A 57,253-nucleotide genomic window follows, 5' to 3' on the forward strand; every position below is an offset into this window, starting at 1 on the left:
GCCGGGCAAGATCGTGGCCCCCTTTGACGCCGCCGATGGCGACACTGATCCAGCCCCCATGGCATCGTCCCATGGCACCTCTTGCGCGGGCGTGGCAGTGGCCGGATGGGGCACGGGCGATGTGGTGGGCATTGCGCCCAATTGCCGGCTGATGCCCATTCGCCGGGCCGGTATCAGCGAGCATGTCAGGATGGCGGAGGCGTTTTCCTGGGCCTGGCAGCAGGGGGCCGATGTGATTTCCTGCAGTTTCGGCTATGACGGGCGGCCCTGGATCCTGCCCGACGTGGTGCGCGCGGCGATGGAAGAAGCCATCGCGCTCGGCCGGCAGGGGCGCGGCGCGGTGATAGTGTGGGCGGCAGGCAACGGCAATGAGGCGGTCTCAGACGATGAATGGGCGAGCCACCCCGAGACGCTGGCCGTCGCCGCCTCGACCGATATCGACAAACGCGCCGGCTACAGCGATTTCGGCCCCGAGATCGACGTCTGCGCCCCGAGCAGCGGCGGTTTCCGGTCGATCACCACGTCGTCCAACGGGGGCTATACCAGCTTTTTCGGCGGAACGTCGTCGGCCGCGCCGCTGGTGGCGGGTGTCGCCGCGCTTATGCTGTCGGTCTGCCCTGCGCTGACCGGCGCCGAAGTCCGCGCCATCCTGCGCTCAACTGCTGTCCAGATAGATGTGGAAGAAGGCGAGTACGACAATACCGGCCACAGCCGGTTCTACGGATACGGCAGGGTCGATGCGGCCCGCGCGCTGGAGGGTATTTCGCCTCTTATCGAAGCGCTGCGCGGCAGCCCCGCCCTTGCCGACATCGGCCTGATTGATGATTTCACCGCCGCCTACCTTGCGCCCAGTGCCGCGGGTCAGGCCATCCTCGCATATTTAAACACCCGGCGTTTCATTATCCTTTCGCTGCTCAAGAGCGACATCGCGTTCCGGCAAAGGGCGCAGACCGTTCTCGAAACGATCATTCAATTCATGAAAGGAGGAGAACATCCAGACGACATCACAGACGCCGCAGTGCTTGCTCTGACAGGTGCAGCGCAAGACCTCATCGGCGCGTCCATACCTAGTTGAAGTTTAAAACTCCAAGCAAAGGGAGGTCTATTCATGTCGAAAACATATTCAGATCCGCGCGGAAAGCGCAGCACAAGAACCAAACCTTCCCCGGATGAGCGGTCGCAAACAGGCGAACGCTCGGTTGAGGATGTATTGTCGGAATTGGTAGCCATGCTGGAAAATTCCGGCGCCGTTTCGGGGGCGGGCACGGGCAGCAGCAGCACACGCGGCACGCCGGAAACCGGCAATGGCACAGCTCCGGCCGCGGCCGCATCGGGAAACCGGTCCAGCCGAACGATGGGCGATACCAAAGCCCCGCCGCTCGATGCGCTGTCCATGGCTGGTCTTGACCGCGGGTGCATTCTGCTGCCCGATTGGCTGAAAAACCTTCAAAAGATGCCTTATGCACAAGGGCAGATCGACAAGGCGATCGCAGGAGCAGGCGAGCCCGGAAGCTTGCCCAACGCTGACGAGCGCGCCGTCTGGTTTCTGGCGCCCTGGGTGGTTGCCGGCGGCGTCTGGCTGGCCGGAGAGCTGATCGAAGACGATGAGGATGACAATCGCGCCTTCCTTCCGCCCTTTCCCATCATCCTGCCGATCATCATCCAGAATGCCATTATCGAAAAGCTGATCGAAAAATTCTCTTCCGATGACGGCGAACGCTTTGTCCCTGCGTTCATTGCCGTCACCGGGCTGTTCGCGGCGGGCCTCGCCACGGGCAGCACCGGCAAGAAGCTGTGGAAGAAATACGTCGATTAACTCAATCCGATCCGGAGAAAAGCAATGCCTGCGAAACTCGACCCGACCAAGACCATCTTTGTCCCTCCGCCAACCTTTCCGCCCTTTCCCGATCCCTTCGACCCCTGGCCCGGCGGCCCGTTCGGTCCGCCGCCGATCACGACCGCGCCGCGCACGACCCACGGCAGAGGCGAGCGCGCCGCCAGCGATCCTGCTGCGCTCGACGCGCTTATAGCCCGGCTTGTCGAAATGCTGTCCGATGCGCTTGAGCGGCAGGATTACGATGCCGTCATCAAGGCCTATGGCCCGGTGATCCAGAAGCAGCTTGAAAGCGACCCAGACGCCATGGCCGCTTTTCGAGCGCTTTTTGAGCGTTACGGGATCGACCTTGATCAGTTCACCCTGCCCGCCACCGATGAGCGTGAGCCTGTGACAATCGGCATTTCCGTGACGGTGGCGCTGATCGCCTTTGGCAGCGGTGCGGTCATCGGCTGGCTGGCCGAAGACTAAGCAATGTCCGGACTGGGCCGCCCGGCCTCCTGGCCCAGCCCGTCAGCGCGCCTGTCATCGCGGACGAACAAACCATGGATCGCTGAGAAGGCCGGATTCTTCAGCCCAGCCTGAGCGGCTGCTCTGTGTTGGAGTGTGCCCTCATTGCTGCCCCATCCCCCTGCACGGCCACCCCGGCGCGCCGCCTCAGGTGCTAAGGGCCCGCAGTGGCGGGCGGTGTCAGCGCCCGGCAGCCCCGATCCTGTGCCAAAGCTCATCCGCCACGGCGCCGGGCGGCTGATCTCTGCGTCTCATTTTGAAAATCATCGTGCGCCGCACCGGAAACCTTTCCACGCTGAGGGACAGCAAGGCCCCGGTTCGCCGCTCGTCCTGGGTCATGTGGTCAGGCAGACCGCCCCAGCCGAGACCGGCGAGGATCACCTTTTTCTTGGCGGTGAGATCGGAGACCGTCCATTTCAGCCCGCCGGGCAGCAGATCGCGGCTTTGTTCGTGCGCCGCGCCGCCCGTGCCGGCGGCGACCACCTGCACATGGCCTTGCATCTCCGAAACCGAGAGCACACGGGAGCCGGCGGGCAGGTTCAAGGCAGGGCTGGCCACCGGCCGGATTATCACCTCCGCAACCGGCTCCGCCTCCACGTCATCCAGGGCCACCCCGTCCAGGGACGCAAGCGCAATATCCGCCTTGCCTTCCATCAGCCGGGCAATCGGGCCGCCCATCATCTCCATCCGCAGCCGGAGATGGGTAGCCGGGTGGCGCCGCCCGGTGGCCGCCAGCACCGGCAGCAAAGGATCCAGATCCATGGTTGCGCTGACAGCTACTGTCAGCTCCGGCTCTTCGCGGGCACGCAGCCGGGCTGCGGTGCTGCGCAGCCCTTGCATCTGCCGCAGCACCCGCGACGCCTCGCGGTAGAAAATCTCACCCGCCGGTGTAAGCACGGGCCGGTAGGCCGCCCGGCTGAACAGCTCCAATTCCAGTTCCTCTTCCAGCTGGCGGATTGTGTGGCTGATGGCGGACTGCGATTTGTGCAGCCGCTCGGCCGCGCCGCGGAACGTGCCGGTTGAGACAATGGCCTCCAGGGCAATGAGCTGGTCGTGTTTCATCGGGCTGCAACTTGTTCATTTTTTCTAATCATATCGCTGAAAACATAATATTATCAATCTATCATTTCGGCGGGTAGTCAGGACGTATCAATCAACACAGGAGATTGTTATGAAACTGTACTACAAACCCGGCGCCTGCCCGCTGGCCAGCCACATCGCCCTGCAGGAAACCGGCCGCCCGTTTGAAATCGAGGCCGTCGATACCGCGGCGGGCCGCACCGAAAGCGGCGCAGATTACTGCGCGATCAACCCCAAAGGCTATGTGCCGGCCCTGCATCTGGACGACGGCAGCGTTCTGACCGAAGGGGCGGCGGTTCTGCAGTATATCGCCGACAGCAGCCCGGAGGCAGGCCTGGCGCCCGCCGCCGGAACAATGGACCGGGCCCGGATGCAGGAACAGCTCAACTGGATCGGAACCGAATTGCACAAGGCATTCGGCCCGCTGTTCCGCGAGGGCACATCCGAGGCCGGCAAAGATGCGGCCCGCACCGCTGTTGCAGGCAAGTTCGATATCATCGAGGCGCAGCTGGAGGATGGCCGCGTGTGGCTGGTTGCGGACCGCTTCTCCGTCGCTGATGCCTATCTGTTTGTGGTCTCGAACTGGGCCAATTTCACCGGCATCGACCTGGGCCGCTGGCCCCGGCTGGCTGCATTTGTAAGCCGCTGCGCTGCCCGCCCGTCGGCGCAGGCGGCGATGCGCGCCGAGGGGCTGATCCAATGACGCCCGCAGACCACAAAAAGGTCGGCGGCCTGATGGAGGCCTATTTCGAAGGCCTGCATCAGGCCGACAGCACCATGCTGCGCCAGGTGTTTCACCCGCAGCTGGCCTATGTCTGCGCCACCGAAGGCGATGAGCTGTATCTGGATCTTGAAACCTACATGGGCCGCGTGGACGGGCGCGAGCCGCCGGCCAGGCGCGGCGACCCGCGCCAGGAGGAGATCCTGGAGATTGCCTTTGCCGGCAGCAGGCTGGCCCGTGTCAGCGCCCGCATGACCATGATGGGGCGGGAGTTTCACGATCTGCTGACCCTTGTCCGCGACGGCGCCGAATGGCGCATCGTTGCAAAAGTGTTCTCATATGCCCCGCGGAAGGACTGACCGATGCCCTATGTGAATATTAAAGTGACGCGCGAAGGCGGCCCCGAGGGCACCGGCCCGAGTGCAGACCAGAAGGCGCAGCTGATCGCTGGTGTCACCGGCCTGTTGCACGATGTTCTGGGCAAGAACCCTGCGACGACCTTTGTGGTGATCGACGAGGTCCCGCTGGAGGATTGGGGCATCGGCGGCCTGCCGGTGCAGGAGCACAGGGCCCAGGCGCAATGAAGACCCGGCTGACAGAGGCGCTGGGGATCGCCTGTCCGGTGATCCAGGCGCCGATGGCCTTTGCTGCGGGCGGCGCGCTGGCCAGCGCCGTCACGGATGCCGGCGGGCTGGGCATGATCGGGGGCGCCTACGGCGATGCCGCGTGGATCAATCAGCAGTTCGATATCGCCGCCGGCACGCGCGCGGGCTGCGGACTGATCACCTGGAAGCTTGCGCAACAGCCGCATCTGCTGGATCAGGTGCTGGCGCGCGATCCGGCGGCGCTGTTTTTGTCCTTCGGCAATCCGGCACCCTTTGCACCGGCGGTCCGGGACGCCGGCGTGCCGTTGATCTGCCAAGTCCAGACCCTGCGCGATGCGCGGCAGGCACTGGACTGCGGCGCGGACATCGTTGTCGCCCAGGGGGCGGATGCCGGCGGCCACGGCGAGGCCCGCGGCACCTTTGCCCTGGTGCCCGAAATCGCTGACGAGATCGCGCGCCGGAACAGCAAGGCGCTGCTGTGCGCGGCCGGGGGCATCACCGACGGGCGCGGTCTGGCTGCGGCCCTGATGCTGGGGGCGGACGGTGCGGTGATCGGCACCCGGTTCTGGGCCTCGCGCGAGGCGCTGGTGCACCCGCGCATTCTGGCGCGCGCGCTGTCGGCGACGGGGGACGACACCATCCGCACGCGGGTGGTGGACGTGGTCCGCGGTTTTGACTGGCCCGGCCGCTACAACGGCCGGGTGCTGCGCAACCCGTTTATCCGGAAATGGCACGGCTCCGAAGACGCCTTGAAGCTGGGAACGGGTGCCGAAGCTGCACAATGGGCGGCGGCTCAGGATGCCGGGGATCCGGATGTCGCGACCGCCTTTGCCGGCGAAGGTATCGGGCTGATCCGCTCTGCGCCGCCTGCCGGCGAAATCCTGGTCAGCCTCGCTGCAGATGCACAGCGGTGCCTGGGGGCAGCGGCGTCCGTTGCCGGCGGCTGAATGACACGCTGTGCCCCGCGGCACGGATCTGAACGGGCTTGGCTGCCTGATATGCCAAGTGGTCCAGGCCGCAGCACAGGCGGTGCACGCACGGTGCACAGGGGGTGTACGCAAGGCACCCCCTTCCCTGCTTTCGCCTGAAGACGTGAAAAAGCCCCGGATGTTTCCATCCGGGGCTTTTGGTTTTCCTCTGCGCACTCCGGCTCAGCCGCCGAAGTCGTCGAGCATGATGTCCTCGCGGTCGACGCCCAGGTCCAGCAGCATGTTGATCACCGACTGGTTCATGATCGGCGGGCCGCACATGTAGAATTCGCAGTCTTCCGGCGCCGGGTGATCCTTGAGGTACTCCTCGTACAGAACGTTATGGATGAAGCCGGTGTAGCCTTTCCAGTCATCCTCCGGCTGCGCGTCGGACAGCGCCACGTGCCATTCGAAGTTGTCGAACTCCTCGGCCAGCTGGTCGAAGTCCTCGACAAAGAACATCTCCTTCTTCGAGCGCGCGCCGTACCAGAAGCTGATCTTGCGGTCCCGGTTCTCCAGGCGCTTCAGCTGGTCAAAGATGTGGCTGCGCATCGGCGCCATGCCGGCACCGCCGCCGATGAAGACCATTTCCTTCTGGGTGTCGCGGGCAAAGAACTCGCCGAACGGACCGGAAATGGTGACTTCATCGCCCGGCTTCAGGTTGAAGATGTAGGACGACATCTTGCCCGCCGGAATGTCGGTGGAGCCCGGCGGCGGCGACGCCACACGGACGTTCAGCATGATGATGCCCTTTTCGTCCGGGTAGTTCGCCATCGAATAGGCGCGTTCGATCGGCTCGTCCACGACGGATTTATACTGCCACAGATTGAAGCGGTCCCAATCCTCGCGGTACTCCTCCTGAATGTCGAAGTCGGTATAGGCCAGCTGGTGCTCCGGCGCCTCGATCTGGATATAGCCGCCGGCGCGGAAGTTCACATCCTCGCCTTCGGGCAGTTCCAGAACCAGCGCCTTGATGAAGGTCGCCACGTTGTCGTTCGACCGCACCTTGCAGCGCCATTTCTTGACGCCGAAGACCTCTTCGGGAACTTCGACTTCCATGTCCTGCTTGACCGCAACCTGACAGGACAGGCGGTCGCCGCAGGCGGCCTCGCGCTTGGTGATGTGGCTTTCCTCGGTCGGCAGGATCGAGCCGCCGCCGGAATGCACCCGCACCCGGCACTGGGCACAGGTGCCGCCGCCGCCGCAGGCGGAGGGGACGAACAGCTTCTCTGCCGCCAGCGTTTGCAGCAGCTTGCCGCCCGCAGGCACCGAGATGGTTTTTTCACCGTTGATGGTGATGTTGACATTGCCGGTCGCGACCAGGCGGGAGCGGGCGGCCAGGATGATGGCCACCAGCGCCAGCACGATCACCGTGAACAGGACAACGCCGAGCGTGAAAGTTTCCATGTTTCCGCGCTCTCCCTTACAGTTTGACGCCGCTGAAGGACATGAAGGCCATCGCCATCAGACCCGCGGTGATAAAGGTGATGCCCAGGCCCTGCAGGCCATCCGGCACGTCGGAGTACTTCAGCTTCTCGCGCACGCCCGCCATCGCGGTGATCGCCAGCGCCCAGCCGAAGCCGGAGGAGAGGCCGTAGGTTGCCGCTTCGGCAAAGTTGTAGTCGCGCTCCACCATGAACAGCGAACCGCCCAGGATCGCGCAGTTCACCGTGATCAGCGGCAGGAAGACCCCCAGCGCGTTGTAAAGCGGCGGGAAATACTTATCGAGGATCATCTCCAGGATCTGCACCATCGCTGCAATCACCCCGATATAGGAGATCAGGCCGAGGAAGGTCAGATCCACATCCGGGAAGCCCGCCCAGGCCAGCGCGCCGGGTTTCAGCAGGTAAGTCAGCAGCAGGTTGTTGGTGGGCACAGTAATGGCCTGCACCAGCATCACCGAAATCCCCAGCCCCAGCGCGGTGGAGATCTTCTTGGACACCGCGATGAAGGTGCACATGCCCAGGAAGAAGGAAAGCGCGAGGTTCTCGACAAAGATGGCCTTAACGGCGAGTGAAATCAGCCCTTCCATCAGTGCGCCTCCACGGATTGGATTTTATATTCACGCTCTTCCACCTGGTTCGGCTTCCAGGTGCGGAAACCCCAGATCAGCAGGCCGATCACAAAGAACGCCGAGGGCGGCAGCAGCAGCATGCCGTTCGGCACATACCAGCCGCCGTTGTTCACGGTTTCCAGAATGGTGATGCCGAACAGGGAGCCGGAGCCGAACAACTCGCGGACCACACCGACCAGCATCAGGATCAGGCCATAGCCCAGACCATTGCCCAGACCGTCGATGAAGGACGCCACCGGCGGGTTGCTCATGGCGAACGCCTCGGCGCGGCCCATCACGATGCAGTTGGTGATGATCAGGCCGACAAAGACCGACAAGGTCTTGGAGATCTCAAAGGCGTAGGCCTTGAGCACCTGGTCCACCAGGATCACCAGCGAGGCGATGATCACCATCTGCACGATGATCCGGATCGAGCTGGGGATCTGATTGCGCAGGATCGAGATGAACATCGACGAGAACGCGGTCACAAAAGTCACCGCCAGGGTCATCACAAAGGCCACCTGCAGCGACGAGGTCACCGCCAGCGCCGAGCAGATGCCCAGCACCTGCAGGGTGATCGGGTTGTTGTCGACCAACGGGTCGATCAGCATGTCTTTCTTGCTCTGGGACATCAGAACTCTCCCGCTTGCAGTGACTTGAGGAACGGCCCGTAGCCTTCTTCGCCCATCCAGAACCGCACCAGGTTATCGACCCCGACAGAGGTCAGCGTCGCACCGGCGAGGGCGTCGATGTGGTGTTCGGGGCCGGCGGCAGGCACGGTCTTGGACACGGTGATCTCCAGATCGCCGTCTTCATCCCGCAGCTCCTTGCCATGCCACAGCGCTTTCCAGCGCGGGTTGTCCACCTCGGCGCCCAGGCCCGGGGTCTCGCCGTGCTGATAGAACTGCAGGCCAAAGATGTCGTTGCCGTTCTCCTCCACCGCGATGAAGCCATAGAGGGTCGACCACAGGCCATAGCCGTGGACCGGCAGGATCACCTTGTCCAGATCGCCGTCTTCCTCGCGCAGCAGATACACGGTCTTGTAGCGCGACTGGCGGCCGATGCCCGCCGGGTCGTTCTCCAGCTCGCGGCTCAGTTCCGGGTCCTGCGCGGCGGCTAGGCCGTCGAAGGTGGCAGCGTCGAACTGGTCGGTGAAGGTGTTGGTTTCCAGATCCAGCACCTGCGGCTCGAACGCGGCAAAGGCTTCGGCCACATTCTGGCCCGGCTCATAAAGGCCGGCCACCTGCAGAACGTTCAGCTGCTTGTCGCGCTTCTTGTTGGTTTCCTGCACCGGACGCAGGGACACGGCGGCGGTGGACACGATCATCGAGGCCACCAGGCAGACGGCGACAGCGATGAACACGGTCTTGCCAACCGAATCCGGCGATGCGGCAAGGAAGCGGCCAATCAGGCCCTTGCTTTGGGTATCAGCCATAGCGGCGCGCCCTCCGTTTGATGTTTGCCTGCACGACGAAGTAGTCGATCAGCGGTGCAAAGACGTTGCCGAACAGGATCGCCAGCATCATGCCTTCGGGGAAGGCCGGGTTCAGCACCCGGATCAGCACCACCATCACACCGATCAGCGCGCCATATATGTAGCGGCCCGCGTTGGTGTGGCTGGCCGAAACCGGCTCTGTCACCATGAACACCAGGCCAAAGGCATAGCCGCCCAGAACCAGGTGCCAGTACCACGGCATCGCAAACATCGGGTTGGTGTCAGAGCCAATGAGGTTCAGCAGCACCGAGAAGGCGATCATGCCGCCCAGGCAGCCCACGATCAGGCGCCAGTTGGCGATCTTGGTGGCCAGCAGGAAGACCAGTCCGATGGCACAGGCCAGCGTCGAGGTTTCGCCAAAGCTGCCCTGGATGGTGCCATAGAAGGCGTCCGACCATTCAATGCCCTTGGCGGCCAGTGCCTGGAAACCGTCAGCAGCAGAGACCCCCAGCGCGGTCGCGCCGGAGAAGCCGTCAACCGGGGTCCAGACAGAGTCGCCCGACATATTGGCCGGATAGGCGAAATACAGAAACGCACGGCCGGTCAGTGCCGGGTTCAGGAAGTTTTTGCCGGTGCCGCCAAAAACTTCCTTGCCGATCACCACGCCGAAGATGATGCCAAGCGCCACCTGCCACAGCGGCGTCGAGGCCGGCAGGATCAGCGTGTACAGCATCGAGGTCACCAGGAAGCCCTCGTTCACCTCATGGCCGCGCACGGTGGCAAAGATGACTTCAAAGATGCCGCCCGCAACCAGCGTCACAATATAAAGCGGCAGGAAATACAGGAACCCGTGCGCGATATTGGCCAGCGGGTTCGACGCATCCAGCGAAATCCCCAGCGCCTGCAGCACCGCAACGCGCCAGCCGGTGGCCGCGTCCGCCCCCAGCATCGCAATCGCGGAGTTGGTCTGGAAGCCGGTGTTGTACATGCCCCACAGAATGCAGGGGATGGTGGCGATCACCACATAGGTCATGATCCGCTTCATATCGATGTAAGAGCGGGCATGCGGCGCCACGGTGGTGACGGTTTTCGGGGTATAAAGGAAGGACTCCACCATTTCGTAGACGGGGAAGTACTTCTCGTACTTGCCTCCCTTCTCGAAATGCGGCTCGATCCTGTCAAAGAAGCTGCGCAATCCCATCCGGCTCAGCCCTCCTTTTCAATCTTGGTCAGGCTGTCGCGCAGCGCCAGCCCGTATTCGTACTTGGCCGGGCAGGCAAAGCCGACGAGGCCCAGGTCCTCTTCGTCAAGCTCCAGCGCGCCCAGTTCCTGTGCGGAGTCGGTGTCCATCACCAGCAGCGCGCGCAGCAATTGCGTCGGCAGGTAGTCCTGCGGCATCAGCCGCTCAAACGTGCCGGTGGGCACCATCGCCCGGCGGCCGCCGTTCAGGTTGCTGGTCAGGTTGAACAGCTTGCGGCTGAGGGCAGAGCCCAGCACCGGCTGCACGGCGTATTTGCCGGGCATCGGGCGGATCCAGCCCATCGGGATCTGCTCGCGGTCTTCCTCGATGATCGCGACCTGGCGCGCAAAGCGGCCCAGGTAGGCCAGCGGGCCTGCCGCCTGGCGGCCCGACAGGATCGAACCGGAGATCACCCGCACCGGGCCGTCCACGGCGATCTCGCCGCGGGTCAGCTCGTCGGTGGAGGCGCCCGACACAGTGCGGACCAGACGCGGCGCGCGCGCAGCGGGACCGGCCAGCGCAACCACGACAGAGGGGTCCAGATGACCGGTCATCAGCAGGCGGCCGATGGCGATCACGTCCTGATAGGACACGGTCCAGACCTGATCGTCCGCGCGGACCGGGTGCAGGAAGTGGATGTGGGTGCCGGCCAGGCCCGAGGGATGCGGCCCGTCAAAGGCGGCCGCTTCCACACCGGCAACGCCGGTGCCGGGGATGCTGTCGCCTGCCTTCTGGCACAGGAAGGTGGTGCCGTCGGTCAGCAGGGTGATTGCCTTCAGGCCCGCCTCGAACGCCTCCGCAGCGTCATTGATGATCACTGCGGCATCGGCGGCCAGCGGCTCGCTGTCCATCGCGGTCACAAAAATCGCCTCGGGCTTGGAGCCCGGCTGCGGCATCTTGGAATAGGGACGGGTGCGGAACGCGCTCCACAGGCCGGCCGCGCACAGTTTGGCGGTCAGGCCCTCGGCGGTATCCGCATCGCCAACGGCGGAGAAATCAATGCCCTTGTCCTCGGCATCCGAAATCTCGATCACCACGCTTTGCAGCACGCGGCGCGCACCGCGGTTGATCGCCACGACCTTGCCGGTCATCGGCGCCACCATCACGGCGTCTTCCGCGTCCTTATGGCAGAACAGCGGGGTGCCGCGCTGGACATCATCGCCTTCCTGCACCAGCATGCGGGGCTTCAGACCCAGATAGTCGGGGCCCAGCACGGCCACCGAGGTGATGGCGGGGCCCGGGTGGATTGTCTGTTCCGGTGCGCCTGTCACCGGCAGATCCAGCCCCTTTCTCAAGTTAAATGTTTTCATATTTGCGCTACGTCCCTCCAAGGCCGAATCCCGTGGCGGTTCTTACCCCGTTCCGGCAGCGGCGGCAAAGAAAACGCACAAAACGCCGTTTTCCGCACATCCGCACAGCCTGTCCTGATTTCCGGCGCACTCGAATCAAATTCGGCACCGAATGGCAAGGCTGTCCCCCGGCCTGTTCCCCAATTTCCTGTGCACTGCGCGCTTTTATCAGACTGTTGGCGCTCACGATGCTCGGGAAACCGTCAAAGCTGACAGGCAGAAACGGCAACGCCTTTCCGGCAGGCCCAGCCAGGGCGGGCCAGCGTGCCTGCCAGTCGCAACAGGCGGTTGAAACTGATTCTACCAAATACTGCGTATTCAGGCGTCCCAGACGGCCTGCGGCGCGCCCATCAGATCCCGGTCGACGGTAATCCCCAACCCCGGCGCATCCGGCACCAGAACGCCGCCGTCCTTGACCGGCGCGTCGAACTCGGCGGTTTTCAGCGTCACCATATCGCGGCAATCCAGAATGCAGCGCAGTGACCGCTCCGGCACCGTGGCGCCCAGATGGGCAATGGCAGAAAACGCGATGGCGGAGCCGACGGTGTCCTGCACGCTGACAGTGGCGCCGGCAGCCAGGCAGATGTCCCTATGCCGCCGCCCATGGGTCAGCCCGCCCGCCTTGGAGATCTTGAGGCCGATACCGTCGGCCACATCCTGTGCCAGCATCAGCGCGATGTCCTCATCCTGCTGCACCAGCTCATCCAGGATGATCGGCACCGTGCAGCGCTTGCGCAGCGACATGGTCTCGCGCCAGGTCCTGCAGGGGGCTTCCAGCACGAAATCGAGCCCCTCCGGCAGCATCCGCAGCATCCGCAGCGCGGTTTCCGGCGTCAGGCCACCATTGGCATCCACCAGAAAGAACTCGCCCGGCTGCCGGTCGGCCAGCGACGCTCGGATGCGCTCGGCGTCCAGCTCCGGGCCGCCCTCGGCATCCAGCGCGCCAATCTTCACCGAATGGCCCAGGTATCCCATCTCGCGGTGCCGCGCGACGCGGGCGCGCATGTCTTCGGGGCTGCCCGCATAGATCGAGGAGATCACTGGCAAGCGCTTGCCGGTGGAGCCGCCCAGCAATTCGCAGACCGGCATGTTCACCGACTTTCCGAACAGGTCCCAGCAGGCGAGATCAATCGCGGATTTGGCATGGTTATGGCCCAGCAGCGCCTCATCCATCGCCTCATTGATGCGGTCCATCTGCCGCGGGTCGCGGCCCAGCAGGTACGGTGCAATCTCCGCAATCCCTGACCGCACACCCAGCGCATGCGCGGCGATATAGCTGGAGCCGAATGGCGTGCTTTCGCCCCAGCCCTCCAGCCCCGTATCGGTGGTGATCCGCACGAAAGAGGCATCAAAACTGCGGTACTCCCGCCCTCCCGACAGCCTGTAGACGCCGCCCGAGTATGGCAGATCCAGTTGATACAGTTCGATCTTTCTGATCTTCATGCCTCAACCTCGGGGATCATCAGAACCAGCTTGCCGGTGTGTTTCTTGCTCAGAAAATCCTCCTGCGCCGTGGCAATCTCGCTCAGCGGATAGGTCTTGGCGACAAGCGGGCGGATTTCACCGGCCTCGATGTAGGCGATCAGATTGGCGAACACCTCATCCTCCTGAAAGGTGCAGCCCATCAGGGTCAGGTCCTTGAGGTAGAGCGTGCGCACGTCGATTTCGCTGATCGGCCCGGCGATGGCGCCGGCGGTGGCGTAACGCCCGCCGCGCCGTAAAACATCCATAAAAGCGGGCCATTGCTCACCAGCCACAAGATCAACCACCACGTCGATGGACCCCTCACCCAGGTCTGCCCGCAGATCGGCGTTGCGGTCGATAACGCGGTCCGCCCCCAGCGCCAGCACCTCATCCGCCTTGGCGGCAGAGGACAGCGCAATCACGGTGGCGCCGCGGCGTTTGGCCAGCTGCACAGCGGCGGAACCCACACCACCGGACGCACCGGAGATCAGCACGGTTTCCGCACCCAAGCCGACACGGTGCAGCATGTTCTCCGCCGTGGAATAGGCACAGGGGATTGAGGCCAGCTCCGCATCCGACCAATCGCAATTGACCGCGTGCGTCTCGCGCGCAGGCGCCACTGCGAACTGGGCAAATCCGCCGTCGCATTCGCTGCCGAAGGTCCAGCATTCATAAGGCCGGTAATCGACGTAAGAGCGCAGCATATTGCGCACCAGCACCCGCTCGCCGATGCGGGCGGCGTCAACGCCCTCCCCCACTGCCGCGATATACCCGCAGGCGTCCGCGCCCTGAATACGGGGAAATTCCAGTGGCTTGCCGGACCAGCTGGCGTCGTCGTCATTGACGCTGTCAAAACCTGTGGCGCCGCCCGCGTTGGTGTCGGCGTCGACCGCCTTGGAATACCAGCCGATACGGGTGTTGATATCAGTGTTGTTGATGCCCGCCGCCGCGACGCGGATCAGCACCTCGCCCGGCCCGGGCTGCGGCACCGGCACATCGGTGCGGTACTCCAGCTTGTCGATGCCGCCGTGGCCGGTCAGCAGAACCGCCGCCATTTTCTCCGGAATCATGCCCCTGCCTCCCTTTGGTGATTAGATTGGCCGGCCCTCCCCTGCCGGCCAAAGCAGGGTGCCGTCCCCGCAGGAACGGCACCCTGAAACGTGTATCACAGCTCCAGCGGATGCGCGCGGCCGCGCTCCGCCAGGCGGCGGTTCAGCTCTTTCGCTTCCGGCCGCCCGGCCTCCAGCGCAAAGACAAAGGCGTGGGTCAGGTAGAAGCAGGCCGCATCAATGTTGCCCGCGGCCTCCGCCTGATCACCGGCCAGAGTGTACAGCCGCACCAGCTCTACGCTGTCCTTGTCCTCATGCGCCTGCAGCAGCGCCCGGTCGAGCTCGTCGCGGTTCATGGCTCAGCCTTTCAGCGAGATCGCGATGTTCTTGGTGCGCACGTAGTTATACAGCGCCTCCAATCCCTTCTCGCGGCCAAAGCCGGATTTGCCGACACCGCCGAAGGGGGTGGAGATACCGCCTGCAAACCATTCGTTCACAAACACCTGCCCCGCCCGCAGACGGTTCGCCACCCGGTGCGCCCGCGCCAGATCGCGGGTGAAGACACCGGCCACCAGCCCGAATTCGGTGCCGTTTGCCATCGCGATCGCCTCCGCCTCGGTATCAAAAGGCGTGAAGCAGGTGACGGGGCCAAAGATTTCCTCCTGCGCCACGCGGGCCGCCGGGTCCACATCCGCCAGAATTGTCGGCGCCATGAAATACCCCTCCCGCTCCAGCCGGGCCCCGCCGGAGGCCGCACGCGCGCCGCTTTGGCGGGCGGTCGCGGTCAGGGTTTCAACGCCGTCCAGCTGGCGGGCAGAGATCACCGGGGTCAGGCCGGGGTTTTCCAGCCCGTGGCCGACGCTGAGGCCATTTGCCAGCGCGGCGGCGCGCTCCACCGCTTCGTCATAGATCGAGCGGTGCACCAGCACCCGCGACATGGCGGAGCAGACCTGACCCGCGTTGTAGAAAATGCCGCTTTGCAGGGAGGACATCAGCGTGTCCAGATTGGCGTCCTCAAAGGCCACCGCGGCGGATTTGCCGCCCAGTTCCATCAGCGCGGGCGTCACCGGATTGGCGGCGGCACGCAGGATGGCCTGGCCGGTCGGGACCGATCCGGTGAAGACGATCTGATCCACCGCCGGGCTTTCCACCAGACGCGCGCCGAGTTCAGAGCCGATGCCGTTCAGGATTGAGACCGCCCCGGCAGGCACCTCGGCGCGTTCCAGCGCCACGCCCAGCATCGCCAGCGCCATCGGGTCCAGCTCCGGCGACTTGATAATCACCGAATTGCCCGCCGCCATCGCAGGCGCCAGCGACCGCGCCGCAATCGACACCGGGAAGTTCCACGGCACGATCTGGGCAGAGACGCCGTAAGGCTCATAGACCGTAAAATCAGCGTAATCGGGGCCGAGCGGGATCGACTTCCCCTCGATCTTGTCAGCCATGCCGCCGTAGTATTCGAAATACTGCGCGGCCTCTTCAAACTCGTCGTGCGCCGCGCTGAGGCTCTTACCGCTTTCCCGGCACAAGAGCTCTGCGCCCTCATCGGCGATACCGCGGATTTCTGCCGCGATACGCTGCATCAGCTGGCCGCGTTTGGACGGCTGCATCCCGGCCAGATCGCCGCGGTCAAAACTGGCGCGGGCAGCTTCCAGTGCGCGGGCCAGGCTTTCCTCACCCGCCAGCGCGCAGTCCGCCACATGGCGGCCACTGCCGGGGTCTTCGACGGCTATGCGCGCACCGCCGTCGCCTTCTACCCATCCGCCGGCCAGGAAGTTCCTGGCCAGCCCGTCTTGCAGGAAAGAACTCATGCCTCGCGGCCCTTGGTCACCTGATCAGCCACCCAGGCGTGGAAGTTATGGGTCGGCCCGTCCATCGCCGGTGAGAACCGGCCGCCGTCAAACAGCTCGCCGTGGCGGCCCTTCTGCATGCCCTCGACAACAAAGACGTCTTCCTCGAACACGGTCTTCCACAGTTTCGCATTTTCATCGCGAAGCTGCTCCAGTTCCGGCGTATCGTCGGAGGACTTGGAGTAATACAGCTCGATGTGCTCGACGGTGTTTTCGGTATCGACCGGCTCCAGGATGATCGCAAACGCGTGGTCGCGCTGCACACCCAGCAGGACGTTGGGGTAGACAGCCACATATTCGCCGCCCTCGTCCCACTTGCTGCTCAGGCCCTCGAAATCCGGGAATACCTCGCCGTTTTCGCCCTTCAGCTGGCGGTAGACCAGGGTGCCCTGGCCGGAGTAGTGGCCCGGCACCTCGATGTTGTAATGGTCTTCCAGCCGGGAATAGCTGTTCAGGCCCGGGTGCACCCACGGCAGGTGATAGCTCTCGCAGTAGTTCTCGACCGCCAGTTTCCAGTTGGTCTTCACTTCCAGCTTGAAGCCGGAGCCCTCGCCGCCGTGATGCAACGGCGTCTCAAACTCCTTCCAGCGCTCCAGCAGGCCGGCGTGTGCCTCCTCAAACTCCGGCGCGGAGCCGTCAACGTTCACGAACACCACATCACGCCAGACATAGGAGCGGATGCGCACCAGGCCCAGCTCGTCCAGCTTGATGTCTTCATGCTTGTTGTTGCCGGGGCCGCCGACATGCGGGGTGGAGACCAGTCGGCCATCCAGGCCATAGCACCAGCTGTGATAGGCGCAGCGGATGGCGCCGCGGATCTTGCCGGGTTTCTCGACCAGGATCATACCACGGTGGCGGCAGGTGTTCTGAAACACACCGATCTCGCCGGTCTTGTCGCGCACGATCAGCAGCGGCATGCCCAAGAAATCCACCGGCTTGGCATAGCCCGGTTCCGGCACGTCCTTGCCAAAGCCGATGCCGGACCAGTTTTTGAACAGAACCGAGCGTTTCTCTTCGGCAAAGACGGCGGGGTCGATGTAATGGGCGTTCGGCAGGCCGTTTGCGACATTGACCGGAGCCATCACCGGGGCAAGCGTGTCATGCTTGTTCATCTGGGTCTCTCCAAACCTGGGAAAAGATGTGCGCGTTTTGCGCCATTGAAGGCAGAGAGGGGATTCACTCAATATCAGGAAATTTCGCGCTGGGATTAGCTGGATTCATCCGAGCTTCGATTGACCTCGTCAATCACCCAATTGCGAAGCAATCGGGCGGATTCCGACAATTCCGTGTCCGGGCGGCCGACCAGATGGAACCCGTGCGGCGCCGCCAGCACATGCGGGCCGATCGGCACCAGCTGGCCGGTTGTCAGCAGCGGGTTCAGCAGCCGCTGCCAGCCCAGCACCAGCCCGACCCCGTCCTGCGCCGCCTGCAGCGCCACCGCATAGTTGTTGACCCGCACGCCCGGCGCAATGGGGCCGCCATACCCCAGCTGCTGGAACCAGTCCGCCCAGGTGGTCCAGCTCCTGTCGTCGGACTCCAGGTGCAGCAGCCGCTGCTGCGCCAGTTCCTCCAGCGGGCAGCCAGTGAGTTTCCCGGCCAGTTCGGCATTGCCGACCGGCACCAGATGGTCGCGGTACAGCTCGGTCTGTTCCAGCCGGTTATCCCGCTCGCGCCCGTAGCGGATATAGAAATCCACATCCGGCATGCTGCGCAGCGGCCGGTCGTTGACGATCTGGTTGACGTTCACATCCGGGTGCTTGCGCCAGAACCGCACCACCGAGGGCGACAGCCACAGCGAGGCGACAGCGGAGGTGGAACCGATAGTCACCGTATCGCCGGTCTGGCGGTCGCGGATGGTCTTGAGGCTGAGGGAGATCTTGGAAAACGACGAGGCCAGGGTTTCAAACAGCGCCTCGCCCTCCTCGGTCAGCTCCACGCCCCGGTGCTTGCGCTGAAACAGCGGCGCCTGCAGTTCGGCCTCCAGCGCCTTGACCTGATGGCTGACCGCGCCGGGGGTCACCGACAGCTCCTGCGCCGCGTTCTTAAAGCTCAGATGCCGCGCCGCGGCCTCAAACGCAGCCAAGGTGGTGAGCGGCGGCAGGTTGTAGTGGCGGCGGGACATCTGCGGCTCCTGGCCTGGGGGCTGGGATGAAAGGGCTTCATTTCAATATGAGGAAAACATCTTTGAAGGCCAGACCGGAAATTTCAGGCGGGTGCCGGTTTCCGGCTGTCTCACCCGATCCGCCCGCGCTGCAGCATCGGCGTCACGTTGAAGGCCGCCTTGTAAACCCGCGAGAAATGCCCCGGGCTGTCAAAACCGCAGGACAGTGCCACCTCGGTGACCGAGGCCTCAGTCTGGATCAGCAGGTTGCGGGCACGCTCCAGCCGCATCTCCATCGAGTATTTCTTGGGTGAGGTGTTGAGATACTTGCCGAACAGCCGCTCCAGCTGTCGGGTGGAAATGCCGATCTCCTCTGCAATGCGGGCGGGGGAAATGGGATCGCTTATGTGGTCGTGCATCATCTGGATCGCGCGGGCCAGATGGGCGTTGCGCATTCCGTTGCGCGATTGCAGCGAGACGCGCTGCTCGGCGGTGGCATTGCGCACCGCGTTATAGACCATCTGGTCGGCCACCGCGACCGCCAGGTCATAGCCGTGCATCCTCTCGATCAAGTGCAGCATCAGATCCGCCGTGGCGGTGCCGCCAGAGGCGGTCACATGCTTTTCATCCGCCACAAACACACTGCGCACCAGGTTCACTTCCGGGAAGGCCTCCATGAAGCTGTCGTGGTATTCCCAGTGGATCGCGGCCTGCATGCCGTCCAGGAACCCGGCCTCTGCCAGCACCCAGGCACCGGAGCACAGCGCGCCGACCGCAACGCCGCGCGCCTTCTCCCGGCGCAGCGCCGCCAGCAAGGGTTTGGTCACATGCTTGCGCATATGGATGCCCGACAGCGCAAACAGCCGGTCGCACTTCGGGATCGCATCGAAACCATAATGCACCAGCGTCACCGATCCGTTGGAGCAGGTCGCTGTCTCGCCGTTCTCCGATCCGAACGACCAGTCATAAAGATCCCGACCGCTGACCAGATTGGCGATCCTCAGCGGCTCCACCGCGCAGGAAAAGGCGAGGTGGGAGAATTCCTCCACCAGCAGAAAGGCAAAATGCTGGGTTTTGGTCATGGGTCAACCGCCTGACAAGAAACGCTGGGCGGGCCTGGCTGCACTGCCCTTGCAGCCCGGACAGGCTAGGCCCCCTGCCCCGCCTGCCGCAAGCCGCGAAGCGCCCGCTGATTGCACACACCATATTTTTCCTGTGTACACAATATGTATTTTTATGTCATAGAACCCGCGAACCCAAGAATCCCGCTCCGCAGCAACGGCAGGAGAGAAGCCCATGAAAGACGCCTCAAAGAACCGGAAGGCTGCGCTCTACAGCGGCCTGAAGACCGCGATCATGACGCTGGAGCTGCGCCCCGGCGCCGATCTGGATGAGGCGAAACTCTCTGAGGAGTCGGGCCTGTCGCGCACCCCGCTGCGCGAGGTGCTGCGCCAGCTGGCGGGCGAAGGCTATGTGGATCTGCGGGAAAACCGCGGTGCGCGGGTCAGCGAGATGTCGCACATGACCCTGCGCGATTTCTTCCTGGCGGCGCCGATGATCTATGGCGCGGTGATGCAACTGGCAGCCAAACACGCCACGCCCGCGCAGATCGCGGCGCTGAAAGAGGCGCAGGAAGCCTTCAAGTCCGCCCTGCGCACCGGCTCCAGCGCCGACCGGGCCATGGCCAACAACCGTTTTCACGAGATCACCGGCGAAATGGCGGACAACATCTATCTGCTGCCGTCCTTTCAGCGGCTGCTGATCGACCATGCCCGCATCGGCATGACCTTCTACCGCCCTCAGGACGCCCGGATGGCGGAAAACCTGGATGAGGCCAGCGCCCAGCACGACGCCATCATCGCCGCCATCGAAGCGGGCGACGCGGCGGCGGCGGGGCAGCTGGCAATCGACCATTGGAACCTGTCACGCGACCAGATCGAGCTGTTCGTCATGCCCGCCGGGCTTGACGTGCCGCTGGGGACGGTGGCGCGCAAAACCCCTGCATGAGGACGAGATGACCCCAATATTCCGGTTCGAGGGGATATACACCCCTGTGGTGACGCCGCATTTCGAGGACGGCAGCGTCAATTGGGACGCGCTGGCCGATGTCATCGAATACCTGATCGGCGCCGGCGTGCATGGCCTGATCTCTGGCGGCTCGACGGGCGAGAACTATGCCCAGACCGTGGAAGAGCGCATCGCCCTCGCCCGCTTCACCCATGACCGGCTCAAGGGCCGCCTGCCGCTGGTGGTGGGCACCGGCGCGATGCTGACCAGCGATTCCATCGCGCTGGCGACCGGCGCCAAGAAGATCGGCGCCGATGCGATCCTCTTGGCCTCCCCGCCCTACTCGGTGCCGACCGACCGCGAAAACGCATTGAATGCGCTGGCCATCGACAAGGCGGCGGATTTGCCGGTGATGCTGTATAACTACCCGCACCGCACCGGCACCATGATGGGCGAGGAGTTTCTCGACCGGGTCGGCCGTTCCCGGAACTTCTGCGGCATCAAGGAAAGCTCCGGCGATATCAACCGCGTGCATCTGCTGGCCCGCGATTATCCCCACATCCAGCTGGGCTGCGGCATGGATGATCAGGCGCTGGAATTCTTTGCCTGGGGCGCGCCCTTCTGGGTTTGCGGCGGCTCCAACTTCCTGCCCCGCGAGCACGTCGCGCTCTACAATGCCTGCGTGATCGAAGGCAACTTCGCCAAGGGCCGCCGCATCATGTCAGCGATGATGCCCCTGATGCGAGTCCTCGAACAGGGCGGCAAGTTCATCCAGACCATCAAGCACGGCGTCACCATGAACGGCATCGCAGCCGGCGCCATGCGTGCGCCGCTGAAAGGCCTGAACAAGGACGACAAACGCGCACTGGAACAGGTCGTGCGGGTGCTGAAACAGAAAATCGCAGATATCGAGGCGGAGGGTTAAGGAATGACTTTGCTTACTCAGGACGAATACAAATCCATCGCCGCCAATCTGGACCTGCCCACCGGTGCGTTCATTGATGGCAAGTTCTGCCCGGCGGCCTCTGGCAAGACATTTGAGACCGTGAACCCGGCCACCGGTGAGAAGCTGGCGGATATCGCCGCCTGCGGTGCCGAGGACGTGGATGTCGCGGTCGAAAAGGCGCGCGAAGCCTTCGACGACGGCCGCTGGTCCCGCCTGCACCCGTCCGCGCGCAAGGATGCGCTGATCCGGCTCGCCAAGCTGATGACCCGCAATGCCCGCGAACTGGCGGTGATGGAGAGCCTCGACAGCGGCAAGACCATCTATGACTGCGAAACCGTCGACGTGCCGGAGACCATCCATTGCCTGAAATGGCACGCCGAGGCGATCGACAAGATCTATGATCAGGTCTCCCCCGCCTCCGACGATCACATCGCCATGGTGGTGCGTGAACCCATCGGCGTGGTCGGCCTGGTGCTGCCGTGGAATTTCCCGCTTTTGATGCTGGCGTGGAAGATCGGCCCGGCGCTGGCCGCAGGCTGCTCCGTTGTGGTGAAACCCGCCGCCGAGACCACCCTGACCGCGCTGCGCGTGGCCGAATTGGCGATGGAGGCGGGCCTGCCACGCGGTGTGCTGAACATCGTCCCCGGCGGCGGCGCCGAGGTCGGCGAACCCATCGGGCGGCATATGGATGTCGACATGGTCTCCTTCACCGGCTCCACCGTGACCGGCAAGAAATTCCTCAGCTACTCCGCAGAAAGCAATGCCAAGGAAGTGGTGCTGGAGATGGGTGGCAAAAATCCTGCCATCGTCATGGATGATGCCGAAAACCTGGACCGCGTTGCCGCGCATGTGGTGAACGGCGCCTTCTGGAACATGGGCGAGAACTGCTCCGCCTCCTCCCGCCTGATCGTGCACAAGGACGTCAAGGCAGAGCTGCTGGAGCGCATCGCCCATCACGCCAAGCAGTGGAACGTGGGCGACCCGCTGGACCCGGAAACCCGTATGGGCGCGCTGGTGTCACGGGCGCATTTCGACAAGGTCTGCAGTTATCTGGAGCAGGCGGACAACGTGGTGCTGGGCGGCAAGGCCCATGACGGCGCCTTTGTCGAGGCCACCGTGGTCGAGGTACCCGGCAATGACGCGGTGCTGGCGCGCGAGGAGATCTTCGGCCCCGTCCTGTCGGTGATTGAGGTCACCGGCTTTGACGAGGCGATCCGTATCGCCAATGACACCGATTACGGCCTCTGCGCTTCGATCTTCACCGCCAACGTCAAACACGCCATCCGCGGCGCCCGGGCGATCCGGGCGGGCACCGTGACCGTGAACAGCTTTGGCGAGGGCGACATCTCCACCCCCTTCGGCGGCTATAAGCAGTCGGGTTTCGGCGGCCGCGACAACTCCGTGCATGCCCACGACCAGTACACCCAGCTGAAAACCATCTGGATCGACCTGGCCGACGACGCAGACGAGGCCGTGGATTGAGCCGCTACGACGCCAAACGCCTGCCCCGGCAGACTGGTGCGGCGGGATGGAACGCGATCCTGCCGCCGCAAGCGCCCCTGCCGGTGCTGGAACAGGATCTGACCGCCGATGTCACCATTATCGGCGGCGGATTTGCCGGGCTTTCCGCCGCCCGCCGCCTGCATCAGCTGGACCCCGGCCTGAAGGTCGCGCTGCTGGAGGCCGGGCGCTTTGCCGAAAGCTCCGCCGGGCGCAACTCAGGTTTCATGATCGACCTGCCGCATGAATTGTCATCTGACAATTATGCCGGAACGGGACTGGAGGCCGACAAGGCCGCGATTGCCATGAACCGCAAGGCCATCGCCTTTGCCACCGAAGTGGCACAGGATTGCGCGCTGCCGCAGGAGATGTTCGACCCAGCGGGCAAGATCAACGCCGCCGCCACCCGTGCGGGCGACAAGCACAACCGCGATTTCGCAGCCCATCTGGACCGGCTGGGCGAACCGCACCGGTTGCTCAGCCGGCAGGAAATGCAGGAACGCACCGGGAGTGCGCATTACACCTCCGGCCTCTATGCGCCGGGCACGGTGATGATCCAGCCCGCCGCCTATATCCGCGCCCTGTCGGCGCATCTGGCGGGACAGATCAGCGTCTTCGAAAACTCCCCCGCCACGGGTTTCGGGAAACAAGGAAACGGCTGGCTGGTCAGCACCCCCAAGGGCCGCATCAGCACCGGCCGCGTGATCCTGGCCAACAACGGCCACCTGGAAAGCTTCGGCTTCTACCAGCGCCGCCTGATGCACATCTGCCTTTACGCCTCGATGACCGAACGGCTGACGCCGGAACAGATCACACGGCTGGGCGGCACGCCGCGCTGGTCGGTCACACCCGCAGACCCGATGGGAACCTCCGTCAGGCGGATCTCCGGTTCTTACGGCGACCGGATCCTGATCCGGACCTGCTCCAGCTTCCATCCCACCATCGAGACCAGCGGTATGCGCCTTCGCAATGCCGGCTGGGTGCACGACCGCAAGTTCAAAGAACGCTTCCCACAGCTGGAAGGGGTCCGGATGGAGCACCGCTGGGCCGGTATGCTGTGCCTCAGCCGCAACGGATCGGCGGCGTTTGGCGCGCTGGACCAAGGTGTCTATTCGGCCTGCTGCCAGAACGGCCTCGGCATCGCCCGCGGCACCCTGCAAGGGATGGGCATTGCCGAACTGGTGCTGCAGGGCGGGTCGGACATTGCCAGCCATTTCCTGGCCCAGCCGGAACCGCCCAGGCTGCCGCCGGAACCCTTTGCCTCGCTTGGCGCCAATACCTACCTGATGTGGAAGGAATGGCGGTCGGGCAAGGAATAGCCGGGGGCATCCGGCCGGACGCCTCCGCCGTGATTAGCTTGCCAGCACGTTGCGGAACAGCCAGGGATCGCTTTCGTCGATGTCCTCGGGGAACTGCACCCAGCGGTCCTGCAGCGGCGTCCAATCGGTGTAATGCGCCTCAACCGGGCCAAGATACGGCCGCTGCACCTCAAGGCAGCGGGCGTGGTCTATCTCATCCGTCTCGACAATCCCCGCTTCGGGGTTTTCCAGCGCCCAGACCATACCGGCCAGCACCGCCGAGGTGACCTGCAGCCCGGTCGCGTTCTGATACGGCGCAAGGTCACGCGCCTCCTCGTTCGACAGGCGCGAGCCGAACCACAGCGCGTTCTTTTCATGGCCGTAAAGCAGCACACCCAGTTCGTCGATGCCCTCGATGATCTCATCCTCGGTCAGGATGTGGTGCCGTTCCTGCTGCTGGCCCGAGCCGAACAGCTCATGCAGGCTCAGCACCGCATCGTCGCAGGGGTGATAGGCATAGTGGCAGGTGGGGCGGTATTCGGGATCGGCGCCCGCGCCCACGGTATAATAGTCCGAGATCGAGATCGCCTCGTTATGGGTGACCAGGAAGCCGAACTGCGGCCCCGGCGTCGGGCACCAGGTATGCACGCGTGTGATCGCGCCCGGACGCTCCAGCCAGATGGCGGCCTGGCAGCCGCTGTCCTGCCGGTGGCCGTTCTCCGGAAACCAGGATTCATGGGTGCCCCACCCCAGTTCGGCGGGCTGAAAGCCTTCGGCGATGAACCCCTCGACCGACCAGGTGTTGACGAAAGTGCCCCGGGCGCGCGGCACCCGGCGGGCCTGGGTATCCCGTTCGGCGATGTGAACGCCCTTGACGCCCAGCGACTGCATCAGCCGCGCCCAGTCCCCGCGGCTGGCAGGGGCCTCAACGCCGCGCCCGGTATCACGGGCCAGCGTCAGCAGCGCTTCCTTGACGAACCAGCTGACCATGCCGGGATTGGCGCCGCAGCAGCTGACAGCCGTGGTGCCGCCGGGATTGCGCGCCTTTTCATCCCTGACCGCCTGCCGCAGCGCATAATTGGTGCGGGCCGCGTTGTCGGTTGTGCCGAAATAATACCCCGCCCAGGGCTCCACCACCGTATCAATATACAGCACGCCCAGTTCGCGCATGAAAGTCATCAGCTCAAGCGACGAGGTGTCCACCGACAGGTTGACGCAGAAGCCCTTGCCCTCGCTGAACAGCCCGCCCAGCACCTCCTTGTAATTGTCCGGCGTCAGCGGGACCTGCAGGTGGTTGATCTTGTGCTGGCGCAGGAAAGTCGCCTTGGCGGCATCGGGTTCGATGACCGTGAGCTTGGAGGCGTCGAAGTCGAAATGGCGTTCGATCAGCGGCAGCGTGCCTTTGCCGATCGACCCGAAGCCGATGATAACGACGGGACCGTCGATCCGGCCATAGATGGGATACTCCTGTGCCATGGGCTTCTCCTTGCAGATTCGTGCGCTCCGGCCAGTATGGGCCAGCCGGTGGAAATTGCCGTGCGAATAATGAGCTCGATCCGGATTGATCCCCTGCCATGTCCCGCCGGGCGCTCAGCAACTGGCAAGCGGAGATTGGCCGCTGGCAATCCGCGCTTTGCGTGTCAGCGCACGGCCTTCCGGTTGCCTGCCGGCGAGGCTGCCGGGGCCTGCCAGTTACTTCTCCAACAGCCGGATGTGCGGGCGGTTTGCTCAAAAGTTGAGCATTACCGGCATCCAGGCAGGCTGCATGGCATTGCTGGTCTTTACAGTATTCTCCTGCAGGGCCGATGCAGTGGTCATGCCCGATCCCCTGTCCATCATTGTCGTCGAAGCCGACCGCGAACGTGCGTTCATGATTGCGGACGGCCTGCGCGAAGCCGGGGAGTTCGACATTCAGGTGATATCGGAGCCCTCCGGCCTTGCGCGCCGGATAGAGGCCCGCGATCCGGATGTCGTCCTCATCGACATCGCGGACCCCTCGCGCGATGTGCTGGAAGAGCTCACGCTGGCGTCCGGCCCCAAGGAACGCCCCGTGGCGATGTTTGTCGACCGCAGCGCCGACGGGCTGTCGGCGGCAGCCGTGGAAGCCGGCGTCTCGGCCTATGTGGTCGACGGGCTGCAGCCCTCCCGGCTGAAACCGGTTCTGGACGCTGCCATCGCGCGGTTCCGGCTGTTTCAGCGGATGCGCACAGAGCTTGCAGAGGCCAAGCGCGCCCTGGAGGAGCGCAAAGTCATCGACCGCGCCAAGGGCATGATCATGAAGGCCCGGGGCATCGAAGAGGATGAGGCCTATGCGCTGCTGCGCAAGGCCGCGATGGACCAGAACAAGCGCGTCGCGGAGGTGGCGCAGGCGCTGGTGACGGCGGCGGGGCTGCTGGCATGAGCTTGACCAGGATCCCTGCCGGTTATGTCCCGCTGACGGATGCGGCGCCGCTGATTGCGGCACAGGAAATGGGCTTTGCCGCCGAAGAGCGGCTGACACTGGATCTGCACCGCGCGCCGTCCTGGTCATCGCTCCGCGATATGCTGGCCTATGGCCAGGTGGATGCTGCCCAGATGCTGTCGCCGGTGCCGGTGGCGGCAGCCCTGGGCCTGGGCGGGGCCAGCGCCCAGTTTTCAGTTCTTTCGGTGCTGTCGGTGAATGGCACGGTGATTGGTGCCGGCAGCAGGCTGGCCGACAGGCTGACGGCCGCGGGGCACAGGTTTTCCTTTGACGACGCCGTGTCAGCGGGACAGGCCCTGATCGCCGCCTCAGACCGGCCACTGCGGATCGGTGTGCCGTTTCCCTTTTCCATGCATGCCGAGCTGCTGACCTATTGGCTCGAAGGGCTGGGGCTGGACACTGCGCAGGACATCGTTATCCGCACGGTGCCGCCGCCCTTGATGGCCCGCGCGATCCGCAGCGGCGACATCGACGCCTTCTGCGTCGGCGAACCCTGGGGCTCCATTGCCGTCGAACAGGGGGACGGCTCACTGCTGCTGCCCGGGCGGGCGATCTGGTCCTTTGCGCCGGAAAAGGTGCTGGCCGTCCGCAGCGGCTGGGCCGAAACGGAACCCGCCCTGTCCGGACGGCTGGTCCGGGCCCTGTGGCGCGCGGGGCGCTGGCTGGCCGACCCCTCCTGCCGCGGCCTGGCGGCTGAGATCCTGTCCTCCCGCCGGTATCTCGACCTGCCCGCCGAGATCATCGAGCGCGGCCTGTCCGGGAAGTTCACCGTCACACCTCAGGGGCTGCAGCGCGAGGCGCCCGGGTTTGTCGGCTTTCATGACGGCGCCGCCGGGTATCCCTGGCGCAGCCAGGCCCAGTGGACCGCCCTGCGGCTGGCAAAACGGAACGGCCTTGATCAGCAGACCGCGCTGCAAAAGGCAAAACATGTTTTCCGCAGCGATCTGTACCGCACCGCCCTGAGCGGAACCGGCGCGGAGCTGCCGGGCGCGTCGTCCAGGCTGGGAGGCGCGCTGGAAGCCGGAACGCCGGCCGCGGGGGAATCAGACCCGGTAAATCTGCTGCCGAACCGGTTTTTCGATGGCCGGGTTTTTGATCCCCTGGCCGCCGGCTGATGAAAAAGCAGGCAATCCGCTGAACGCCCATGCTGCATTGCAGAATTTTTCGCTGCGCTCGCAAAGAAACCTTTGGCGCCGCGCCGATCATCCCGCACACTGAACCAGACAGGCAACGGAGCCTGACGCAGAGATTATCCCGAAGACCGGGTTGCACTGAGCAAAGCCGCTCGACCCACCGCCACTCCTCCCGGCGGTGCGTGTCAGCGGCTTTTTTCTGTCCGGGCGTGTGCCCCGGACGCAGCAAACAAAGGAAACCGTCCCGATGAAGACCCTGATCCTCGCCCTCGCAGGCTCCACCGCCCTGACCGCCCCGGCCCTGGCTGACATGCTGGACCTGGAAAAGGACGTTCTGACCTTCGGCTTCATCAAGCTGACCGACATGGCGCCGCTGGCGGTCGCCTATGAGCAGGGGTTCTTCGATGATGAGGGGCTGTTTGTCACGCTGGAAGCGCAGGCCAACTGGAAGGTGCTTCTGGACGGGGTGATCGGCGGCACGCTCGACGGCGCCCACATGCTGGCGGGCCAGCCGCTGGCCGCCACCATCGGCTATGGCACCGAGGCGCATATCATCACCCCCTTTTCGATGGATCTGAACGGCAACGGCATCACCGTCTCCAACGAGGTCTGGGAGATGATGAAGCCGAACCTGCCCACCGACGCGGACGGCAAGGTCTCGCACCCGATCTCCGCCTCCCATCTGCAACCGGTGATCGAAGACTTCAACGCCAGGGGCAAGCCGTTCAACATGGGCATGGTCTTCCCGGTCTCCACCCACAATTACGAGCTGCGCTACTGGCTGGCGGCCGGCGGCATCCACCCCGGCTACTACTCCCCCGAAAACGTGACCGGCCAGATCGCCGCCGAAGCCTTTCTGTCGGTGACCCCGCCGCCGCAGATGCCCGCCACACTGGAGGCCGGCACCATCGCAGGCTACTGCGTGGGCGAGCCGTGGAACCAGCAGGCGGTGTTCAAGGGCATCGGCGTGCCGGTGATCACCGACTATGAGCTGTGGAAGAACAACCCCGAAAAGGTCTTTGGCATCACCGCGGAATTTGCCGATGAGAATCCGAACACCACGCTGGCGGTGGTCAAGGCGCTGATCCGCGCGGCCATGTGGCTGGACGAAAACGATAACGCCAACCGCCCTGAAGCGGTGGATATCCTCAGCCGCCCAGAATACGTCGGCGCCGATTACGATGTGATCGCCAATTCGATGACCGGCACCTTCGAGTATGAGAAGGGCGACACCCGCGCAGTGCCGGATTTCAACGTGTTCTTCCGCTACAACGCGACCTATCCGTTCTATTCCGACGCGGTCTGGTACCTGACCCAGATGCGCCGCTGGGGCCAGATCGCCGGCGCAAAGCCCGACAGCTGGTATGACGAGGTTGCCCGCTCCGTCTACAAGCCGGAGATCTATCTGGAAGCTGCGAAAATGCTGGTGGATGAGGGGCTTGCCAGCGCCGAAGATTTCCCCTGGGACAGCGACGGCTACAAGGCCCCGACCCCGGCCGCGGACATCATCGACGGCATCCCCTTCGATGCCAAAGCACCCAACGCTTACATCGACAGCCTGCCGATCGGCCTGAAATCCGGCCAGACCATCACCGGCGGCACCGTTCAGGGCTGACCCCGGACGGGAGGGCGGGCGGGGCGATGCTCCGGCAGGAGCAAGCGCCGTTCCCCTCCCCCCGCATTCCGCAAAGGACAAGACCATGACCACCGCCGACCCCGATACCCTCAGCTCCGAGGCCCGCCGCGCGCGGCTGTTTACCCGGATCAACAGGCTGGATGCCTGGTTCCAGGTCTTCGGCCTGGCCTGGATCACCCCGGTCCTGAAAGCCGCCGCAGGCGACAACCCCAAGGCGCAGATGAAGGAAATCTGGCACTTGCTGGCTGTCCCCGTCATCGCAATTGCCGCTTTTCTCCTGCTCTGGGCTGCGCTGGCGCCCAGGGTGCAGACCTCGCTCGGCGCGATCCCCGGCCCTGCTGCGGTCTGGACCGAAGCGGTGAACCTGCACCGCGACGCGCAGGCAATGGCCGCCAGGGAACAGGCCCACTACGAAAAGGTGGAGGCCCGCAACCAGCGCTTTATCGACCGCGGACAGCCGGAACGGGTCAAGGACATCCCCTATACCGGCGCGCCGTCTTATTACCAGCAGATCCGGACGTCGATCAAAACCGTGTTCTTCGGCTTCCTGATCGCCTCCGCCGTGGCGATCCCGCTGGGCATCCTGGCAGGGCTGTCGCCGGCCGCGAACTCTGCCATCAACCCCTTGGTGCAGATCTTCAAACCGGTGTCGCCGCTGGCCTGGCTGCCGATCGTCACGATGATCGTCTCTGCCCTCTACGCAGGCAACGACGGGCTCTTTTCCAAGTCGTTCCTGGTTTCCGCCATCACCGTGACGCTCTGTTCGCTGTGGCCGACCCTGATCAACACCGCGCTTGGCGTGGCCTCCATCGACAAGGACCTGGTGAATGTTTCCAAGGTTCTGAAAATGAACACCTATACAAAGATCACCAAGCTGGTCCTGCCCTCGGCGCTGCCGCTGATCTTCACCGGCCTGCGGCTGTCGCTGGGGGTCGGCTGGATGGTGCTGATCGCGGCAGAGATGCTGGCGCAGAATCCCGGGCTCGGCAAATTCGTCTGGGACGAATTCCAGAACGGCTCCTCGCAGTCGCTGGCCCGGATCATCGTCGCAGTGCTGACCATCGGCATCATCGGCTTCCTGCTGGACCGGGTGATGTACGCGCTGCAGTCGCTGTTTACCTTCACGAACAACCGGTGAGCCGTCATGAGCATTCTTGAATTCAGAAATGTCTCCAAAAGCTACGGGGAAGGCACGGCCAAAACCTCCGTGCTCAGAAACATCAGCCTGAGTGTTCAGGAGGGGGAGTTCCTGGTGCTTCTGGGCTTCTCCGGCACCGGTAAGACAACCCTCATCAACCTGATGGCCGGGCTTGAGACACCGACCGAGGGCACAGCCGCCTTCCGGGGAAAGACGATCACCGGCCCCGGCCCGGAACGCGGGGTGATCTTCCAGAGCTATTCGCTGATGCCCTGGCTCACGGTGAACGGCAACGTGCGCCTTGCGGTGGACACGGTCTTTCCGGGCCTCTCCGGTGCTGAAAAACAGGCCAAGACGGACCATTACGTCGGGATGGTCGGCCTCAGCCACGCCGCCGGCCGCCGCCCGGCGGAGCTGTCGGGCGGCATGCGGCAGCGGGTGAATGTGGCCCGCGCGCTGGCGATGGACCCGGAGGTCCTGCTGCTGGATGAACCGCTGTCGGCACTGGACGCGCTGACCCGCGCCAATCTGGCGGATGAGATCGAGATGATCTGGGAGGCCGACAAGAAGACCTGCGTGCTGATCACCAATGATGTGGACGAGGCGATCCTGCTGGCCGACCGCATCATCGCGCTCAACCCCGATGGCACCCTTGGCGAGGAGTTCAAAGTCGCGATCCCGCGCCCCCGCGACCGGTCTGCGATGAACAATGACGCAACCTTCAAGCGTCTGCGGCGGGAAGTGACCTCCTGCCTGATGGAGGCGGGGATCGAGGCCAAAATCGAAAGCACCAGAACCCTGCCGGATGTGACCCCGGTCCACGGTCTGCCCGCCGCCGTGGCCGAGGCCTCCAAGTCGCTGACGGAGGACCGCTTCCTGGACTTCTCGCAGCTGCACAAGATCTATCCCACCCCCAAGGGGCCGCTGACTGTGGTCGAGGATTTCAACCTCAAGATCAGCAAGGGTGAATTCATCTCGCTGATCGGCCACTCGGGCTGCGGCAAATCCACCGTGCTGACCATGGCCGCGGGCCTCAACCCGATCTCCAAGGGGGCGATCAAGCTGGACCGCCGCCATGTCGAGGGCGCCGATCCCGAGCGCGCGGTGGTGTTCCAGTCGCCAAACCTGTTCCCCTGGCTGACCGCGCGGGAGAACTGCGCCATCGGCGTTGACAAGGTCTATCCCAAGGCGTCGCAGGCGGAACGGCAGGACGTGGTGGAATACTACCTGGAGCGCGTCGGCCTGGCGGATGCGATGGACAAGCCCGCAAACGCCATGTCGAACGGCATGCAGCAGCGGGTCGGCATCGCCCGCGCCTTTGCCCTCTCGCCCAAGCTTCTGTTGCTCGACGAACCCTTCGGCATGCTCGACAGCCTCACCCGCTGGGAGCTGCAGGAGGTGCTGATGGAGGTCTGGTCCCGCACCAAGGTGACCGCGATCTGCGTCACCCATGATGTCGACGAGGCGATCCTGCTGGCCGACCGGGTGGTGATGATGACCAACGGGCCCCAGGCTACCATCGGCAAGATCACCGACGTCGACCTGCCGCGCCCGCGCACCCGCAAGGCGCTGCTGGAGCACCCGGAGTACTACACCTACCGGCAGGAGGTGCTCGATTTCCTGGAGGAATACGAGCACGGCGCGAAACCCAAGCCCAAAGCAGCCGCAAACCAGATTGCAGCGGAGTGAGACCATGACCCAGAAACTCGTCATTATCGGGGCCGGCATGGCCTCTGGCCGGGTGATCGAGCATCTGCTCGACGCGGACCCCGGCGCCTATGACATCACCCTGTTCAACGCCGAGCCGCGCGGCAATTACAACCGCATCATGCTGAGCCCGGTGCTGTCAGGCGAGAAGACCTATGAGGAGATCGTCACCCATTCGGACGCGTGGTACGCGGAGCGCGGCATCACCTGCCGGTTCGGCGAGCATGTGGTGAAGATCGACCCTGAGATGAAGGTGGTCGAGGGCGAAAACGGTCATGTTCCTTACGATAAGCTGGTAATCGCCACCGGCTCCGCCCCTTTCATAATCCCGGTGCCGGGCCACGACCTGCCCGGGGTGATCTCCTACCGCGACCTGGACGACACCAATGCGATGATCGAGGCCGCCGCCAAGGGCGGAAAGGCAGTGGTGATCGGCGGCGGGCTCTTGGGGCTGGAGGCAGCCGCGGGTCTCAAGGAACGCGGCATGGAAGTGACCGTGCTGCATCTGATGGGCCACCTGATGGAACGCCAGCTGGACGAGGCCGCGGGGTATCTCCTGCGCAAGGATCTGGAGGCGCGCGGTATCACCGTGAAAACCCAGGCCTCGACCAAGGCGATCCTGGGCGAGGACCGTGCCCGGGCCGTACTGCTGGACAGCGGCGAGACGCTGGGGGCCGATCTGGTGGTGATGGCGGTGGGCATCCGCCCGGAAACCCGCCTCGCCACCGACGCGCATCTGGACGTGGCGCGCGGGATCGAGGTGAACGCGCAGATGCAGACCTCCCACCCGGACATCTACGCGGTCGGCGAATGCGTGGAGTTCGACGGCCATCTGTTTGGTCTGGTGGCGCCGCTCTACGATCAGGCCAAGGTGCTGGCGGACAGCCTGCTGGACCAACCGAATGCCTTTGTTGTCAAGGAGCTGGCCACCAAGCTCAAGGTCACTGGCTGCGACCTGTTCAGCGCCGGGGACTTCGCGGAGGGCGAGACCCGCGACGATATCGTCTTCCGCGATCCCGCCCGCGGCATCTACAAGCGGCTGGTGATCGAAGAAGACCGGCTGGTTGGCGCCGTCATGTACGGCGACACTGCCGACGGCAGCTGGTTCTTCGGCCTGATCAAGGACGGCACCGATATCGAGGAGATGCGCGAGACGCTGATCTTCGGCCCGGCCTTCCAGGGGGGTGCCTCCGCGGACCCTCTGTCAGCCGTTGCAGCCTTGCCGCCTGAGGCGGAGATTTGCGGCTGCAACGGCGTTTGCAAGGGACAGATCACCAGCGCCATCGAACGCGGCGCCACCGACCTCGGCGCGATCCGCGCCACCACCAAGGCCAGCGCCTCCTGCGGCACCTGCACCGGGCTGGTGGAGCAGCTGCTGGCGGTGACGCTGGGCGACGGCTACGCCGCCCCGCAGGCCCAGCCCATCTGCGGCTGCACTCATCACACCCATGAGGACGTGCGCCGCCTGATCAAATCTCAGGAACTGAAAAGCCAGGCCGCGGTCTGGCAGGAGCTTGGCTGGACCACCGCCAACGGCTGCCATATCTGCCGCCCGGCGGTGAACTACTACCTGCTGGCCGACTGGCCGCTGGAATATCAGGACGATCCGCAAAGCCGTTTTGTGAACGAGCGCAAGCACGCCAACATCCAGAAGGACGGCACTTTCTCCGTGGTGCCGCGGATGTGGGGCGGTATCACCACCCCGGACGAGCTGCGCGCCATCGCCGATGCCGCCGACAAATACGACGTGCCGACGGTCAAGGTCACCGGCGGCCAGCGCATCGACCTGCTGGGCGTCAGGGGCGAGGACCTGCCCGGCATCTGGTCCGACCTGAACCGCGCCGGGCTGGTGTCGGGCCATGCCTATTCCAAGGGGCTGCGCACGGTGAAAACCTGTGTCGGCACCGACCATTGCCGCTTTGGCACCCAGGACTCGACGGGGCTGGGCATCAAGCTGGAAAAGCACCTGTGGGGGTCCTGGACGCCGCACAAGCTGAAGCTCGCGGTCTCCGGCTGCCCGCGCAACTGCGCTGAGGCGACCTGCAAGGACATCGGCGTGATTTGCGTCGACAGCGGTTATGAAATCCACGTGGGCGGCGCCGCGGGCATGGAGATCAAGGGCACCGAGCTGCTGTGCAAAGTAGCGACTGAAGAGGAGGCGATCGAGGTGATCTCCGCCATGACCCAGATCTACCGCGAAAACGCCAAGTACCTGGACCGGATCTACAAGTGGCTCGCCAAGGTGGGGCTGGACTGGGTCAAGACGCAGATCGTCGACGACCTGGAAAACCGCAAGGCGCTGGCGGCCCGGTTCGAGCTGTCGCAATCCGTCTACCGCAAGGACCCCTGGGCCGAACACGCGCAGGACCGCACCACGCGGGCGCAATACGCGCCGCTTGCCAATCTCACACTGGAGGCCGCCGAATGAGCTGGATCGACATTGGCCATATCGACGACATCCCGCTGCATGGCGCGCGGGTGGTGAAGACGCCTGGGGGCTGCGTCGGCCTGTTCCGCACCGGCCCGCAACAGGTCTTTGCCGCCTCCGACCGCTGCCCGCACAAGGGCGGGCCGCTTTCGGAAGGCATCGTGCACGGGCACAGCGTCACCTGCCCGCTGCACAACTGGGTCTTCGACCTGAACACAGGCCAGGCGCTGGGGGCGGATGAAGGCCGGATCGAGACCTATCCGCTGCGCGTCGAGGCGGGCCGCCTGCTGATCGACGGCACCGCCATCGGCAAGCGGAGCGCGGCGTGACGGCGGGCGGCACTCCGGCAGAGGTGCGCTCTGCCTGCCCCTATTGCGGCACCGGCTGCGGCCTGCTGCTGCGTCCGGACGGCCAGGGCGGGCTGGAGGTGCGCGGCGACCCGGACCACCCGGCCAACCGCGGGCGGCTGTGCTCCAAGGGGCTGGCACTGGGGGAGACGCTGGGACAGGAGGGCCGCCTGCTGGCGCCGCGGGTGAACGGCCGGGACACCGGCTGGGACAGCGCGCTGGACCTGGTCGCCGCCAAGTTCCAGAAAGCCGTGGAGCAGCACGGCCCGGACAGCGTCGGCTTTTACCTGTCGGGCCAGATGCTGACCGAAGACTATTACGTCGCCAACAAGCTGATGAAGGGTTTTCTCGGCTCCGCCAATATCGACACCAACTCGCGCCTGTGCATGGCTTCGACCGTCGCGGGGCACAAACGCGCCTTTGGCACCGACACGGTGCCCGGCACCTATGAGGATCTCGACGAGGCCGATCTGATCGTGCTGGTGGGGTCAAACCTCGCCTGGTGCCACCCGGTGCTGCACCAGCGCATTCTGGCCGCACGGGCGGCGCGCGGCACCAAACTGGTGGTGATCGACCCGCGCCGCACCGCCAGCTGCGATCAGGCGGACATGCACCTGAAGCTAGGGGCGGGCAGCGATGTGGCACTGTTCAACCGCCTGCTGGCCGCGCTTTATGAGGGCGGCGCGCTGGATGCGGACTATCTGCGCCATGTGGAGGGGCTGGGCGCAGCGCTGGAGGCCGCCTTTGCCGCGGATGCTGCGGTGACCGGGCTGGAGGCGACCGAGATCGCGGAGTTCTGCGATCTGTGGAGGCGGACCGGAAAGGTCGTGACCATCTTCAGCCAGGGGGTGAACCAGTCCAGCTCGGGAACCGACAAGGTGAATGCGATCCTGAATTGCCACCTGGCAACGGGGCGGATCGGCAAGCGTGGCTGCGGGCCATTCTCAGTCACCGGCCAGCCCAATGCCATGGGCGGGCGCGAGGTTGGCGGGCTGGCCAATATGCTGGCCTGCCACATGGATCTGGAAAACGCCCGGCACAGGGCTGCGGTGCAGGACTTCTGGGGCGCGCCTGCGATGCCGGAACGCGCGGGCTTGAAAGCCGTCGACCTGTTCCGCGCCGCGGGCGACGGGCGGCTCAAGGCGCTGTGGATCATCCACACCAACCCGGCCGTGACGATGCCGGAGGCCGATGCCGTCTCCGCTGCCATCAAGGCCTGCGACTTTACCGTGGTCAGCGACATCACCGCCGCGACCGATACCGCGCGGCTGGCAGATGTACTGCTGCCCGCCGCCGCCTGGGCGGAAAAGGACGGCACCGTCACCAACTCGGACCGCACCATCAGCCGCCAGCGCGCGGTTCTGCCGCCGCCCGGCCAAGCCCGCCCGGACTGGGACATTCTGGCAGACGTTGGCAGGCGCATGGGCTGGGCTGCAGCTTTTGACTACCAGTCGCCGGCGCAGATCTTCCGCGAACATGCAGCACTGTCGGGCCTTGCGGGCCGTTTCGGGCTGGACTTCGATATCTCCGGTCTCAGCGGCCTGTCCGATGCAGGCTATGATGGGCTGGCGCCGGTGCGCTGGCCGGTCAGCCGCCGCCGGGGCGGGCGCTTCTTTGCGGACGGCCGGTTTTATCACCCGGACGGCAAGGCACGGATGCTGCCCGTCCGCTGCCAGCCGCCGGCGGCTGCCACTGACAGAGAGTTTCCGTTCCGCCTGAACACCGGCCGCATCCGCGATCAATGGCATACGATGACCCGGACGGCCCAGTCTCCGCGCCTGTCAGGGCATCTTGGCGAACCCTTCGCCGACATTCACCCGGACGACGCCGCGGACCTGGGGGTAAAGCCCGCGGACCTGCTGCGTCTGCGCAGCCCGCACGGGCAGGCGATCCTGCGGGCGCGGATCACGGCGGATGTCCAGCCCGGCGACCTGTTCGTGCCGATTCACTGGACCGGGGAAACAGCACCTTCGGCGCGTATCGCGTCTCTTGTTGCCGCGGTGACCGACCCGGTCTCCGGACAACCCGAAAGCAAGGCCTCTGTGGCGGCAGCCGAACGCTTTCAAGCGTCCTGGTACGGCTTTGCCGTGTCCTGCCGGCCCATGGCCCCCGGAACGACCCCCGGAACGGACTACTGGGCCTTGGCGCGGACACAGACCGGCTACCGCGCGGAGTTGGCAGGCGCGGCGCCGCTCCGCGATCCGGAGGCCGCAGCGCGCCAGCTGTTCGCCCTGCCGGATGCCGCGATCCAGATGATGACGGACAGCCGCAAGGGCATTGCCCGGGTGGCCCTCCACCAAAGCGGCAGGCTGGCGGCGGCGCTGTTCATTGCGCCGCAGCCAATTGCCGTCCGCCGCAGCTACCTGGCCGGACTGCCCGGCACCTGCACATCCGGCGTGCTGACCGGTCAGCCGCCCGAAGACCTGCCGGACGCGGGCCCGCTGGTGTGCGCCTGTTTCAATGTCGGGGCAAATACGATTCTGCGCGCCATCGAAACGGGCCGCCTCCTCAGTGCCGCTGATGTCGGTGCGGCGCTGCAAGCGGGCACCGGCTGCGGATCCTGCCGTTCGGAAATCACCGCGCTGCTGGCCCGCCGGCGCTGCAAACCGGCCGCAGAATAGAGCTTGCGCAGCCCCCTCCCCCGGTTCACGCGCTCTGCTCTGGGGTCCCGGCCCTAGTTCAACCGCCCCTTGCGGAGTTCAATCAGCCCCCGCAGCGCCCTCATGAACACGCCGCGGTCACGATGGCCGACTTGCGACAGCATGGTGAGCACTTCGCGCTGGTCCCGCTCCAGCGCATCGCAGGACCGGGAGTTCTCAGGCGACACCATGTGGGCCCTTGAAACCAGCAGCGCAAGCGACTTTTGGTCCAGTCCGTCGGTTAGTTCAGACCAAAAGCCAAGGCTTCTCCCCGAAGCCTCGCTGGCCTTCCTGAGAAGCTCAAGCTCGCGCCGGGAACAGCCCCTGCCGCTCCCTCCGGCGCGATGCATCTTTCCGTCTGTCCACTCCAATGGAAACTCACCCGCTGATAAACGCTACACACGCATTGATTGTTGATGCCTTGGCTGATACGTGTCAACTATTGGTTTAATAATTCACATATGTAAACTTTTGAGGTGCATATGATAGCCGACCGTATTGATGCCGCCTGCAAGATCGCAGGCGTAAGATTAAAAACAGCCTGCACGATTTCCGGGGTCAATTACGGCACCCTCAGAAGCCAGATGAGGAACAACCGGGAAATCCCCGCGTCCTCTTTGGCGCTGCTGTCCGCCGGCTTGTGCATCCCCATTCAGTTCTTTTTCGACCTGCCCGGCGGAAACCACGCCTCCGCAGCCAAACTCAACCGATGGCGGGCGGCCGAAACCGCCAATACCGAACTTGCCGCGTGCTCCAGGGCCGGATTCAATGTCACGACGGACCACATCCTGGACTGGTTCCACCAGGAGGGAGGGCAGCTGCAGAACTGGGAGTGGTTCGAGGACCAGGTTGACCTTTATGAGCCCCTCGAACCCACAGACCGGATTATGCACCCGATCCAGATCGGCAAACGCAGCGCCGCGGCAGAGCGGCTTATGCTTGCCGGGAACCGTGATTTCTACCGCATCGTCGGAACCTTCGAAGAGAGGATTATCCAGCGCGCGATGCAGTCGCACAGGATGCTCGAAGAGGTTCCCTACATTGTGACGGACGAAGTGCTGGACGTGATCATCAAGGGGCTGAGGGTGCGGGGCGGCTACCGCAAGGTGACGATGCGGGTGACCGGCCCCCAAGGGGCGCCGGTCACTGCGGTTTTCTCAAAGATTACCTGGCTCGACACTGCTGACAATGTGCGAGAAATGGACTGCGTTGAGGCCTAGGATCATCTGATCGTTTGCCAGGCCCTCCGGCACCGGATCCGACCAGCAGATCGCATTCCGGTACTTGCCGTTAAAGCCGTAATCGTCAGCAAGGCGGCGGTGCTTGTAGGCAATGATCGTGTACATCCAATCAAAATCCCACCGCGTGGCGGCCAGCAGCTTCACATATTGCGCAAAGTCGCCAAGCCTGCGGATGCCGCCCCGTTCGTCCGGCGCAACCTCGATGCCGCCAAAGTAGATCAGCCTGCCCCGCAGTTCATCGACCAGCGGCTGCGAGACGCTCGCTACAACCTCGTCGCGGCCGCCGTACCGGGAGGCCGCAAGGCCCCGGAAGTAGTTGCCGAAGTCCTTGCCGCCAAGGTCCACGCTCTTGGCTGAGATGCAGGTAATGCAACGGTCCTCCCGCTTCAGGAACAGCCAGAATGCCCGGCCTGACTCAAGGTCATCGTCACTGACTTCGGACATCGGATGGACGCGCTTCTTGCCCACATCCTCCAGCAGGGCTGGCAGCTCTTGAGGGTCTGTGCACACGTAAAGCGTCAGGCCCTCGGCGTTGAACCTGCCTTCAATGGCCCGCATGTGTGTGAGGATGCTCTTACGTTCCATGTTTTTCTCCTTACAAAAATGGAATGCTGCACTCGCAAGGCGGGTGCAGAAGTAAGATTCCCTCATTTTTGGTTGTAAAACAGGTCTTTCCCGCGGGATGCGGATCACCGGATCAGGGAAACACCAGGAATTCTGCAGGCCGCCCGGTTTCCAGCAGCGGGAAAGCAAATTTACCGTTCTTGAAGCGGGCGCCTGCGGCGTGGGATCCGGCGCAGGCGGCCCGAACCGGGCAGGTTTCGCCCCTGCCCGTCCGGTTTACGGGCGGGCCAGCCGGTGGAAACGGTCAATAGCTCTGGTTCAGCTCATCCGCGGCGGGGATTTCGCGCTCGCGCCGGGCGATATACTCCAGCAGTTCTTCGTTCTTCGCCTCGTCCAGCTTGGGCTCCTGGTATTCCGCCAGCAGCTTTCTGGCGCGCTTCAGGGCGCGTTCGGTGATCTCGGCGCTGCCCTCGGCCTGCCATTGCTCGATGGAGTTGTTGTCGAACAGCTCCGGCATGAAAAACGCCTCCTGGAAGTTTTCCTGAGTGTGCGGATGCCCCAGGTAGTGGCCGCCGGGGCCGACATCGGGCACCGCCGCCAGCGCCTGATCAAAATCGTGCCATTTCGGGCCTTCCGCCATCCGGCAGGCCATCGCGCATTGCTCCGCGTCCACGATGAATTTGGCAATCGAACAGTGCATGCCCGCCTCATTCCAGCCCGCCGAGTGCCAGATGTAATTGGCGCCCGCGTGAATGACCGCCGACAGCGTTGTGGCCGATTCATAGCCCGCCTGCGCATCGAATGTCTTGGCGCCGCCCAGAGTGTTGGAGGTCCGCCACGGCACCCCGTAATACCGCGCCATCTGGCCGATCATGAAGTTCATCAGGCTGATTTCCGGCGTGCCCGCCATAGGCGCGCCGGATTTCATGCTGACGGTCGACAGGTAGTGGCCATAGATCGCAGGCGCCCCCTTGCGGATCACCTGGGTATAGGCCAGCGCGCTCAGCGCTTCGGCGTTCAGCTGTGCCACGGTGGCCGGAACCGAGGCCGGGGTGTTGGCGCCGCCCAGCACAAAGGGCGAGCACAGCACCGGCTGGTTTCGCCGGCAGAACGCCCGCATCGCCCCCAGCATGGTTTCATCCCAGACCAGCGGCGAGTTGCCGTTGCAGTTGCCGGTGGTGACCGGGTGGTCCTCCAGGAAATCCGCGCCGAACAGGATCGCGCACATCTCCATCACGTCCTCGGCGTTCTTGGGACTGGTGGTCATGCCCATGAACGTCTTGTCGGAGTATTTCATCGACGAATAGGTGATCCGCAGATGCCGCTGGCTGATCGGGTGATCATAAGGCTCGACAATATGGTGGGCGGAGGAGTGCAGCGCCGGCATCATATGCGCCAGCTTGTGGAACATCGCCAGGTCGTCCAGCGTCGGATTGCGCCGCACATCGTCCAGGCCGCACAGGAACGGCGCGCCGGTCATCGGCACAAAGATCGAATGCTTGCCGCCCAGGCGCACGTTCTTTTCCGGGTCGCGCGCGTGATAGGTGAAATCGCTGGGGATGGTGGCAATCAGCTCCCGGACCAGGCCGCGGTCCAGATAGACCAGCTCACCCTCGACCTTGGCACCGGCGCGCTTCCAGTCCGCCAGCGCTACGGGATCGCGGAACTGAACACCCACATTTTCCAGAATGCCCATCGAGGCGTTGTCGATCATTTCGACCTGGGCGCCGTCCATTACCTCACACCAGGGGATATTGCGGGTGAGGCCCGGCAGCATGTTGAAATCCGGCGCGGTGCGCAGGGCGCGGCGGGCGGTGCGGCCGCCGGAGCGGACGCGGGGGGCAGTGGCGTGTTCAATCATCGCAGGGGTCTCCTTTGACGCCCAGTTTCACTGAATGTCTGCGGGTCCACCTGCAGGATTCCGAAATGCGGTTGCAAAAACCGACACTCCGCTAAAAGGATCCGCCGCGGAAAGCGGGACCGCTGCCCGGCAGCGGTGCCCGTTCCAGGGGGCACAGCGCCCGCCGGCGCAGGATTAGACCCTGAATAGAGCCTGATACTGCTGATCCGGCAGGACTTTCCGGGCGGCTGCGACTCGCCCTCCCCCACCCGCTTGGATGCTGCGCACGCGCCACGGATTTTGCAGACAGGGATTTTGCGCCCTCCCCTCCCCTGCCCGTTTGATGGAGGGTTTTAATGTTTAGTTTCATTGCCTTAAGCGAAAACTTGATGCGGGTTCCGCAATCCGGCAGAAATCCGCAGAACACGTCTGCAACCTGTAAATGAAGGAATCTATTGCAAAACGCTGTTCGCATTGCGTATAGAAACGATAAATAAAGCGCTGACGCAAAACAGCGTTACTACCGAGAGGGCAGCAGTTGGCAGTAGCACTCCACATCAATCAGCGAATCCGCGAGAACGCGGAGAACCTCAGTGCGGCCCTCGAAAGCCACATGCTGGCGAGTTTCGCGCCGGATGCAAGGAAGGAATTGCGGCTGTTCAGCGCCGGGGAAGCGGCGGAAATGCTGGGCATTTCCCCCAGTTTCCTGCGCAAGCTGCATTTTGACGGCAAATTCCCCGAGGTGCACACCACACCGGGCGGCAGGCGCCACTATTCCGCGGCCGATCTCTTGGAAATGCGAAAGGTCCTGGATGCCTCGGCCAAGACGCCGGGCACCTACCTGCGCGGCCGCCGCGAGGGCGACAAGGTGCAGGTGCTGTCCTTCCTGAACTTCAAGGGCGGATCGGGCAAGACCACATCGTCCATCCACACCGCCCAGCGGCTGGCGCTCAAGGGCTACCGGGTGCTGGCGGTGGATATCGACCCGCAGGCGTCGCTGACGACGCTTTTCGGCTATAGGCCGGAGGTCGATTTCCTTGAAACAGGGACGATTTATGACGCAATCCGCTATGATGACCCCCTGCCCCTGCGCCAGATCATCCAGCAGACCTATTTCACCGGCCTGGACCTGGCGCCCGGCGGGCTGATCCTACAGGAATTCGAGCATGAGACCCCGCAGGCGCTGATCAACAACGTGCAGCCCGCGTTTTTCGCGCGCATGGCCGCGGCACTGGAGGAGGTCGAGAAGGATTACGACGTGATCATCTTCGACTGCCCGCCGCAGCTGGGGTATCTGACAATGTCGGCGCTCTGCGCCTCCACCGGCGTGATCATCACCGTGGTGCCGAACATGCTCGACATCGCCTCGATGTCGCAGTTCCTGCAGATGTCAGCGGAACTGCTGGATGTTGTCTCGAATGCCGGGGCAGCTCTGGAGTTCGATTTCCTGCGCTTCCTGATCAACCGGTACGAGCCGAACGACGGCCCGCAGCAACAGGTGGTTGCATTCATGCGGCAGCTGTTCGGCGAGGAGGTCATGGTTGCCCCGATGCTGAAATCCACCGCGATTTCCGATGCGGGCCTGACCCAGCAGACGGTTTACGAGGTCGAAAGATCCCAGTTTCACAGGTCAACCTATGACCGTGCGGTCGATTCACTGAATCAAGTTAACGATGAAATAGAGTCGCTCCTTCAACAAGCATGGAGGCGTTGATGGCACGCAAAGGCATTCTCAGCACAGCACTCAGCAGCCCGGCAGCATCCGCTGGCGGGCCGAAACCCAAGATGATGCCGCGCGGCGCGGTCGGGGCACTGCAATCCTCGCTCAGCAAGCTGCAGGAAAGCGCGGTGCAGGAGATCGACACCGCGCTGATCGACGATGCCGGCTATGAGGACCGGCTGGGTATGGACGGGGCCGCCTTCAACCAGCTGAAGGACAGCCTGCAGACCTATGGCCAGCAGGTGCCGGTGCTGCTGCGCCCGCACCCGCAGACGCCGGGCCGGTTCGAAATTGTCTATGGCCGCCGCCGCCTCAAGGCGCTGCGCGAACTGGGTATGGCCGTCAAGGCGATGGTGCGGCAGCTGGACGACCACGCGCTGGTGATGGCCCAAGGCCAGGAAAACACCTCGCGCCAGGACCTCAGCTTTATCGAAAAGGCCGCCTTTGCGGCGCAGCTGCAGGCCGATGGCTATGGACGGCAGACAATTGCCGCCGCGCTGTCGATCGACCTGCCGATGGTATCGCGGATGCTGAAGGTCGGCACCGCCTTTGATCTGCCCTTCCTGCGGGCGATCGGCTCTGCCCCCGGTATCGGCCGCGACCGCTGGATGATGCTGGTCAAGCTGTTCAACGATCCCGCAGCACGGGCCCGGGCGATCACCCGGACAAACCGGCCCGATTTCACGGCCTATGACTCCGACGGGCGGTTCGAGGCCGTTCTGAAACACGCCCAGAACGTCCCGCAAGAGCCGGAACCGGCCCCTGCCCCGCCGAAAACCCGCACCCTCCCCGGCAGCAACGGGGCTGAGGTCGCGGGCATCAAGACCACCGCCAAGGGTATTACCCTGACGATCTCAGCCAAGGACGCGCCGGGCTTTGACACCTGGTTCGACACCAACGCGGAAGAGATCATGGCAGAACTTCACGGCCGCTGGCAGCAAGACCAGCCTGAGCAGCCGGAAGACTGAGCAAGAGCAGAAACAAAAAGGACAGGAGGCACGAGCAGCAGGCAAAAGAAAAGCCCCCCAGGACATTACATCCCAGAAGGCCGTTCTCAGATTTAGCACCTTTGGAATAGCCTCTCAGACTCGTCAGTGTCAACTCCATGCGCCGCATGGGGGCGGGTATTTTTTGTCTTTCGTGAAAAAAAGATGGAACATGCGTCCCAAATCGCGTTTGGGCGGATGGATCAGCGCGGCCGGCTGGCGGGTACTCACGACAAGTGGGACCTTCTGGCTGCGCTCACCCATGCCGCTGCGGAATTCGAACTGAGCCACCGCACCCTTGGGGTGCTCAAGGCCCTGCTGACCTTCCTGCCGGAACGCGCACTCAGCGCGGAGCCGGACAGCGCCATTGTCTTCCCCTCGAACCGCAAGCTGATGGAGCGGCTCAATGGGATGCCTGAAAGCACCCTGCGCCGCCATCTGGCAACCCTCACGCGGCTGGGAATTGTCAGCCGGAAGAACAGCCCCAACCGCAAGCGTTATGCCCGCCGCAGCGGCGATGACACGGCGCTGGCCTTCGGCTTTGACCTGTCCCCCCTCGCCCGCCACGCAGGCCAGATCTTTGACGCCGCGCTGGCGGCCAAGGCCCGGGCTGAGCATTTGGCGGTTCTGCGCGACCGTGTGGCCGTGCTGCGGCAGCAGCTGATGGACCTGGCGGACACTGCCGCTGACCTGTTGGAAGCCGCCCGCAAGCTGCTGCGCCGCAAACCCTGCGAGGCAGAGCTGACCCGGATGGCTGCGGCACTGCAGGAAGAAATTGCCCGCCGGACACCGGAAGACCCGCCCCGGCAAACCGCACTGCCTGCGCGCCAAATGAGCGGCAGCACCGGCCAGAATGAGCGGCACATACAGTATTCAATAAAAAAAGATTCTGACTCTGAAGGGCCGCAGGCCGAAGCCTCCTGCTCTGACCCGGTGCGCACTGAGGCAGAGGATGGGACTGCTGAGAAAACAAGTGACCTGAGCACCGTTGTGCGCGCCTGTCCCGAGGTGCAAAGCTATTACCCCGGCAGGCTGCGCAGCTGGCAGGATGCCGACAGGATTGCCGAGATGCTGTCACCGATGATAGGGATCGAATTGCCCGTTCTCAGCGACGCCCGTGCCGCGATGGGCCGCAAAGATGCGGCAACCGCCGTGATGTGCATCCTGGAAAAGCTGGCAACCATCCGCAGCCCTGGCGCCTACTTGCGGCGGCTGGCGCAAAAGGCCCGGGCGGGTCAATTCTCCACCGCACCGATGCTGAATGCGCTGCTGCAAAAGGGACAGCGGGCGGAAATTGTCAGCTGACAATTTTCAGTCCTGCGGGGGGTGCAGCCTGCCGGTCCCGGCAAACACCCTGCCCCGCGCCTTGGCTGAACTGCGTTTTTGCTGGCCCCTGCAGCGAAATTGTCAGCTGACAATTTTTCTCCCGGCCGATGTGCGCAGCTTACCGAACGGTCATGGTCCGCGCGTTTTTAGAGGCCGCCCCGCCCTTGTGTCGTGCAGGAGAACGCGCGCCGCTATAATTGTCAGCTGACAATTTTCCTCTGCCGCCGCGTCCGGATGATCCGGGCCATTGCTTTCCGGGCCAGCCCGCGGCCACAGTGACGGGACCGCTCCCAGCCAAGGATCCCGCCGCCCATGCTTTCCATCCTGCAGAACCGGACCTACCGGCATTTGTTCCTGGCCCAGATCGTCGCGCTGACCGGCACCGGGCTGGCAACCGTGGCGCTGGGGCTCTTGGCCTTTGACCTGGCAGGCGAACGCGCCGGGCTGGTGCTGGGCACTGCGCTGACGATCAAGATGGTGGCCTATGTCACCGTGGCGCCCATCGCCGCCGCCTGGGCAGAGCAGACGGACCGGCGCAAAATGCTGATCGGCCTGGACCTGGTGCGGATGGCGGTGGCGGTTTGTCTGCCGTTCGTTTCCGAGGTCTGGCAGGTCTATGTGCTGATCTTCGTGCTGCAATCCGCCTCTGCCGGGTTCACGCCCGCCTTCCAGGCCTCGATCCCCGATGTGCTGACGGAGGAGAAGGACTACACCCGGGCGCTGTCGCTGTCGCGGCTGGCGTTTGAGCTGGAGAGCCTGGCGAGCCCGATGCTGGCCGCGGCGCTGCTGCTGGTGGTCAGTTCCGGCACCCTGTTCTGGGGCACCGCGGCGGGGTTCGCCGGGTCGGCCCTGCTGCTGCTGACAATCGCGCTGCCGTCACCCGCGCCCAAGGCGCCGCGCCCGGTTTGGGAGCGCACCACCCGCGGCATCCGCAATTACTTGAGGACCCCGCGGCTGCGCGGGCTCTTGGCGCTGAACTGGGTGGTGTCCGCCATCGGCGCTATGGTGATCGTCAACACGGTGGTGCTGGTGCGCGCAGGCATGGCGCTGCCCGAAAGCTCGGTGGCGCTGGCGCTGGCGGCGTTCGGCGGCGGCTCGATGCTGTCGGCCATGCTGCTGCCGCGGCTGCTGGAGCGGCTGCCGGACCGGACCGTGATGCTGGCCGGGGCAGGGCTGGGCATAGCTGCCATGGCCATCCTCGCACTGGCGGCCTTGGCCCAGCCGCTCACGTTTGCACGGCTGGCAATCGGATGGGCGGTGATCGGCGCGGGCTACTCCGCGGTGCTGACACCTTCGGGGCGGCTGCTGGCGCGCTCGGCCCATGCGGCGGACCGCCCCGCGGTCTTTGCCGCGCAGTTCACCCTGTCGCATGCCTGCTGGCTGCTGTTCTACCCGCTGTCGGCCTGGCTGATGGCCGCCTGGGGCGGGGGCGCGGCGATGCTGGCGCTGGCGCTGCTGGCCGCGGCAGGGCTGATCGCCGCGCAGCGCCTGTGGCCCAGGGACAGCGCATCCCCCGTTGCGCACAGCCACCCTGATCTGCCGCCGGACCACCCGCATTTGCAGGGCGCCCGCCCGCATGCGCATCCGATCATCATCGACGATCTGCACCCGCAATATCCGCAGCAAACGCCGCGCTGACACACCATGGCAGGGGGCCCGGCCCCCATTTTTATGACTAGACATAACCGCCAAATTGCGTAGTTTATTGCCGCAACGGCAATAAAGGGAGTCGGGCATCCGATGACAGGGGAGTTTGTTCTGACAGGCGCGCGGCTGGCCACGTTGGCCAGTTCGGACACGCCCTATGGCCTGATTGAGGACGGCGCGGTCGCGGTCTCGGGCGGCAGGATCGTCTGGGCCGGTCCGCGGGAAAAATTGTCAGCTGACAATTTTCCGTGGGAGCAGCGCGACCTGGGCGGTCGGCTGGTCACGCCGGGCCTGATCGACTGCCACACCCATATCGTCTTTGGCGGCAACCGGGCGATGGAGTTCGAGATGCGCCTCAATGGCGCGTCATATGAGGAAGTCGCCAGGGCAGGGGGCGGCATCGTCTCCACCGTTTCCGCCACCCGCGAGGCCTCGCTGGAGCAGCTGGTGCAGGACGCGCTGCCGCGGCTGGATGCGCTGATCGCCGAAGGTGCTGCGGTGGTGGAGGTGAAATCCGGCTACGGGCTGGATCTGGACACCGAACTCAACATGCTGCGCGCCGCCCGCCGCCTGGGCGAGCTGCGCCCGGTGACGGTGAAAACCACCTTCCTCGGCGCCCATGCGACGCCTGCTGAGTACAAAGGCCGCGACGATGACTACATCGGCGAGGTCTGCATCCCGGCGCTGCGCGCCGCCCATGCGGAGGGGCTGGTGGATGCAGTGGATGGCTTCTGCGAAAACATCGCCTTTGCGCCTGCGCAGATCGAACGGGTGTTCAAAGTGGCGCAGGAGCTGGGCCTGCCGGTTAAACTGCACGCCGAACAGCTGAGCCATCAGGGCGGCACCAAGCTGGCCGCGGACTACGGCGCGTTGTCAGTCGATCACGTGGAATACGCCACCGAGGACGACGCCAGGGCGATGGCCGCCTCCGGCTCCGTTGCGGTGATCCTGCCCGGCGCGTTTTACACCATCCGTGAAACCCAGGCGCCGCCCATTGAGCACTTCCGCGCCCACGGCGTGCCGATGGCTCTGGCGACCGACTGCAACCCGGGCTCCTCGCCGCTGACTTCCTTGCTGCTGACCATGAATATGGGCTGCACCCTGTTCCGCATGACCCCGGAGGAGGCGCTGGCAGGCGTCACCCGCAACGCAGCCCGCGCGCTGGGTCTGCCAGACCGGGGACAGATCGCTGCCGGTATGCGCGCCGATCTGGCGGTCTGGGACGTGGAAACGCCCGCAGAGCTCGCCTACCGCATCGGCTTCAACCCGCTTTACACCCGTATCTATGAGGGCACCCAATGATCGAGATGATCCCCGGCACGGTAACGCTGGCCACGCTGGAAGATATCTACCGCAACCTGACCCCTGCCAAACTCGACGCCTCCGCCCGCGAGCCGGTGGAGGCCGCCGCGAAGATGGTTGCAGATGCCGCTGCCGGAGAGGACGCCGTCTATGGCATCAACACCGGTTTCGGCAAGCTGGCCTCAACCAAGATCGCACCGGAAGACACCGCCACCCTGCAGCGCAACCTGATCCTCAGCCATTGCTGCGGGGTAGGGGAGGCACTGCCGGAGGACAAGACCCGGCTGATGATGACGCTGAAACTGCTGTCGATGGGCCGCGGCGCGTCCGGTGTGCGCTGGCTGGTGATCGAGCAGATAGAACAGATGCTGGAACGCGGCGTGGTGCCGGTGATCCCGTCGCAGGGCTCCGTCGGCGCATCGGGCGACCTGGCACCGCTGGCGCATATGGCGGCGGCGATGATCGGGGCAGGGGAGGCCACATATGAGGGCACCCGCATGTCCAGCGCGGAAGCGCTGAAAAAGGCCGGGCTGGAGCCTATTGTGCTGGGTCCCAAGGAGGGGCTGGGGCTGATCAACGGCACTCAGTTTTCGACCGCCTGCGCGCTGGCGGGGCTGTTTGACGCCTGGCGCATGGCAGAGGCGTCGATGGCGATTGCGTCGCTCACCACCGACGCGATCATGGGCTCCACCGCGCCCTTGGTCGCGGACATCCACTCCCTGCGCGGCCATGCGGGGCAGATCGACGTGGCCCGCGAAATGCGCGCGATCATGGACGGTTCGGAGATCCGCGAGAGCCACCGCGAAGGCGACACCCGCGTGCAGGATCCCTATTGCATCCGCTGCCAGCCGCAGGTGGTGGGCGCGGCGCTGGACGTGTTGCGGATGGCCGCCAAAACGCTGGAGATCGAAGCCAACGCCGTCACCGACAACCCGCTGGTGCTGGTGAACGAAGGCCGCATCGTCTCCGGCGGCAATTTCCATGCTGAATACGTGGGCTTTGCCGCGGATCAGATCGCGCTGGCGGTGGCCGAAATCGGCGCCATCGCGCAGCGCCGGGTGGCGCTGATGGTCGATCCCACGCTCAGCCACGACCTGCCGCCGTTCCTGACGCCCGATCCGGGGCTGAACTCCGGTTTCATGATCGCCGAGGTGACCACCGCCGCACTGATGAGTGAGAACAAGCATTTGGCGAATCCTTGCGTCACAGACTCAACCCCGACGTCAGCCAACCAGGAGGACCACGTGTCCATGGCCGCCCACGGCGCGCTGCGGCTGTCGAAGATGAATGCGAACCTGTCGGTGATCCTGGGCGTCGAAATGCTCTGTGCCGCGCAAGGGGTGGAGGCGCGCGCTCCGCTGCAGACCTCAACGCGCCTGCAGGACGTGCTGGCAATGCTGCGCGAGGAGATCCCCTCGCTGGCCGAGGACCGTTACCTGGCGCCCGACATTGAAACCGCCAGCGCCATGGTCCGCGCAGGCCGGGTTGCAGCGGCTGCGGGCGTGGAGGTGACGGCATGATCGACGTCACCCAAGGCACCTCGCCGCTGGTGCTGGGGCTGCCCCACACCGGCACCGATGTGCCGCCGGAGGTCTGGGAGCGTCTGAACGAGACCGGCCGGGCGCTGGCCGATACGGATTGGCACATTCACGACCTGTACGAAGGGCTGGTGGAGGAGATCACAACCGTCCGCACCCCCATCCACCGCTATGTGATCGACGTGAACCGCGATCCCGCCGGTATCAGTCTCTATCCAGGGCAAAACACCACCACATTGGTGCCCTTGACCGATTTTGACGGGCTGCCGATCTGGCGCGACGGGCAAGAGCCGGACGAGGCCGAAATCACCCGCCGCCGCGACGCCTATCACGCGCCCTATCACGCGGCGCTGGCGGCAGAGCTGGAGCGGGTGAAGGCCATTCACGGCTTTGCCATCCTCTATGACTGCCACTCGATCCGCGGCGACATCCCCTTCCTGTTCGAGGGCCGCCTGCCGGATTTCAATGTGGGCACCAACATGGGCGAAACCTGCGATGCGTCCATCGAGGCGCTGACCGTGGCCCATTGCGAGGCGGCGGAGGGCTATACCTCCACCCTCAACGGGCGCTTCAAGGGCGGCTGGACCACCCGCCACTACGGGCGGCCTGCGGACGGCCTGCACTCCATCCAGATGGAGCTGGCGCAGGCCACCTACTGCCAGGAAAGCCCGCCCTGGACCTACCTGCCGGAGCGCGCGGAGCAACTGCGCGCCCATCTCACCAAAATTCTCACCGATCTTCAGACCTGGAGGCCCGCATGAGCGATCCCCGCAAGAACACCCGCGACATCTTCCCGCCCACCGGCCCGGAGCTCAACGCCAAGTCCTGGATGACCGAGGCGCCGCTCAGGATGATGATGAACAACCTGCATCCCGACGTCGCCGAAAACCCGCATGAACTGGTGGTCTACGGCGGCATCGGCCGCGCCGCGCGCACCTGGAAGGATTTCGACCTGATCGTCGAGACCCTGAAGAACCTTGAGGAAGACCAGACCCTTATGGTGCAGTCGGGCAAACCCGTGGGCGTCTTCCAGACCCACAAGGACGCGCCCCGCGTGCTGATCGCCAACTCCAACCTGGTGCCGCATTGGGCCAACTGGGACCATTTCAACGAGCTCGATAAGAAGGGCCTGATGATGTACGGCCAGATGACGGCCGGCTCCTGGATCTATATCGGCACCCAGGGCATCGTGCAGGGCACCTATGAGACCTTTGCCGAAGCGGGCCGCCAGCATTACGGCGGCGACCTCAAGGGCAAGTGGATCCTGACCGGCGGCCTGGGCGGCATGGGCGGCGCGCAGCCGCTGGCAGCCGTTTTTGCCGGCGCCTGCTGCCTGGCGGTGGAGTGCAACCCGGACTCGATCGACTTCCGCCTGCGCACCAAGTACCTGGACGAGAAGGCCGAAACCCTGGACGAAGCGCTGGAGATGATCGAGCGCTGGACCGCCAACGGCGAGGCGAAATCCGTGGGCCTCTTGGGCAACGCGGCAGAGATCTTCCCCGAACTGGTGGAACGCGCCAAGGCAGGCGGCATCCGCCCCGATATCGTGACCGACCAGACCTCAGCCCACGACCCGGTCAATGGCTACCTGCCGCTGGGCTGGACCATGGGCGAGTGGAAGGAGCGCCGGGTATCTGAGCCGAAAGCGGTGGAAACGGCCGCCCGCGCCTCGATGAAAGTGCAAGTGAAGGCGATGTGCGATTTCCACGCGATGGGCGTGCCCACCGTGGATTACGGCAACAACATCCGCCAGATGGCGCTGGAGGAGGGGCTGGAGAACGCCTTTGACTTCCCCGGTTTCGTGCCCGCCTACATCCGCCCGCTGTTCTGCCGCGGCATCGGCCCGTTCCGCTGGGCGGCGCTGTCCGGCGATCCGGAGGATATCCGTAAGACCGACGCCAAGATGAAGGAGCTGTTCCCCGAGAACGAAGGGCTGCACCGCTGGCTGGACATGGCGCAGGAACGCATCGCGTTCCAGGGCCTGCCCGCGCGGATCTGCTGGATCGGCCTTGGTGACCGCCACAAGGCGGGCCTCGCGTTCAACGAGATGGTCCGCAATGGCGAGCTGTCGGCGCCGGTTGTCATTGGCCGCGACCATCTGGATTCGGGCTCGGTGGCGTCCCCCAACCGTGAGACTGAGGCGATGATGGACGGCTCTGATGCGGTGTCCGACTGGCCGCTCTTGAATGCGCTCCTGAACACCGCCTCCGGCGCGACCTGGGTGTCGCTGCACCACGGCGGCGGGGTTGGCATGGGCTTCTCGCAGCATTCCGGCGTGGTGATCTGCTGCGACGGCAGCGAGGACGCGGAGCGCCGCATCGGCCGCGTGCTGTGGAATGACCCGGCGACCGGCGTCATGCGCCATGCGGATGCAGGCTATGACATTGCCAAGGACTGCGCGCGCGAGCATGGGCTGAACCTGCCCGGTATCCTGGGCTGATTGAGAGAAGGCTGAAATCCGGCGCGGATTTCAGCCATGAAAAATCCAATTTCCATGGCCGTTTCCCTGCAAGGGAAACGGCTTTGTTCAGTCTGCGCGCCAATGCAGCCCGTGCATCAGCAGCAGCCGCTGCACCCGCCCCGGGTAATCCGTGCAGATCGCATCGACGCCAAGATCAATCATCCGCTCGATGTCTTCCGGCTCATTCACCGTCCAGACCACCGTCACCAGCCCCAGTGCGCGGGCGCGGGCCAGGGAGTCTGCCGTGATGTCCAGGAAATAGGGGCACCAGAACTGGCCCCCGGCCGCGGCAACGCGGTCCGGCAGGTCCAGGGCGCTGCAGCCCGCCACCGGGTTCACCGCCTTGGAGGAATCCTCGCCCACGTCGTCGGCGTTGTCCGGCAGCTGGGTCAGGAAGGAGGCGGGCATTTCCGGGGCGATCCGCTGGCAGTCCGCCAGCAGATCCCAGTCGAAACTGTGCAGCACCGTGCGCGGCTGCATCCGGGCCTGGCGGACCTCTGACACCACTGCCTCAACCAGGGCCTGGCGCGCGGCGGTGTCGCCCAGCAGCTCCGGATCCGATTTGATCTCCAGCAGCAGATGCACGTTCTGATGCTCAGCCAGCTGCAGCAGCGCCAGCAGGTCCGCAAGGCGGGGAATGCGCACGCCGGTCAGAAACGCCTGGTCCGGAAACCGCTGGCCATAGGCGCTGCGGCCGTCCAGCCCGCCCGCGTCATAGGCCTGCAGTTCGGCATAGGTCAGCGCCGACACTTTCGGTTCTTCCCCCTGCAGCCAGCAGCCATCGGCGCCGCGGATCATCGACCGGGTCAGGCGGTGGTTGTGGGTGATCACCGCCACGCCGTCGCGGGTGGCGGTCACGTCCAGCTCCAGCAGTTCCACCCCGGCGGTCAGGGCAAACGCGAAACCTTCCATCGTGTTTTCCGGCAGCACGCCGCGGGCGCCGCGGTGGCCGATCAGGCGGATCAGGCCGGGCTGGGCGGCAAAGGCGGGGATCTGGGGGTACTGCATCAGGCCTCCAGCCGTTTGCCGGTGGCGGCATCGAACAGATGGGTCAGCTCCGGCGCCACCGCAAAGCGGCGGATGCTGCCGGTGCCGTCATTGGCATGGCCCGGCACGCTGGCGGTGATGGTATGCTCCGTGCCCGGCAGGCGGCCGTGGATCAGGGTGTTGGCGCCCAGCTGTTCCAGCAGCTCCACCTCGATGGCGATGGGGCCTGCGGGGTCCTCCAGCAGGTGTTCGGGACGCAGGCCCAGGGTGGCGGTGCCGTTATGGGCAGAGGCCACCTGCAGCACGCCGCCGCCGGGCAGGGCGGCCTGGCCGGCGCTGATTTCCGCCGGGAAGAAGTTCATCGCCGGGCTGCCGATGAACCCCGCCACAAACACCGAGGCCGGGCGGTCATAGAGTTCGATCGGGGTGCCGAACTGCTCCACATAGCCGCCGTTCAGCACCATCAGCCGGTCGCCCAGCGTCATCGCCTCAACCTGATCGTGGGTCACGTAGATCGAGGTCACCCCCAGCCGCTGCTGCAGCTTGCGGATTTCCAGCCGCATCTGCACCCGCAGCTTGGCGTCGAGGTTGGACAGCGGCTCGTCGAACAGGAACACCTGCGGGTCGCGCACGATGGCGCGGCCCATCGCGACCCGCTGGCGCTGGCCGCCCGACAGCTGGCGCGGCTTGCGGTCAAGGTACTGCCTGATCTCCAGGATTTCCGCCGCCTCCTCGACGCGGCGGTTGATCTCGTCCTTCGGCAGTTTGCGGATCTTCAGGCCATAGGCCATGTTCTGGCGCACCGACATATGCGGATAGAGCGCGTAGTTCTGGAACACCATGGCGATATCGCGCGCCGAGGGTTCCAGCTCATTCACCCGGCGCCCGCCAATGGCGATCTCGCCGGAGGTGACGCTTTCCAGCCCCGCCACCATCCGCAAAAGCGTGGACTTGCCGCAGCCGGAGGGGCCGACGATGACGATGAACTCGCCATCGTTGATGTCGCCTTCGACATGGTGCAGCACCTCGGTCGGCCCGTAGGATTTCACCAGGTCTTTGAGTTGAATATCAGCCATTTCGGGGCGCCTTACTTATCGGTTTCCGTCAAGCCCTGCACAAAGAGCTTTTGCATTGCGATGACCACGAACACCGGCGGGATCATCGCCAAGAGGGCCGTGGTCATGATGATGTTCCACTGCGGGCTCTGCTCCGCCGCCTCCAGCATCTGCTTGATCGACATCACGATGGTGGTCATCGAGGTGTCGGTGGTGATCAAAAGCGGCCAGAGGTACTGGTTCCAGCCGAAGATGAACAGGATCACGAACAGCGCCGCGATATTGGTGCGCGACAGCGGCAGCAGGATGTCGAAGAAGAACCTGAGCGGCCCGGCACCGTCGATGCGGGCGCTTTCCAGCAGCTCATCCGGCACCGTCAGGAACACCTGGCGGAACATGAAGGTCGCGGTGGCCGAGGCGATCAGCGGGATCGACAATCCCCAGTAGCTGTTCAGCATTCCCAGGTTGGCGACCACCTCGAACGTGGGCAGGATCCGCACCTCGACCGGCAGCATCAGGGTGATGAAGATCATCCAGAAGAAGGTCATGCGGAACGGGAACTTGAAATAGACGATGGCAAAGGCCGACAGCAGCGAAATGGCGATCTTGCCGGTGGAGATCATCAGCGCCATCGCCAATGAGTTCAGCAGCATCAGCCAGACCGGCGCGGTTTCGGTCCCGCTGAGGCCGGAGCCGAACAGGGTCTGCTTCATGTTTTCCAGGAAGTGATCGCCGGGCCACAGCGGCAGGGGCGCCTGGTTCATGCGGAACTGGTCATGGGTGGCGGCGACAAAGGTGATCCACACCGGCAGCGCGATGGCCAGAACGCCAAGGACCAGCACCAGATGGGTGAGGAAGGCGGTGAGGGGGCGGTTTTCGACCATCAGTATGCCACCTTTCTTTCAACAAAGCGGAACTGGACCACGGTCATGGCAATGACCAGCACCATCAGCACCACCGACTGCGCGGCAGAGCCGCCGAGGTCGAGGCCGACAAAGCCGTCGTTGAACACCTTGTAGACCAGAATGGTGGTGGAGGTGCCGGGGCCGCCCTGGGTCACGGCGTGGATGATGCCGAAAGTCTCGAAAAAGGCGTAGACCATGTTGATCACCAGCAGGAAAAACGTGGTGGGCGAGATCAGCGGGAAGATGATGGTCCAGAACCGGCGCGCCGGGCCTGCGCCGTCGATGGCGGCGGCCTCGATCACGGAGTTGGGGATCGACTGCATGGCGGCAAGGTAGAACAGGAAGTTATAGGCCACCTGCTTCCACGCCGCGGCCAGGATCACCAGCGCCATCGCCTGGGTGCCATTGAGGTAGTGGTTCCAGGTGATGCCCGCGAATTCCAGGAAATAGGGGAAGATGCCCAGGGTGGGGTTGAACATGAACACCCACAGCGCACCGGCCAGCACCGGTGCCACCGCATAGGGCCAGATCAGCATGGTGCGGTAGAACATGGCGCCGCGCACCACCCGCTGCGCAAAGCCCGCGAGGATCAGCGCAAAGCCCATCGACAGCGCCGCCACCAGCAGCGAGAACACCGCGGTGCGCTGGAAACTGGCCAGGTAGTGCGGATCGTTGGCGAGAACCTCAAAATTCTCGAACCAGACGAATTCGGTGCCAAGGCCAAAGGCGTCCTCGATCAGGAACGACTGATACATCGCCTGGCTGGCGGGCCAGAGGAAGAACACCAGGGTGATGGCGATTTGCGGCGCGACCAGCAGGTAGGGCAGCGCCGAAGTTGGGAAATGCACCCGTTTGAGCATGAAGGACCCCACTCAGGAAATTGGCCCTGCCGCCCGGGGGAGGGGCGGCAGGGCCGGGTCGTCAGGGATGGGTTACTTGGCGGTGCGCTCGAACTTGCGCAGCAGGTCGTTGCCGCGCTCAACCGCCGCATCCAGCGCCTCTTGCGCGGTCTTCTCGCCGCCCCACAGCGCTTCCAGCTCCTCGTTGATCACGTCACGGACCTGCACGAAGTTGCCATAGCGCAGACCGCGGCTGTTGGCGGTGGGGGTGTTCAGGCTCAGCTGCTTGATCGCGGTGTCGGTGCCCGGGTTGCTGTCATAGAACCCCTGCTCCTTGGACAGCTCATAGGCAGCCGTGGTGATCGGCACATACCCGGTCTCCTGGTGCCACCAGGCCTGCACCTCGGGCGAGGACAGGTAGCTGAGGAACTTGGCGGTGCCTTTGTATTCCTCTTCCTCGTGGCCTGCCAGCACCCACAGGGTGGCGCCGCCGATGATCGAGTTCTGCGGCGCGTCGGCCACCTTGGTGTCCAGCGGCAGCATGCTCTGGCCGAATTCGAACTCCGCCTGCGAGGAGATCGAGCCGTAATAGGCCGAGGAGTTCATCCACATGCCGCATTCGCCGTTGGTGAACATCGGCAGGCTGTCGCCGCGGCGGCCGCCGTAGACAAACAAGCCGTCCTTGCCCATCGACGCGACATCATCCAGGCGCGCGGCCAGCTTGTCGTTGTTGAAGGTCAGTTCGGTGTCAAAACCCGCAAAGCCGTTTTCCTGGGTGCCGGTGGGCAGGTTGTGCCAGGCCGAGAAGTTCTCGATCATCACCCAGGACTGCCAGCCGAAGGACACGCCGCATTTCATCCCGTTGTCGACCAGCTTCTGCGCGGCGGTTTTCACCCCGTCCCAGGTTTCCGGCACTTCGGCGCCGGCCGCGTCCAGCGCGTCCTTGTTGTACCACAGGACCGGGGTGGAGCTGTTGAAGGGCATCGACAGCAGCTCGCCTTCGGGCGTTTCGTAATAGGATACCACCGCGGGCAGGAAGGCGTCGCCGTCAAACGGCTCGCCTGCGTCGTTCATCAGCTGCTCGACCGGGTAGATCGCGCCCTTGGCGGCCATCATGGTGGCGGTGCCGACCTCGAACACCTGCACAATCTGCGGGTGTTCCTTGGCGCGGAAGGCGGCAATCGCCGCGGTCATCGTTTCGGTGTAGTTGCCCTTGTAGACGGGCACGACCTTGTACTCGTCCTGGGTCGCGTTGAAATCTTCGGCGATCTTGTTGACGCGTTCGCCATTGGTGCCGCCCATGGCGTGCCACCACTGAATTTCGGTTTCTGCAAATGCGGTGC

The 57,253-nt window shown here is 64.5% G+C and carries 51 protein-coding genes (2 of these 51 only partly in view); 28 read left to right on the forward strand and 23 right to left on the reverse strand.

Translation table 11 applies throughout. The features are described from left to right. The 3 genes in view from CAER_RS28720 to CAER_RS0102445 are tightly spaced (at most 33 nt apart) and all read left to right on the forward strand, a layout consistent with a single transcriptional unit that may run on beyond the window. Positions 1–1,075, forward strand: the 3' portion of a protein-coding gene (locus CAER_RS28720; protein WP_051357653.1) for a S8 family peptidase. 695 nt of this gene lie to the left of the window's left edge; the window shows 1,075 of its 1,770 coding nt (coding positions 696–1,770); its start codon lies beyond the left edge, outside the window; it ends in the stop codon at positions 1,073–1,075. A 33-nt stretch (positions 1,076–1,108) separates the two neighbouring features. After that, on the forward strand, positions 1,109–1,816 hold the full coding sequence (locus tag CAER_RS0102440) for a hypothetical protein (RefSeq protein WP_154667624.1): 708 nt from the start codon (positions 1,109–1,111) through the stop codon (positions 1,814–1,816). Positions 1,817–1,840: 24 nt separating this feature from the next. Beyond that, positions 1,841–2,305 (forward strand): hypothetical protein, encoded by a 465-nt coding sequence (locus CAER_RS0102445; RefSeq protein ID WP_027233912.1) that lies wholly within the window; start codon positions 1,841–1,843, stop codon positions 2,303–2,305. A gap of 219 nt (positions 2,306–2,524) precedes the next feature. On the opposite strand, the gene CAER_RS0102450 is transcribed toward CAER_RS0102445, so the two are convergent. Then, positions 2,525–3,406, reverse strand: a complete 882-nt coding sequence (locus CAER_RS0102450; protein WP_027233913.1) for a LysR family transcriptional regulator — start codon at positions 3,404–3,406, stop codon at positions 2,525–2,527. Between the two features lie 109 nt (positions 3,407–3,515). On the opposite strand from CAER_RS0102450, the gene gstA reads away from it, so the two are divergent. Genes gstA through CAER_RS0102470 form a run of 4 tightly spaced genes read left to right on the forward strand, consistent with a single transcriptional unit; the run spans position 3,516 to position 5,697 of the window. Then, entirely contained in the window at positions 3,516–4,127 is a 612-nt protein-coding gene (gene gstA / locus CAER_RS0102455) for a glutathione transferase GstA (protein ID WP_027233914.1), read from the forward strand. Then, a complete protein-coding gene (locus CAER_RS0102460) occupies positions 4,124–4,504 on the forward strand; it encodes a nuclear transport factor 2 family protein (RefSeq protein WP_027233915.1) in 381 nt (126 codons plus the stop codon). Before gstA ends, CAER_RS0102460 begins: the two co-directional genes overlap by 4 nt. A gap of 3 nt (positions 4,505–4,507) precedes the next feature. Next, complete coding sequence (locus tag CAER_RS0102465; protein WP_027233916.1) at positions 4,508–4,729, forward strand: tautomerase family protein; 222 nt, start codon at positions 4,508–4,510, stop codon at positions 4,727–4,729. After that, the gene (locus CAER_RS0102470; protein WP_027233917.1) at positions 4,726–5,697 is read left to right on the forward strand and encodes an NAD(P)H-dependent flavin oxidoreductase; all 972 of its coding nucleotides are present in this window, start codon (positions 4,726–4,728) and stop codon (positions 5,695–5,697) included. The genes CAER_RS0102465 and CAER_RS0102470 overlap by 4 nt, the downstream gene beginning before the upstream one ends. Positions 5,698–5,901: 204 nt before the next feature. Here the strand turns inward: CAER_RS0102470 and nqrF are convergent, their stop codons facing one another. The 13 genes from nqrF to CAER_RS0102535 all read right to left on the reverse strand — a co-directional run bounded on the left by nqrF (position 5,902) and on the right by CAER_RS0102535 (position 19,341). Further along, positions 5,902–7,125: an NADH:ubiquinone reductase (Na(+)-transporting) subunit F gene (gene nqrF, locus CAER_RS0102475; RefSeq protein ID WP_027233918.1), complete on the reverse strand. Its 1,224-nt coding sequence runs from the start codon at positions 7,123–7,125 to the stop codon at positions 5,902–5,904. A 16-nt stretch (positions 7,126–7,141) separates the two neighbouring features. Further along, positions 7,142–7,750 carry an NADH:ubiquinone reductase (Na(+)-transporting) subunit E gene (gene nqrE / locus CAER_RS0102480; protein ID WP_027233919.1) on the reverse strand — a complete coding sequence of 203 codons (609 nt, stop codon included), beginning with the start codon at positions 7,748–7,750 and terminating at the stop codon, positions 7,142–7,144. Further along, positions 7,750–8,403, reverse strand: coding sequence for an NADH:ubiquinone reductase (Na(+)-transporting) subunit D (locus tag CAER_RS0102485; RefSeq protein ID WP_027233920.1), 654 nt, complete (start codon positions 8,401–8,403; stop codon positions 7,750–7,752). The genes nqrE and CAER_RS0102485 overlap by 1 nt, the downstream gene beginning before the upstream one ends. Continuing rightward, on the reverse strand, positions 8,403–9,206 hold the full coding sequence (locus CAER_RS0102490) for a Na(+)-translocating NADH-quinone reductase subunit C (protein ID WP_027233921.1): 804 nt from the start codon (positions 9,204–9,206) through the stop codon (positions 8,403–8,405). Before CAER_RS0102490 ends, CAER_RS0102485 begins: the two co-directional genes overlap by 1 nt. Continuing rightward, positions 9,199–10,407: an NADH:ubiquinone reductase (Na(+)-transporting) subunit B gene (locus CAER_RS0102495; RefSeq protein WP_027233922.1), complete on the reverse strand. Its 1,209-nt coding sequence runs from the start codon at positions 10,405–10,407 to the stop codon at positions 9,199–9,201. Before CAER_RS0102495 ends, CAER_RS0102490 begins: the two co-directional genes overlap by 8 nt. Positions 10,408–10,412: 5 nt before the next feature. Further along, entirely contained in the window at positions 10,413–11,756 is a 1,344-nt protein-coding gene (locus tag CAER_RS0102500; RefSeq protein ID WP_027233923.1) for a Na(+)-translocating NADH-quinone reductase subunit A, read from the reverse strand. Positions 11,757–12,113: 357 nt separating this feature from the next. Then, on the reverse strand, positions 12,114–13,238 hold the full coding sequence (locus tag CAER_RS0102505) for a mandelate racemase/muconate lactonizing enzyme family protein (RefSeq protein ID WP_027233924.1): 1,125 nt from the start codon (positions 13,236–13,238) through the stop codon (positions 12,114–12,116). Continuing rightward, a complete protein-coding gene (locus CAER_RS0102510; RefSeq protein ID WP_036796812.1) occupies positions 13,235–14,329 on the reverse strand; it encodes an alcohol dehydrogenase family protein in 1,095 nt (364 codons plus the stop codon). The genes CAER_RS0102505 and CAER_RS0102510 overlap by 4 nt, the downstream gene beginning before the upstream one ends. Positions 14,330–14,424: 95 nt before the next feature. Then, positions 14,425–14,664: a hypothetical protein gene (locus CAER_RS0102515; RefSeq protein WP_027233926.1), complete on the reverse strand. Its 240-nt coding sequence runs from the start codon at positions 14,662–14,664 to the stop codon at positions 14,425–14,427. A 3-nt stretch (positions 14,665–14,667) separates the two neighbouring features. Further along, on the reverse strand, positions 14,668–16,119 hold the full coding sequence (locus CAER_RS0102520; RefSeq protein ID WP_027233927.1) for an aldehyde dehydrogenase family protein: 1,452 nt from the start codon (positions 16,117–16,119) through the stop codon (positions 14,668–14,670). Further along, on the reverse strand, positions 16,116–17,270 hold the full coding sequence (locus tag CAER_RS0102525) for an aromatic ring-hydroxylating oxygenase subunit alpha (RefSeq protein ID WP_027233928.1): 1,155 nt from the start codon (positions 17,268–17,270) through the stop codon (positions 16,116–16,118). Before CAER_RS0102525 ends, CAER_RS0102520 begins: the two co-directional genes overlap by 4 nt. A 95-nt stretch (positions 17,271–17,365) precedes the next feature. After that, positions 17,366–18,280: a LysR substrate-binding domain-containing protein gene (locus CAER_RS0102530; protein ID WP_027233929.1), complete on the reverse strand. Its 915-nt coding sequence runs from the start codon at positions 18,278–18,280 to the stop codon at positions 17,366–17,368. A 110-nt stretch (positions 18,281–18,390) separates the two neighbouring features. Then, positions 18,391–19,341, reverse strand: coding sequence for a GlxA family transcriptional regulator (locus CAER_RS0102535; RefSeq protein ID WP_027233930.1), 951 nt, complete (start codon positions 19,339–19,341; stop codon positions 18,391–18,393). A 214-nt stretch (positions 19,342–19,555) separates the two neighbouring features. Between CAER_RS0102535 and CAER_RS0102540 the strand changes: the two genes are divergently transcribed. Genes CAER_RS0102540 through CAER_RS0102555 form a run of 4 tightly spaced genes read left to right on the forward strand, consistent with a single transcriptional unit; the run spans position 19,556 to position 24,031 of the window. After that, positions 19,556–20,266 carry a GntR family transcriptional regulator gene (locus CAER_RS0102540; RefSeq protein WP_027233931.1) on the forward strand — a complete coding sequence of 237 codons (711 nt, stop codon included), beginning with the start codon at positions 19,556–19,558 and terminating at the stop codon, positions 20,264–20,266. Positions 20,267–20,273: 7 nt separating this feature from the next. Next, positions 20,274–21,191: a dihydrodipicolinate synthase family protein gene (locus CAER_RS0102545; RefSeq protein WP_027233932.1), complete on the forward strand. Its 918-nt coding sequence runs from the start codon at positions 20,274–20,276 to the stop codon at positions 21,189–21,191. A 3-nt stretch (positions 21,192–21,194) separates the two neighbouring features. Continuing rightward, the gene (locus tag CAER_RS0102550) at positions 21,195–22,694 is read left to right on the forward strand and encodes an aldehyde dehydrogenase (protein WP_027233933.1); all 1,500 of its coding nucleotides are present in this window, start codon (positions 21,195–21,197) and stop codon (positions 22,692–22,694) included. Further along, positions 22,691–24,031: an NAD(P)/FAD-dependent oxidoreductase gene (locus CAER_RS0102555; RefSeq protein ID WP_027233934.1), complete on the forward strand. Its 1,341-nt coding sequence runs from the start codon at positions 22,691–22,693 to the stop codon at positions 24,029–24,031. The genes CAER_RS0102550 and CAER_RS0102555 overlap by 4 nt, the downstream gene beginning before the upstream one ends. Before the next feature lie 33 nt (positions 24,032–24,064). Here CAER_RS0102555 and CAER_RS0102560 read toward each other — a convergent pair whose 3' ends face one another. Further along, positions 24,065–25,486, reverse strand: coding sequence for a homospermidine synthase (locus tag CAER_RS0102560; RefSeq protein ID WP_027233935.1), 1,422 nt, complete (start codon positions 25,484–25,486; stop codon positions 24,065–24,067). Between the two features lie 340 nt (positions 25,487–25,826). Between CAER_RS0102560 and CAER_RS0102565 the strand changes: the two genes are divergently transcribed. The 8 genes from CAER_RS0102565 to CAER_RS0102600 all read left to right on the forward strand — a co-directional run bounded on the left by CAER_RS0102565 (position 25,827) and on the right by CAER_RS0102600 (position 37,481). Beyond that, positions 25,827–26,411, forward strand: a complete 585-nt coding sequence (locus tag CAER_RS0102565) for an ANTAR domain-containing response regulator (RefSeq protein ID WP_027233936.1) — start codon at positions 25,827–25,829, stop codon at positions 26,409–26,411. Next, positions 26,408–27,586 (forward strand): CmpA/NrtA family ABC transporter substrate-binding protein, encoded by a 1,179-nt coding sequence (locus CAER_RS0102570; protein WP_027233937.1) that lies wholly within the window; start codon positions 26,408–26,410, stop codon positions 27,584–27,586. The genes CAER_RS0102565 and CAER_RS0102570 overlap by 4 nt, the downstream gene beginning before the upstream one ends. A 265-nt stretch (positions 27,587–27,851) precedes the next feature. Then, entirely contained in the window at positions 27,852–29,219 is a 1,368-nt protein-coding gene (locus tag CAER_RS0102575; protein ID WP_027233938.1) for a CmpA/NrtA family ABC transporter substrate-binding protein, read from the forward strand. Positions 29,220–29,304: 85 nt separating this feature from the next. Next, positions 29,305–30,378: an ABC transporter permease gene (locus CAER_RS0102580; RefSeq protein ID WP_027233939.1), complete on the forward strand. Its 1,074-nt coding sequence runs from the start codon at positions 29,305–29,307 to the stop codon at positions 30,376–30,378. Between the two features lie 6 nt (positions 30,379–30,384). Then, positions 30,385–32,067, forward strand: coding sequence for an ABC transporter ATP-binding protein (locus tag CAER_RS0102585; RefSeq protein WP_027233940.1), 1,683 nt, complete (start codon positions 30,385–30,387; stop codon positions 32,065–32,067). A gap of 4 nt (positions 32,068–32,071) precedes the next feature. Continuing rightward, on the forward strand, positions 32,072–34,513 hold the full coding sequence (nirB, locus tag CAER_RS0102590; protein WP_027233941.1) for a nitrite reductase large subunit NirB: 2,442 nt from the start codon (positions 32,072–32,074) through the stop codon (positions 34,511–34,513). Next, positions 34,510–34,842, forward strand: a complete 333-nt coding sequence (gene nirD, locus CAER_RS0102595) for a nitrite reductase small subunit NirD (protein ID WP_027233942.1) — start codon at positions 34,510–34,512, stop codon at positions 34,840–34,842. Before nirB ends, nirD begins: the two co-directional genes overlap by 4 nt. Next, the gene (locus CAER_RS0102600; protein ID WP_027233943.1) at positions 34,839–37,481 is read left to right on the forward strand and encodes a nitrate reductase; all 2,643 of its coding nucleotides are present in this window, start codon (positions 34,839–34,841) and stop codon (positions 37,479–37,481) included. The genes nirD and CAER_RS0102600 overlap by 4 nt, the downstream gene beginning before the upstream one ends. Before the next feature lie 53 nt (positions 37,482–37,534). Here CAER_RS0102600 and CAER_RS29515 read toward each other — a convergent pair whose 3' ends face one another. Further along, entirely contained in the window at positions 37,535–37,690 is a 156-nt protein-coding gene (locus CAER_RS29515) for a hypothetical protein (protein WP_154667625.1), read from the reverse strand. 393 nt (positions 37,691–38,083) lie between these two features. On the opposite strand from CAER_RS29515, the gene CAER_RS0102610 reads away from it, so the two are divergent. Further along, positions 38,084–38,719 (forward strand): hypothetical protein, encoded by a 636-nt coding sequence (locus tag CAER_RS0102610; RefSeq protein WP_027233945.1) that lies wholly within the window; start codon positions 38,084–38,086, stop codon positions 38,717–38,719. Here the strand turns inward: CAER_RS0102610 and CAER_RS0102615 are convergent. Next, positions 38,657–39,325, reverse strand: coding sequence for a hypothetical protein (locus CAER_RS0102615; protein WP_154667626.1), 669 nt, complete (start codon positions 39,323–39,325; stop codon positions 38,657–38,659). The genes CAER_RS0102610 and CAER_RS0102615 overlap by 63 nt on opposite strands. A gap of 283 nt (positions 39,326–39,608) precedes the next feature. Then, the gene (locus tag CAER_RS0102620) at positions 39,609–41,165 is read right to left on the reverse strand and encodes a trimethylamine methyltransferase family protein (protein WP_027233947.1); all 1,557 of its coding nucleotides are present in this window, start codon (positions 41,163–41,165) and stop codon (positions 39,609–39,611) included. 517 nt (positions 41,166–41,682) lie between these two features. On the opposite strand from CAER_RS0102620, the gene repA reads away from it, so the two are divergent. The 8 genes from repA to hutU all read left to right on the forward strand — a co-directional run bounded on the left by repA (position 41,683) and on the right by hutU (position 52,103). Beyond that, positions 41,683–42,858 (forward strand): plasmid partitioning protein RepA, encoded by a 1,176-nt coding sequence (gene repA, locus CAER_RS0102625; protein ID WP_027233948.1) that lies wholly within the window; start codon positions 41,683–41,685, stop codon positions 42,856–42,858. Then, on the forward strand, positions 42,858–43,832 hold the full coding sequence (gene repB, locus CAER_RS0102630) for a plasmid partitioning protein RepB (protein ID WP_027233949.1): 975 nt from the start codon (positions 42,858–42,860) through the stop codon (positions 43,830–43,832). Before repA ends, repB begins: the two co-directional genes overlap by 1 nt. A 183-nt stretch (positions 43,833–44,015) precedes the next feature. Continuing rightward, positions 44,016–45,155 (forward strand): plasmid replication protein RepC, encoded by a 1,140-nt coding sequence (gene repC, locus CAER_RS0102635; RefSeq protein WP_027233950.1) that lies wholly within the window; start codon positions 44,016–44,018, stop codon positions 45,153–45,155. Between the two features lie 333 nt (positions 45,156–45,488). Next, complete coding sequence (locus CAER_RS0102640) at positions 45,489–46,814, forward strand: MFS transporter (RefSeq protein ID WP_027233951.1); 1,326 nt, start codon at positions 45,489–45,491, stop codon at positions 46,812–46,814. Between the two features lie 102 nt (positions 46,815–46,916). After that, entirely contained in the window at positions 46,917–48,125 is a 1,209-nt protein-coding gene (gene hutI, locus CAER_RS0102645; RefSeq protein ID WP_027233952.1) for an imidazolonepropionase, read from the forward strand. Next, a complete protein-coding gene (gene hutH / locus CAER_RS0102650) occupies positions 48,122–49,645 on the forward strand; it encodes a histidine ammonia-lyase (RefSeq protein WP_027233953.1) in 1,524 nt (507 codons plus the stop codon). The genes hutI and hutH overlap by 4 nt, the downstream gene beginning before the upstream one ends. Then, a complete protein-coding gene (hutG, locus tag CAER_RS0102655) occupies positions 49,642–50,424 on the forward strand; it encodes an N-formylglutamate deformylase (protein WP_027233954.1) in 783 nt (260 codons plus the stop codon). Before hutH ends, hutG begins: the two co-directional genes overlap by 4 nt. Beyond that, a complete protein-coding gene (hutU, locus tag CAER_RS0102660; RefSeq protein WP_027233955.1) occupies positions 50,421–52,103 on the forward strand; it encodes a urocanate hydratase in 1,683 nt (560 codons plus the stop codon). The genes hutG and hutU overlap by 4 nt, the downstream gene beginning before the upstream one ends. 87 nt (positions 52,104–52,190) lie before the next feature. Here the strand turns inward: hutU and CAER_RS0102665 are convergent, their stop codons facing one another. The 5 genes from CAER_RS0102665 to ugpB form a co-directional block, all read right to left on the reverse strand. Next, positions 52,191–53,132, reverse strand: coding sequence for a glycerophosphodiester phosphodiesterase family protein (locus tag CAER_RS0102665; protein WP_027233956.1), 942 nt, complete (start codon positions 53,130–53,132; stop codon positions 52,191–52,193). Next, positions 53,132–54,187: a sn-glycerol-3-phosphate import ATP-binding protein UgpC gene (locus CAER_RS0102670; protein WP_027233957.1), complete on the reverse strand. Its 1,056-nt coding sequence runs from the start codon at positions 54,185–54,187 to the stop codon at positions 53,132–53,134. Before CAER_RS0102670 ends, CAER_RS0102665 begins: the two co-directional genes overlap by 1 nt. Before the next feature lie 11 nt (positions 54,188–54,198). Further along, a complete protein-coding gene (gene ugpE / locus CAER_RS0102675) occupies positions 54,199–55,050 on the reverse strand; it encodes a sn-glycerol-3-phosphate ABC transporter permease UgpE (protein ID WP_027233958.1) in 852 nt (283 codons plus the stop codon). After that, positions 55,050–55,931 (reverse strand): sn-glycerol-3-phosphate ABC transporter permease UgpA, encoded by an 882-nt coding sequence (ugpA, locus tag CAER_RS0102680; RefSeq protein ID WP_027233959.1) that lies wholly within the window; start codon positions 55,929–55,931, stop codon positions 55,050–55,052. Before ugpA ends, ugpE begins: the two co-directional genes overlap by 1 nt. A gap of 72 nt (positions 55,932–56,003) precedes the next feature. Next, positions 56,004–57,253, reverse strand: partial view of a sn-glycerol-3-phosphate ABC transporter substrate-binding protein UgpB gene (ugpB, locus tag CAER_RS0102685; RefSeq protein WP_027233960.1) — the 3' portion only. The gene runs 52 nt beyond the window's last position; the window shows 1,250 of its 1,302 coding nt (coding positions 53–1,302); its start codon lies off the right edge, out of view; the stop codon is at positions 56,004–56,006.

Origin of the sequence: Leisingera caerulea DSM 24564, assembly GCF_000473325.1 — a bacterium.
GTDB lineage: Bacteria > Pseudomonadota > Alphaproteobacteria > Rhodobacterales > Rhodobacteraceae > Leisingera > Leisingera caerulea.

Excerpts from the sequence above, each read along its gene's own strand:
- CAER_RS0102440 (WP_154667624.1), top strand. The coding sequence starts at position 1,109 with ATGTCGAAAACATATTCAGATCCGCGCGGAAAGCGCAGCACAAGAACC.
- CAER_RS0102445 (WP_027233912.1), top strand. The coding sequence starts at position 1,841 with ATGCCTGCGAAACTCGACCCGACCAAGACCATCTTTGTCCCTCCGCCA.
- CAER_RS0102450 (WP_027233913.1), bottom strand. The coding sequence starts at position 3,406 with ATGAAACACGACCAGCTCATTGCCCTGGAGGCCATTGTCTCAACCGGC.
- gstA (WP_027233914.1), top strand. The coding sequence starts at position 3,516 with ATGAAACTGTACTACAAACCCGGCGCCTGCCCGCTGGCCAGCCACATC.
- CAER_RS0102460 (WP_027233915.1), top strand. The coding sequence starts at position 4,124 with ATGACGCCCGCAGACCACAAAAAGGTCGGCGGCCTGATGGAGGCCTAT.
- CAER_RS0102465 (WP_027233916.1), top strand. The coding sequence starts at position 4,508 with ATGCCCTATGTGAATATTAAAGTGACGCGCGAAGGCGGCCCCGAGGGC.
- CAER_RS0102470 (WP_027233917.1), top strand. The coding sequence starts at position 4,726 with ATGAAGACCCGGCTGACAGAGGCGCTGGGGATCGCCTGTCCGGTGATC.
- nqrF (WP_027233918.1), bottom strand. The coding sequence starts at position 7,125 with ATGGAAACTTTCACGCTCGGCGTTGTCCTGTTCACGGTGATCGTGCTG.
- nqrE (WP_027233919.1), bottom strand. The coding sequence starts at position 7,750 with ATGGAAGGGCTGATTTCACTCGCCGTTAAGGCCATCTTTGTCGAGAAC.
- CAER_RS0102485 (WP_027233920.1), bottom strand. The coding sequence starts at position 8,403 with ATGTCCCAGAGCAAGAAAGACATGCTGATCGACCCGTTGGTCGACAAC.
- CAER_RS0102490 (WP_027233921.1), bottom strand. The coding sequence starts at position 9,206 with ATGGCTGATACCCAAAGCAAGGGCCTGATTGGCCGCTTCCTTGCCGCA.
- CAER_RS0102495 (WP_027233922.1), bottom strand. The coding sequence starts at position 10,407 with ATGGGATTGCGCAGCTTCTTTGACAGGATCGAGCCGCATTTCGAGAAG.
- CAER_RS0102500 (WP_027233923.1), bottom strand. The coding sequence starts at position 11,756 with ATGAAAACATTTAACTTGAGAAAGGGGCTGGATCTGCCGGTGACAGGC.
- CAER_RS0102505 (WP_027233924.1), bottom strand. The coding sequence starts at position 13,238 with ATGAAGATCAGAAAGATCGAACTGTATCAACTGGATCTGCCATACTCG.
- CAER_RS0102510 (WP_036796812.1), bottom strand. The coding sequence starts at position 14,329 with ATGATTCCGGAGAAAATGGCGGCGGTTCTGCTGACCGGCCACGGCGGC.
- CAER_RS0102515 (WP_027233926.1), bottom strand. The coding sequence starts at position 14,664 with ATGAACCGCGACGAGCTCGACCGGGCGCTGCTGCAGGCGCATGAGGAC.
- CAER_RS0102520 (WP_027233927.1), bottom strand. The coding sequence starts at position 16,119 with ATGAGTTCTTTCCTGCAAGACGGGCTGGCCAGGAACTTCCTGGCCGGC.
- CAER_RS0102525 (WP_027233928.1), bottom strand. The coding sequence starts at position 17,270 with ATGAACAAGCATGACACGCTTGCCCCGGTGATGGCTCCGGTCAATGTC.
- CAER_RS0102530 (WP_027233929.1), bottom strand. The coding sequence starts at position 18,280 with ATGTCCCGCCGCCACTACAACCTGCCGCCGCTCACCACCTTGGCTGCG.
- CAER_RS0102535 (WP_027233930.1), bottom strand. The coding sequence starts at position 19,341 with ATGACCAAAACCCAGCATTTTGCCTTTCTGCTGGTGGAGGAATTCTCC.
- CAER_RS0102540 (WP_027233931.1), top strand. The coding sequence starts at position 19,556 with ATGAAAGACGCCTCAAAGAACCGGAAGGCTGCGCTCTACAGCGGCCTG.
- CAER_RS0102545 (WP_027233932.1), top strand. The coding sequence starts at position 20,274 with ATGACCCCAATATTCCGGTTCGAGGGGATATACACCCCTGTGGTGACG.
- CAER_RS0102550 (WP_027233933.1), top strand. The coding sequence starts at position 21,195 with ATGACTTTGCTTACTCAGGACGAATACAAATCCATCGCCGCCAATCTG.
- CAER_RS0102560 (WP_027233935.1), bottom strand. The coding sequence starts at position 25,486 with ATGGCACAGGAGTATCCCATCTATGGCCGGATCGACGGTCCCGTCGTT.
- CAER_RS0102565 (WP_027233936.1), top strand. The coding sequence starts at position 25,827 with ATGCCCGATCCCCTGTCCATCATTGTCGTCGAAGCCGACCGCGAACGT.
- CAER_RS0102570 (WP_027233937.1), top strand. The coding sequence starts at position 26,408 with ATGAGCTTGACCAGGATCCCTGCCGGTTATGTCCCGCTGACGGATGCG.
- CAER_RS0102575 (WP_027233938.1), top strand. The coding sequence starts at position 27,852 with ATGAAGACCCTGATCCTCGCCCTCGCAGGCTCCACCGCCCTGACCGCC.
- CAER_RS0102580 (WP_027233939.1), top strand. The coding sequence starts at position 29,305 with ATGACCACCGCCGACCCCGATACCCTCAGCTCCGAGGCCCGCCGCGCG.
- CAER_RS0102585 (WP_027233940.1), top strand. The coding sequence starts at position 30,385 with ATGAGCATTCTTGAATTCAGAAATGTCTCCAAAAGCTACGGGGAAGGC.
- nirB (WP_027233941.1), top strand. The coding sequence starts at position 32,072 with ATGACCCAGAAACTCGTCATTATCGGGGCCGGCATGGCCTCTGGCCGG.
- nirD (WP_027233942.1), top strand. The coding sequence starts at position 34,510 with ATGAGCTGGATCGACATTGGCCATATCGACGACATCCCGCTGCATGGC.
- CAER_RS29515 (WP_154667625.1), bottom strand. The coding sequence starts at position 37,690 with ATGGTGTCGCCTGAGAACTCCCGGTCCTGCGATGCGCTGGAGCGGGAC.
- CAER_RS0102610 (WP_027233945.1), top strand. The coding sequence starts at position 38,084 with ATGAGGAACAACCGGGAAATCCCCGCGTCCTCTTTGGCGCTGCTGTCC.
- CAER_RS0102615 (WP_154667626.1), bottom strand. The coding sequence starts at position 39,325 with ATGGAACGTAAGAGCATCCTCACACACATGCGGGCCATTGAAGGCAGG.
- CAER_RS0102620 (WP_027233947.1), bottom strand. The coding sequence starts at position 41,165 with ATGATTGAACACGCCACTGCCCCCCGCGTCCGCTCCGGCGGCCGCACC.
- repB (WP_027233949.1), top strand. The coding sequence starts at position 42,858 with ATGGCACGCAAAGGCATTCTCAGCACAGCACTCAGCAGCCCGGCAGCA.
- repC (WP_027233950.1), top strand. The coding sequence starts at position 44,016 with ATGGAACATGCGTCCCAAATCGCGTTTGGGCGGATGGATCAGCGCGGC.
- CAER_RS0102640 (WP_027233951.1), top strand. The coding sequence starts at position 45,489 with ATGCTTTCCATCCTGCAGAACCGGACCTACCGGCATTTGTTCCTGGCC.
- hutI (WP_027233952.1), top strand. The coding sequence starts at position 46,917 with ATGACAGGGGAGTTTGTTCTGACAGGCGCGCGGCTGGCCACGTTGGCC.
- hutH (WP_027233953.1), top strand. The coding sequence starts at position 48,122 with ATGATCGAGATGATCCCCGGCACGGTAACGCTGGCCACGCTGGAAGAT.
- hutG (WP_027233954.1), top strand. The coding sequence starts at position 49,642 with ATGATCGACGTCACCCAAGGCACCTCGCCGCTGGTGCTGGGGCTGCCC.
- hutU (WP_027233955.1), top strand. The coding sequence starts at position 50,421 with ATGAGCGATCCCCGCAAGAACACCCGCGACATCTTCCCGCCCACCGGC.
- CAER_RS0102665 (WP_027233956.1), bottom strand. The coding sequence starts at position 53,132 with ATGCAGTACCCCCAGATCCCCGCCTTTGCCGCCCAGCCCGGCCTGATC.
- CAER_RS0102670 (WP_027233957.1), bottom strand. The coding sequence starts at position 54,187 with ATGGCTGATATTCAACTCAAAGACCTGGTGAAATCCTACGGGCCGACC.
- ugpE (WP_027233958.1), bottom strand. The coding sequence starts at position 55,050 with ATGGTCGAAAACCGCCCCCTCACCGCCTTCCTCACCCATCTGGTGCTG.
- ugpA (WP_027233959.1), bottom strand. The coding sequence starts at position 55,931 with ATGCTCAAACGGGTGCATTTCCCAACTTCGGCGCTGCCCTACCTGCTG.